A 57,671-nucleotide genomic window follows, 5' to 3' on the forward strand; every position below is an offset into this window, starting at 1 on the left:
ATTAATTATTATTTGAGCCGCGCTATGGCGGCCACTCACGCAGTTGAACGGCAGGATGATCGCTGGCAAAAAAGCTAGGCTGGCAGGTGCGATGAGTTGCTGGATGTCGTGCTCAAGTTGGCTACTCCAAGCAGATTTTTCAGGTGTTGCGACGGGGCTGATTGGTAGCACCAGATAATCATATTCTTCAAAGAATTGGGTGAGCGAGAACCGTATAGCTTCTTGGATCTGAGTGCATTCGTCCACTTTGGCAGGTGGGCAAATAATGCCTTCTTTGATGTATTGCATCAGGGTGTCATCGTATTGGTCACTATATTCTTCGATCCAGTATTGGTGGATTGAATACAGCTCTCGTGCCACCAAAGTGTGATGCGCAGTGCCGCCTTGTGAGAGCAATTTTCGTAGGCGTGTGCCCGTTGCTGGGTCGTCGTCGATGTCTAACTCGCGGGTGAGGCCTAGGAGTCCTGACTTAATCTCAGTCGAAATGTAGTTCGTCAGGTCTGTAATCACGTAGCCACGTGGCGCTTCGGTCGAGTGGGATTTTGAGACGTGGTGGAAGACTTTGAAAGTCGTGTCTAAGTCTGCGATGCAGTTGTTTATCCAGCCGACCGACTCCAGGGATGGAGCGATCGGGAAGACACCTTCGCGTGCGTATGCATTGTTGCCCATGCGGAATCCGAACAAACCGTGGAAGGCTGCCGGGATGCGAATGCCACCTGCGGTGTCCAGTCCGAAGCCGAGAGGCACTAGACCTGAACTGATTGATCGAGCGACAGAGCCAGCGCCGCCACCACAGGCATATTGCTCGCCATCTTGGTGCTTGCAGTCGCCGTAGGTTGGGTTGCGTCCTTGTGAATCGACACCAAATTCGGCAGGTTGAGTTTTGCTGAAAAAACAGGCGCCTAATGAATTCAGTTTTTGATATAGTAGACTGGAGTCTTCAAGGAGGGTTTCAAAGGGGGCCGAGAATGGGGCGCCGCATCGAGTCGGCATGCCTTCGATATCGAACATGTCTTGCAACACATAAGGCACGCAGGCGAGTGGACTTGTTTCGCCAGAGGCGACCACTTGGAGCGATGTCAGTAGTTGTTGCTTTGTTGCAGTGGCGGTGAGCCATGTTCGCAGCTCATTTTTTGAGAGCATCTGCAGGCGCGATAGAAATTGATTCACTATGCGTTCTGGTGATTCTTCTGCGAGTGCGCGCCATTGTTCAAAATTGAGTCGTATCTCTGACATAAGTGGTATTAATCGCTGCCGAATCGGCGCTCCCATTCGCCCCAACTGACTTCGCTGAACGTGGGTTTACCAAAAGGTGAGGTGTGTGGGGTTTCGCAGGCGAGTAGGTCTTTGGCGAGTTGTTCGACGGCCTGTTCGGTTAATGAGTCACTGCGTCGGTAACTGCCTTCGACGGCGAGTCGAGCGACGGCTTCCCAGCCGAGCGCAGTTTGTTTGCGCATGCCACCGCGTTGACGGACTAGGTCCACGAGGTCGCGGATAAACGACTCCGCCTGTTCGGGCGAGAGCCACGTAGGCACTGCCTCGATACGGTAAAAATTACGACCGAATTCTTCGACTTGAAAGCCTTGTGCATTCAATTGCTTGAGTTGGGATTTCAGTGCTTCGGAGGCGAGTGGTTCGAATTCGAGCGGGTGCGGGATGAGTAGTCGCTGACTCGGGGGAGTTTCGTCTTTAAACTCTTTGCTGATACGCTCAAAGCGCACACGCTGATCCGCGTGTCGTAAGTGCAGCATAACGAGGCCACGTGTGGTGTCGAATAATGCATAGCGCTTCTTTAGCAAGGTGATCAAGCGCCAGCCAGAAGTTGTCTTTTTCGGGGCAGGTGTTGGTGCTGGTGTGACTACGGGTGCAGGAGTCGCGCTTGGCTCTGGTGTGCAGGCGACTGGCTGCGGTGCGGTGCGTAGTGCTACTTTGGGAGCCGCTGGTGTGGCTGCAGGGCGAATTGCTTGACTCGGAGTCGGGAGCACTGCGACTTTGACCGCAGGTGTTGTTTTGGGTAAACTAGGCTTTGCTTTCGGCTCTGGTTTTGATGTGGATTCTTCCGGAATCGTGGCAGGGCTCGGTGCTATGGTTTGAGCGATGTCGTCGGCACGGCTGGCGGCTAAGGTCTCTGTGACTGCATTCAACACGAAGCGACGGATTGCACCATCGTCGCGGAAGCGCACTTCGCGTTTCGCTGGGTGCACATTGACATCCACTTCTTGCGGCTTGATTTCGAGAAATAGAAATGCGGGCGGAAAACGGCCTTTTTGAATGCGGCCATGATAGGCGTCGAGCACGGCTAAGCTCAGCGTGCGGCTGTCGACGGGGCGGCGGTTCACCAATGTGACCAGCTCGCGGCGAGTCGAGCGTCCCACGCCCGGCTTTGCGGTCAGTCCAGTCAGGCGAAATCCGGTCTTCGGATCGCTCACATCGACGGGAATCAGATCATCAGCGAGGCTGCGTCCCCAGATCTCGGCGATGCGGTCTCGCAAGTTTTCACAGGCGGGCGATTGAAAGACGGTGCGGCCATTTTCCAGCACGCGGAATGCGACGTTTGGGTGTGCCACCGCGAATAGGCGGCAGTTGTAAGTAATGTGCGCCGTTTCGGTGGGGTCGGTTTTGAGGAACTTGCGGCGCGCTGGAACGGAGTTAAACAGGTGCGCGACTTCGATCACAGTGCCGACTGGCATGCCGCAGTCTTTTTTATCAATCATTTTGCCACCATTGATCAGGATCTCGGTGCCGTGGTCCCACTCTTTCGCACGGGTGCGCAGGGTGAATTTCGAGACCGATGCAATCGAAGGGAGGGCTTCGCCACGAAAGCCGAAGCTGCACACTTCGTTGAGGTCGGCAGCTTCACGGATTTTACTGGTCGCGTGGCGCTCTAGACAGAGTAGCGCCTCGTCCGGCGACATGCCTTTGCCGTTGTCCTCGATACGGATGTAGGACTTGCCGCCGTTGCGGAATTCGACCTCGATCCGTGTTGCGCCCGCATCAATGCAATTCTCGACAAGTTCTTTGACGACTGCGACAGGGCGTTCAATGACCTCGCCAGCGGCGATTTGGTTGGCGACTCGGTCGGATAGTATGCGGATTGAAGACATGTTGCGTGGAAAAGCCTGCATTGTGTGAAGCAGGATCGCACCGCTGCAAAACAATTTATGCAGAAAGACGTGCTGAAGGCTTAAAATTAAAACTTAGAACACGGCTTGCATTATTTTGGGGCGAATTCATGTGTAGGCAGTTCCGCTCTATGCCATCTCATCAACTCGACCAAGCCAGTGCACAATCGTCTCTCTAAAGAGAATAGTCTCTATCTAAAACAACACGCCGAAAATCCTGTGGATTGGTATCCTTGGGGCGACGAGGCGTTTGCCGCCGCCGAAGCCTCGGGCAAGCCGCTGCTGATTTCGATCGGCTACTCTGCGTGTCACTGGTGCCATGTGATGGCGCATGAAAGCTTCGAGAGCGACTACATCGCTAAGCTGATGAACCAGCACTTCATCTGTGTGAAGGTCGATCGCGAAGAGCGACCTGATGTCGATCAAATTTATATGGAAGCGGTGCAGATGATCCAGCAATCTGGAGGTTGGCCGTTGAATGTGTTCTGTTTGCCTGATGGTCGCCCGTTCTTTGGTGGCACGTATTTTCCGCCTGAAGATCGAGGGCAGGGCTTGATTCCTTGGCCGCAGGTCTTGATGCGCATCTCCGAACACTACCAGCGCTCGCGTGCGGAGTTGGAGGACAATGCCGATGCGATTCAGAAGAATATCATGGCTGCGACCATGGCGGCCAGCGCGGGGGGGGCGCAGAATACATGGGATGATTCGGTGCTAGTCGCTGCCGCGAATGGAATCTGCGGCACGCACGACGATCAATATGGAGGCTTCGGTGGAGCGCCGAAATTTCCACCTTCGATGACCTTGAATTTCCTTCGCGCACTCCGAGGTAGCGCGGTTGTCGATGCTGACGCCGAACTCGGTGAGCGCATTGATCACGTCTGCCACACCACGTTGCGCGCAATGGCGCACGGCGGGCTATTTGATCAGTTCGGTGGCGGATTTGCTCGTTACAGTGTCGATCCGCATTGGTTGATTCCGCATTTCGAGAAGATGCTCTATGATAATGCGCTGCTGATCGATGCCTACACACGCGGTTGGTTGGACAATCAAGATCCGCTCTACGCGGCAGTCGTTGAAGAAACGATTGGCTGGTTAGAGCGTGAAATGAGCGCTGAGGCGGGTGGATTCTATGCTGCATTGGATGCCGATAGTGAAGGCGAAGAGGGGCGCTACACTGTGTGGACACCTGAGGAGATTGATTCCGTGCTCGGGCCGACGGAAGATGCGCGCGCGATTCGTCTCGCTTATAATATTACCACCGAGGGCAACTTTGAGCATGGCAGTTCCAATCCCGCACTGGTGGATGCTGATTTTGCTGTGCGTGAGCAACTTACTGCGGCCCGTCAGAAATTGCTGACCTATCGCGAAACCAATCGAGTGCGTCCGGGGAAAGATACCAAGGTCAGCACCGCGTGGAATTGTATGTTGATCCGCTCGATGGCGGACGCTGGATTTTATTTCAACCGGCCCGAGTGGTTGCAGCGCGCACGCAAGGCCGCTGATTTTATCTGGGATGCATTGACCGAGGAGCAAGACGGTGCGCTGCGTTTGAAGGCTGTCTTCTATGAGGGTTCGGGTGCGCAGGTGGATGGCTTCTTGCACGACTATGCGCTGGCCGCTGAGGCATTCTTGGCGATTGCGTCCAAGATTGATGTGCTCGATCCTGGCGCATCTGCGATCTATCAGGCGCGTGCTCAAAGTTGTGTGGAGAGTGCGCTACGCTATTTCGAAGATCCGCATGCGGCAGGCTTTTTCTTTACTGCCGAAGATTCTGAGACACCCGTTGCGCGTCGTAAGGAATGGTTCGATAATGCCACGCCTTCGGGCAACGCCGCCTTGTTGCACGCACTGTCAGGACTCTACGCTTTAACAGGTGACGGGCGCTATGACGCTGCGTTGCGCTCCACGTTGCCGGCCTTTTCCGATTATGCGCAAAAGGTCGCTGCTGGCGTGGCACATGCACTCGAAGCTGCCACCACGCACGCCGCTGGTGTGGTGGTGATTAAGGTGCGTGCAGGCGTGTCGTTGGAGCCACTTCAAATCGCACTGGCGACCGCACCATGGCGTCGTGTGTTCATCCTGTTGGACGAAGGCGAGCGATCGGCCGACTATCAAATGTGCATTGGCACGCACTGTTTGCCGCCGATGCAATCGCTCTCAGCACTCATGGAAGCGTTGAAAAGAAGCTAATCTTACTCCTTTGTGGGGTGTATGTGCTATTTTCTGGGGTGTTCTGCTTATTTTGTGCCTGATTGGCCTTGCATTTGCTTGTATAACGTTTCTCCTGCGCTCTATTTTTATTATGAAACCAGTGTATCGAATCTTTTTATTGCTTTGCACGTTTTTCGGGGCGTCTGCTCCCGCGTATGCAATATTGACTGCATTGGAGTTGAATGACTCCACCGATAATTGGACGGCTTTGGATTTCGTAGGTCAGTCGGATTATTATAGTGACGAGAAGGCGAACAAGGCCGGTGGAGATTTCGTAGGCAATCCTGATAATACGCAGTCGGGCTTTTATAAGCGCTATGACTTTGGAGACATTGAGAATGATCCTGACGATATCGCATCGATAGCATTCCGTGTGCGTCTCGATACAGCACCGACTACTAAAATATATATCGGTTTTGATGTTGCAGGTGATAGTGGTGAGGTCGGACCAAATGGGCGAATCGATTTCTATATACAATTAGATTCAGGCAAAGGAACAGTGGAGGATATTAATTTCTTTACGGCTGGAACGGATGGCAATCTATCACCTTCGACTTCTAGTTTTGCATACCATTCAACATACATCAGTGACACGGATCCGAATGTGGATAACTATGCCAATATTTCGCCAGTTGTATTGGGAGGGAATGAAGGATACGATGGCCTAGACGCTTCTAATGATTTAGATGGTGTTAAAAATAACGTCGATTATTTCGTGAGCTTTCAGGTTGATATGGTTTCGCTGAATGCTGCTTATCAATCGATGTATGGCTATAACCAGACCTTAGACGAGGATTCTGCAATGATGTTGGTTTTGGGCTCTGCTACGAATGATAATTCGTTTAATGGCGATGTCGCTGGTATTAACGGAACTGCTGGAGCAGATCTTATTTGGACGGATCCAAATGGTGTCGGTGCGCCAATTGATACCGCGTCTGGCACTTTGCCCGCTAGCCCCGTTCCAGAGCCATCTAGCTATGCGTTGATCTTTGGCGTATTTGTTGGGAGCCTAGTATTTTTCCGCCGTCGCCGCTAAGGTGCCGTTATAAGATCGCGGGTGCTTTAGATTTGCCAAACACGGAGCAGGCGGGAAAAGTCTGCCCCCACTATGGCAAACGGACAAAAACAAGCGACTTGGGGTGGGCGGTTCTCTGAAGGACCTGCGGAATTGATGCTACGCATCGGCGAATCGGTTTCCTTCGATCAACGCCTCGCAGTCTTTGATGTGCAGGGCAGCAAAGCGCAGGCCGCGATGCTCGCACATGTTGGAATTATTACCGCCGAGGAGCGCGATGCGATCCACGGCGGGCTCGACGCCATTCTTGCTCAAGTTGAAGCCGGAGCATTTGAATGGGACATGGCGCTGGAAGATGTGCACATGAACATTGAGCAAGCGCTCACGCAAAACGTGCCTGCTGCTGCGAAGCTCCACACCGCGCGTAGTCGTAACGACCAAGTGGCAACCGATATGCGCCTCTGGTTTAAAGATGCCTGCGTCAAACTCGATGCATCACTGACTGCCGTGATCGCTTCGATCGTGGATCTTGCAGATCGCACACAGACTGTGATCATTCCTGGTTACACACACCTGCAGCGCGCACAGCCTGTCTCGATGGCGCACCATTTGCTCGCGTATGTGGAAATGTTTGGCCGCGACCGTAAGCGGATGACGGAAGTCTATGAAGAGGCGAATGTATGTCCGCTCGGTTCTGGCGCGATTGCTGGCACGACACTGCCGATTGACCGCGAATTTGTGGCAAAGGAGTTGGGCTTCGTCGATGCCGACGGTAACCCGAAGCTAACACAGAACAGCATGGATGCGGTGAGTGACCGTGATGCGTTTATTAGTTTCGCATCGGTCTGTGCGACCATTGGAGTGCACCTGTCTCGTCTGTCGGAAGACTTTATTTTATGGAGCAGCGCGGAGTTTGGCTTCGTGCGTTTGCCGGATGCCTTTACGACTGGTTCGAGCTTGATGCCGCAGAAGAAGAATCCAGATGCCTTTGAGCTCATTCGTGGCAAGTCTGCGCGTTTGACCGGTAACTTGCAGATGCTACTGACCATGGTCAAAGGCTTGCCGCTGACCTACAACCGTGACTTGCAGGAAGATAAGCCGCCGGTCTTTGATTCGTTTGATCAGACTCAATTGATCCTCGATTGTGTGGCCGCATGTATGGTCGGTGTCGAAGCTGATGTAGCTCGCTGTGCTGCTGCCGTGGCCGATCCAGCGCTACTAGCAACGGATGTGGTGGACTATTTGGTCGAACGCGAAGTGCCGTTTCGTGAAGCACACCACGTGGTCGGTGCTTTGGTGGGGCTTTCTGAAAAGCTCGATACGCCGCTCAACGAATTGCCTTACGATCAAGTCGCACCGATCCATCCGAAGTTGGGTGACGATTGGAATAGCGTTTTCGATTTGAAGCGCGCACTCGATGCGCGTGAAAAGCCCGGCATGCCTGGGCCGAAGCAAGTCGCTGCACGAATCGCGCATTGGCGCGCGTAGGGGTGGATCAGTGATACAGGCATTGCTACGCCATCTCCGGCAGACCTCCGTCTTGCCTGTTGCGTAGGATTGGCTGACTCTAGAGGGACAGACAAGAATGTCTGTGTCACTTCTTCCCCAAGCCAATCCACGCAATCGCTAGCGTGGCGACCGAGCTCAGCGGCATCAGGATGGCGGCTAAGAGCGGGTGCATCATGCCTGCTAGGCAGAGGCTGACTGCTGCGACGTTGTAGCAGACGGCGGCGGCGAATACGGTGGTCACTGTGCGTCGGCGTGCGGTGGCGGTGCTGAACAGTGCGGGTAGGCAGCGTAGGCTACGGCCAAAAAAGAAGAAGTCGGCCGATGCTTCGAGTATACTGCGATCGACGACGGGGGTGCCGCGGCAGATCGCTTTGTCGAAGGCGAGACTATCATTGGCACCGTCGCCGATCATGAGCGCAGAGTCTCGGGCGTTTGAGTCGATCCAATTCGCTTTGTCGCTTGGGCTGCACTGTCCGATTGCCGAGTCGGCGGGTAAGTCGAGCTGACTCGCGATAATCGCTACGCGTTCTGCGGCGTCTCCGCTAAGAATGGCTGTATCCAGGTTTCGGCTGCGAAGTGCGGCGATGCTGTCGCGGGCATCATCGCGCACATCTTCGATGAAGCTAAAGGCCGCAACGAGTAGCCCGTTTTGGCGGAGCACACTGCGAGCATCATCGGGTGCATGTGTGTCTTTGGCTAACCATGCGGAACTACCTAGACTCCATTGGTTGGAACCCGAATCTTTCCAGATCAACCCTTTGCCGATCACTTCTTCGACGCTGTTTGCCAGCGGCGGGACGGATTCGGAGATACTCGGGTGGTAGGCGAGTAAGGCCTCGCGTAGGGAGCGCGCGACGGGGTGGACGTTGTGTGCGACGAGTTGATAGAGCGCCTGCGCTGAAAGAGGGTCGAGTTGTTGAATACTTTGGGTATTCGTGAGCCGCGGAATGTCCATCGTCAGGGTGCCGGTCTTGTCGAAGACGACAGTTCTGACCTGACGTAGGCGCTCCCAAATATCTGCTGATTTGATGAAGAGGCCAGCGCGGCGCAGACGGGCGGTGGCAAATTCGTCGCACATCGGCAACGCAACGCCGAGCGCGCAGGGGCAGGAGACGATGAGGATCGAGATGAGGACTTGTGTGGATTTGAGGACGTTGCCTGTCGTCGCCATCCATGCCGCACCGCCGATGACGGCGATGATCAGCACACAGACGATGTAGGAGCGTAGGATGCTTTGTAGGCGTAGGTCGCGGAAGGTGTCTTCGCCGCGTTCGAGGAGTTGAGCGAGCAGGCTTTCCGGCCACGATTCATTGGCGCGGAAGCGTAGGCTGTGTAGGCCGACGTTGATCGCGCCGGCGGGTGCGGTTTTTTCTTTTGGCCAAATGACGGGGTCGGCTTCGCCATTGATCCATTCGAGGCTGAGTGTGCCCTGTGCGTCGAGTGGTTGAGCGGCGACGGGATTGATTTCTCCAGGAGCAATACTGTAGTCCAAGCCTGCGGTGACTTTCTGCACTGGGAGGCGCTCGCCATCGTGTGCGCCGTTGAGTTGAGTGACCTCACGTGGGCCGACTTTTTGGCGTTGAAGTTGAGAACGGTTTTTCTCCAAGGCGAACTCTTGTAGCCAGCGGCCAGCCAGCATCAGAAAGACGAACGTGGCGACGAAGTCGAAGTAGATCAGTGAGGTGTATTCTGTAATGCAACCAATGAGCGAACCAAGGTATGCGGCAATCAGCCCCATGGCGATCGGTAGGTCGATATGCAGCACACGAGCCTTCGCGGCTTGCCATGCGCGACTGATAAAATAGCCGCCGCCGACGATCAGGCTGAGCGTGGCAAAGAGGCCGCCCAGCATTTGAAATAGCGGAGCCAGGAAGAACTCGCCGCCCATGCCGAGGTAGCCTGGTAGAGTGAAGAGCATGGTATTGAGCAGGAAGAACCCACAGAGCCCTATTCGGTGTGCGATTTGCTTGCTGCCATTGCGACTCGCTGAGGGATCTTCACTGTAAGGGCAGAGTCGATAGCCGATCTTTTGCAGCTCTTGGGCAAAGGCCTGTATCGAAAATGCGCCGCGTCGCCATGTGAGTTCGACCGCATTGGAGCGCGGATCGATCACGATGTTGCTCGCGCCTGCTTGTTGTTTAAAGATGGCTTCGATCAGCCACACACAGCCGATACAACTGATGCCTTCAATGGATAAACGTGTGGAGACTGTTGGTTCTTCGCTGGCTAATTCGGCAGTTTCGAGCTCTGCTTGGAGCGGCTCGGTGTCGCTTGGCTGGAAGACCTTGGAGCCCACGGGCGGCACCGCTTTATCGCCTTTGAGTTCATAGAAACGCTCAAGCCCACCGTCATGAATGAGTTGAGCGACGTAGTAACAACCGTGGCAACAATACGTCTCCTCTGCTTTGGGGACAAAGGGCGTCCCGCAATGCGTGCAGTGGATTGTTTTGGATTGTGGGACTGTTGTCATCGAAACGATGTCTTGGCTCAGGAGGAAACGATGGTGGGCAGTGTTGTCGCGGTCTTCGCAAGCAAAGCCCCTACGGATTTAGCCAAGTTCCTTTGTGTCGTGATCGTCGAGACGGTGTGACGCGCTCTCTGTTTTATCAATCCTGTTGAACTGGTTTATTGGTCACTGAGGTGTCGAGCTCGACGGTTTCAGTCGGGTTGTCGCGTGCGATCTTGATGAGGGTCGACCATGCGGCGATGACAAGTAAAAACGCCATGATCACCGGTATCCACAACGACCATGCGAATTTTTTCTTTTGTGACGTAGACATTGTTCGTGATTACTTGGCTGAAGCCGCGGCTTCACTTTGCTTTTTAAGCATCGTAGGGTTCGGGCCGATGAATTCGGCTTCGCGCGTCAGGATGTCGTGTCCGTCAGGTGCGACGAGGGTGAACTCAATCGGGAAACGACCTTGGTAGTTTTCTTTTAGGACGGTAATGATGACGGGGCGCACAACTTCACCCATAGGCTCGACGGTGATACCATCTTCGTTGCCTTCCATCTCGTAGGTTTGTCCCTCAGCTAGGCTAGCGACTGTGTAAGTCTTTGTTTCGCTAGTTTTATTGATGGCGCGCAGCATGTATTGATTACGGACGGCTGTGTCAGTGATGTAGTAAGGTGAGCCGGTCATGCGCACGACGTTCATATTGGCGCTACGTAGTTGTAGCACTGAGAGTGTCATTGCGGTCGCACCAATTAGCATTAGAACGAAATAAATGGCAATACGCGGGCGTAAGATACGTTTTTTCTTTCCGGCTAGTCCATTTTGCGAGTCATAGCGAATTAAGCCAGTCGGACGGTTGAGCTTCGTCATGATGGTATCGCAGGCATCGATACAGTTCGCGCAACCCACGCACTCGATTTGCAGGCCTTGACGGATGTCAATGCCAGTGGGGCAGACTTGGACACAACGCGTGCAATCGACGCAGTCCCCAATCCCACTTTGCTTGGCTTTGCCGCGAGGTTCGCCGCGTATTTCATCATAGCCAATGATGACTGAGTCATCATCAATCATTGCTGATTGGAGACGGCCATAAGGGCAGATAACTAAGCATAGTTGCTCGCGAAACCATGCGAAATTAAAATAGATGAGTGCACTGGCAATGAAGACGAAGAGAAAGGCGCCCCAGTGCTCTTTCGGGCTATCCTGCATCCATTGATAGAGCTGCGGGATGGAGATGAAGTAAGCGAGGAAGAGGTGTGCAATCATCAAGGAGATGACCGCGAAGATGAGTTGTTTGAGTCCGCGTTTCTTTATCTTCTCGGCTGTCCATGGTTGGTCATCGAGCTTTTTGCGCTTGTTGCTGTCGCCTTCAATCCAGCGTTCGATACGGCGATACACATGCTCCAAAAAGACGGTTTGAGGACAGGCCCAGCCGCACCAGAGACGGCCAAAGAGTGCAGTAATGAAGAACAGGGAGAAACCGACGCCGGTAATGAAGAAGAAGGCGAGCCACAGGTCTTGTGCAGCGAAGGTTAGGCCGAATAAGTGGAAGCGTCGGTTGAAGACATCTAGGAAGACCGCCGGGTTACCGTTGATTGGAATCCACGGCAGTGTCACATAAATACCGATTAGCAGGAGAGCAAAGATACGACGCCAGTGAGTGAATACCCCAGAGACATCGGCCGGGTGTAAGAATTTGCGTGAGCCATCACGGTTAATGGTGGTGACGGATTCGCGATTGGGTTGGACTAGCTTGCTCATTATTAAAAGCGAATAGGATGTGTCGGTTTTGCTGCTTCGTCCAATGAGGAGGAAGAAATAGACCGCTTAATCAGTGTGGCTAATTGTGACCATAAGATGGTCGGCTCGTAGTCGTCAAAGTTGGTGTAAATGCGCTCGCAATAATGAGGTATCACTATCACGAACGCAGAAATCACTATTCGGCCGGGTAAGCGCTCTGCATTTGAGCTTGGTCGTTTTTACTCAAGACATAGGCGACAACCTCTGTGATGCGTTTTTGACCGAGCATTGAGCCCCATGCTTGCATGCCTTTGTCTGGCACTCCCTTGTCAATCGTTACGTAGACCTGGGAAGGTCGGCCACCGTGCACCCACTCGGCATCAACGAGGTTGAAGCCGATGCCGCCCTGGAGTTCTTTGCCATGGCAAGCAATGCAGTTGGCCTCAAAGGTGGCTTTACCCGCAGCGATGAAGTCGGGGTTGCTGCTCATTTCCCAGAATAGATCATCATTGCTGACATCGATCGAGTTTGCGAGGCGCTTGGTCTTCAATTCCGCTAGTTTCTCTTCTAGTTGGTGGTCATCGTTGCCTGCAAAGCTGCGGTCATCGAGCACCAGCCAGTAGATGATGGAAAACACGATCATAGTGAAGAGGATGCAAAGCCACCAAGAAGGGAGACGTTGGTCGTATTCCTGAATGCCGTCGACTACGTGATCGCGGAGCGTGACGCCCTCAGGGAGATCCTCTTGTTTGACGAGGTGTTCGTCTTTATTTTCGCCTGTGTTCATTTGTTTGCTGCTTGGGTTGAATTGTCGTCGTCTTCGAGGGGGAGGTTCTCCATGTGGCTCACCGTCGTTTTCTTTAGAAAAAGAGCACGGGCGGTGATGGCGAGAAAGACGCCAAAAGTGAGCCAGAAGGAGATGTGCGGAACGATGCTCGTCCAGTCGTCGTAGATGATGCGTTTAAACATAATATTGAGTGACTAAGTGTGGATGCCTAATAATTGCTTATTCGGCGGCGGCTTCACGGGCAGCTTTTTCAGAGGCAAGTTCGTAAGTGCCTAGCTTCTGTAGATAAGCGATGAGTGCGACGATCTCTCTGTCGGGATCGGTAAAAGCGCCTTTCTCGGCCAAGCGCTCGACAATGCCAGCAGCTTGTTCGTTGATTTGGCTCTCGATGTCCTCAGGCGATAGGTCGATCGGATAGGGCACGCCAAGCATGCGCATGACATCAATCTTCCTTGGTAGCTGACTGACTTTGATTGGCTTCTCAAAGAGCCATGGGTAATTCGGCATGTTCGAACCTGGCGAGACACTGCGTGGATCCAGCATGTGGAAGAAGTGCCAGTCATCAGAGCGCACGCCGCCTTCGCGAGCGAGGTCTGGACCTGTGCGCTTCGAGCCCCATTGATAAGGGTAGTCGTAGATCGATTCACCGAGGTGCGAGTAACCTCCGCCTTGACCTTGGTCGCCATAACGCATGACGTCTGGCACGAGGGTGCGGATCATCTGCGAGTGGCAGTTGTAGCAACCTTCGCTGACGTAGATATCGCGACCAGCCAGTTCGAGTGGTGTGTAGGGCACTTGAATGCGGCCTTCGATATTATCGGCGCGTTGCATCGTGACGGTCGGAATGATCTGAATTGCACCACCGATGCCTGCAGCGATGATGGTCAATACCGTGAAGGCAAAGCCATGGTCTAGGAGTTGGTCATACCATTGACTCCATGTTGCTTTGCATACTTCGAAGTGTGCGATTGCGACGATAATGAAGGTGATGGTCAAGAAGGTGCCGAAGATGAATAGGGCGCCATTGCTGAAGATCGTCAGGCAGACTGCAAATACGATGAGCAGTGAGTAGATGACTGGAGCTGATAGGAAGCTTTTGGCAGCGCTTGGTGTTTCAATGTCAGTGACTTCGACTTCAACTGTGCCGTTGACTGCAGTGCCGCTCTTCGCAGTGCGCCAAATATTGTAGGCACAGAGAACAAAGCCGGTGACATAGAGGAAACCTCCAATTGCACGGAACAGCATGACTGGGCGGATTGCCTGCAGCGTATCGAGGAAGTTCGGATACTGTAGAAGTGTGCCGCCTTCAATTGTGGCGTTGAGCATCAGGCCTTGAGTGATGCCGGCGACCCACATGGATGCGACATAGAGGAGAATACCCACCATACCCATCCAGAAGTGGGCATTTGCGAGTGCAGTGGAGTAGAGTTTGGTCTTCCAGAGGCGAGGCGCGAGCCAGTAGAACATACCAGCAGCGAGGAAACCATTCCATCCGAGGGTGCCGCTGTGCACGTGCCCGACTGTCCAGTCGGTGTAGTGGGAGAGGGCGTTCACTGCCTTAATTGAAAGCAATGGGCCTTCAAAGGTGCACATGCCGTAGAAGGTAACCGCTGCGGCGAAGAACTTAATGATTGGGTCGGTTAGGAGCTTATCCCATGCGCCACGGAGGGTGAGGAGGCCATTGAGCATACCTGCCCAAGATGGCGCCCAGAGCATGAGGCTGAAAACCATACCGAGTGACTGCAGCCATTCGGGTAGGGCTGTGTTCAGCAAGTGGTGAGGGCCGGCCCAGATGTAGATGAATACGAGCGACCAGAAGTGAATGATCGACAGACGGTAGGAGTAAACTGGACGATTCGCCGCTTTGGGGACGAAGTAATACATGATGCCGAGCATCGGCGTGGTGAGGAAGAAGGCCACCGCGTTGTGTCCATACCACCATTGAACTAGGGCGTCCTGCACGCCACCAAAGATCGGGTAGCTGTGCGTGAAGCTGGTTGGGATGGACAGGTGATTGACCACATAGAGCATGGTGATCGTGACAATCGTCGCGATGTAGAACCAGAGGCCGACGTAGAGCGACTTTTCGTTACGCTTTGCGAGTGTCCAGAAGAAGTTGGCCGCAAATATCAGCCAGATGACAGCCACCATGATGTTGATGGGCCAGATGAGCTCTGCATATTCCTTACCGCGTGTGAACCCCGCAGGGAGCGAGATCGCTGCGCAGACGATGATGAACTGCCAGCCCCAGAAGTTGATCTTACTGAGCAAGTCAGATGCCATTCGAGTTCGGCAAAGGCGCTGAGTCGAGTAGTAGATGCCTGCAAACATCATATTGCCGACGAAGGCAAAAATTGCCGCGTTGGTATGCAGTGGGCGCAGTCGCCCGAATGTTAGAAATTCGATTCCCTCGCTTTTTAAGGCTCCGAGTGTGAGCCATTCGATGAACTTGCCGTTCATTTGCCAGAAATTCAGCTGGAAGGCAATGAGCACTCCGGCTCCCATGCCGACGATGCCCCAGAAGATGGATGCGATCATGAACTTCCTTACGGAGTCATCATCGTATACGATAGTTGTAGTAGCGGGTTTTGTATTCATTTGCGCGGAGCGGCTATAGGTGTTTCGTTGTCAAAAGGTCGTAGTGCGTCCTGTTCAGGGCTGCTGAGGGCTTTGCCTCGGCGTTCAAGAAGGAAGAATAGTAAAAAGAGCGCAGCTAATAATAGGCTCAAGAAGACGGTTAGTAGGAGAACTTTCATGTGCGTTAAGCTCAGCTTTTAGTGTGACCTTCCACAAAAGGGCAGTCGGAGCGAAAATGTTTATAGTGGCAGTGGTCGATTTCATTGGAGACCACGCCAGATAGGGCATGGTTTATTAAATCCGCAAAGTGCTCGCGGTCAAATTCACTGAATTCATGAGTCGTATCCCAGTTTGTGTCAAAGACGCTGAGGAACGCGAATAGGCCCGAATCATGCAACTCCATGCAGACGCGACCGCCCATGGTGCGTTGTTTACAGGTGCAGGTGTGTCCCAGTATGTCATCCAAGTGCATGCCGTCGGTCTTGTGTTCGGGAGCCTTTCCGGATTCGATCACCTTGAGGGTGCGGTCGAATGCGTGGGAGAGGAATTGGATTGGCACGCCCGTTGAGTCTACTTCTGGGGATGCTTGGTCGGTGTGCATTGTTGGTATTTCAGCTTCCAGCAACCAATTCTCGATGATTTGATCCCGGTTGTCCTGTAAGTAGCTGATTAGGTGAGCGTGCATGTTCTTGATTATTTCATAGGTGCCACTAGCTTGTCTTCGCATATTAGGCACATCACTGTGCATATTTTCTCAAAACATCGATAAACTCAAGTAATGCCATCCGAAATCTGCCTATCTCGTGTTGATTCCGCTACGTCGGAGCAGCGCCGTGGGCAACGATTGGTGGTGAAATTGTCGGAGTCTGCTTTGTTTAAAGAGTATCAGGCGGCCTTTCGTGGTGCGACGGGCTTGTCGCTCGCATTACGCCCTGTGCAATCATTTAAGCAGGGGGATGGCTCTCTGGGGCAGAATTCTTTGTGTCGAATCGTGTCAGAGGCTACGCAAGGGTGTGTGAGTTGTTTGGCGGTGCGGGAGTCATTGGAAAGGCAGGCGGTGTTGAAACCTAAGTCGGTGCGTTGTTTTGTTGGGCTTTGTGATAGTGCAGTGCCCGTGCGCGTAGGTGACGGGTTGATTGGGTATTTGCATACTGGGCAGATTTTGCTGCATGAGCCGAATCGGGAGGAGTTTGATCAAGCGGTCCAGCAACTTCACGATTGGGGCGCATCGGTTGATTTTGAGGCGCTTGAGACTGCGTATTTCAATACGCAGGTCATTCGGCCAGAGCAATACGACTCGATGTTGCGACTCCTTGCGATGTTTGCGGAGCACCTTGCTGTTATCAGTAATAGCATTGAAATTAAGGATCAAGAGGATGAGCCGAAGTTGGTAAGTCAAGCGAAGTGCTACATTCAAGAGCATTATAGTGAGCGTATCTCGCTTGATGAGGCTGCGCAGGCGGTCAATGCGAGCACGCGCCATTTTTGTAAGGTCTTTAAGGCGTCCACTGGTATGACATTTACCGATTACCTGGCGCGCGTCCGCGTTGAGCAGGCGAAGTTGCTGCTCGGGAACCCGCATTTACGCGTGAGTGAGATCGCATTTGAGACTGGTTTCGAGTCGATTTCGCAGTTTAATCGCTCCTTTAAGCGGATTGCAGGGCATTCGCCGACTCAGTTTCGCGAGGCGTAGTAAGGTTCGAATCACCTCCGATCCTAGGATTACCGGAGAATTTAGATTTCTCTGGTAGCGGCGTGCGTCCCGCGCGCCATCCATCGTCTTGGCTTCGTATCGATGGCGCGCAGGGACCACGCCGTTACCGATTGCAATTCACTCGAAATGGTTCAGTGCATCGATACACCTTTTTCGCAGTAATCGACGATGAACCAAAAAAGCCCCTCATTGCTGAGGGGCTTAAGTCTTTTGGCAGGCTCACAGGGATTTGAACCCCGACTGAAAGAACCAGAAACTTTAGTGCTACCATTACACCATGAGCCTAGATTTCCAAAAGAAAAAGCGCAGCATGGAAGCTGCGCTTTGTCCGTCAAGCCGTTAAGAAAAGATATTTCTTAATTTTTAAAGCTTACGCTTCGCGTGCCTTCTTTTGCTTGCTGAGCCTCTTATAGAAGTTCGGGCCGTGGATTTCGCGCATCATCTTACGGCGATGCTCGACTGCCATTTTGAAGGATTTCTTTTCACCATATTTTTTGATGGAGAAAGAAGTGCACTTTTGCACACCAGGTTCTGGGCGCCAACTGACGGAGTAGCATTCGTGCTTCGTGCCGTTCGGGCCAATTTTGGTAGTGCGTGATACGCCGAGTTCGCCAGTTGTGTTGCGTGAATCAGATACAACGATTCGGCGTTGACGTGGCTTTTTGGGAATGGCTTCGAGTTCCTCGTTGAGCTCATCGCGATATGCTTTCGCTAGCTTCTGAGCTTTGCCTTTACCGCCGCATTTGCGGTCGCTGAAGAGCTTTGAGTATGTCTTGCCGTTGCGATAACCGCGAACGAACCATCCGTGTGTTGAACCGGAGTCGATGCGGCTGATGCCTTTATTTGCTTTTGATCGTGCCATGATATTGAGGAGGGCTAGTGGTTGAGGGTTATTAGTATTTATGGGATTACTAATAACGTATGTTGAGAGTCTGAATTATCAAACGTGAGTCTTAAAAAAAAATCTCGGGTTATTATTTAGCCATGTGCACCTTTGCACAGGCGTCGTGTTCTGCAAGCTAAACGTTATGTTGTTCTTAGTATTAATAAGTGTGAATTCTGAACTAGGTTAATTGGAGGTGGATGCCTGCCGTTTTCGGGGGCGTGCCATTAAATTATTTACATTTAAGTTGTTTATACATTTGAGCCGTAGCTTTGATTTTTGTTCCTAACTTTTCTTATCTTTGCATGGATTTAACGATTAGGTTCTAATCTGTTAGGATCTTGGGGGATTAATGAGTCTAAAGTATTTACCTATGTTTTAGAGGCGCATAGGTTTTGGTTTATGAATCAGGATGTGAAAATTAAAATCTGTGGTATGACGCGAGAGGAAGATGTGGAGCTTGCGCTGTCTCTTGGCGCGGACTTCTTGGGTTTTATCGTATATCCGAAGTCGCCTCGGGGGATTTCGCTCGCGCGCGCCGAGGAATTGGCCGCGGTTGTGCCAGAGGGTAAGCGAGTGATTGTGGATGTGGAGACGAGTCCTGATGATTTGCGGCGCTACTGCGGTGCGGGCTTTGATCGCTTTCAGATTCATGCTTCCTTGCCGCTAGATGAGCAACGATTGGGGCAGTGGTCTGAGATCGCCTTGCGTGATCGCTTATGGTTGGCACCGCGCGTATCGCCGACGGATGTGTTTCCGGAATCTGTGCTGAGTGATGCCGATACGATTCTCTTGGATACATATTCGAAGGATCAGGTTGGCGGCACCGGCCATACTGGGGACTTTGAGCGGTTTGCTGGCTTGAAGCAGCAGTTTGAGGATACCCAGTGGATCTTGGCGGGTGGGCTGAACCCGTCGAATGTTTTGGATGCGGTTAGGCGCTCGACCACTACGCGAGTCGACGTGAATAGTGGTGTCGAGAGTGCTCCGGGCATAAAAAACCCGGAGAAGCTGCGTGAGCTTTTCCGGGTTTTGCGTGAAGCTTGAGTGAACTAGCTGACTACTTGATCGGGTGGCGACCGAGGGTGCCTACGAGTTGCTTCGTGTAGTCAGCGTTGCTGACTCGTGCAAGTTCCTCTTTGGCTGCCGCGAGACGGCTTCCGATGTCGAGACGCGCTGCAACGCCAGTGTGTGACTCCTTGGACATGAAGTGTGTCAAGTAGTCCACATTGGATGTCCATGACTTGATGTCTTGCTCCTGCTGGCTTTCGAGGCGTGCTTTATACCAGTCGCTGTTGAGCATGGCTTCGCGGGTGAAGAGGCTACGGACTTCTTCGGAGTCGAGGCCCTTACCTTCGTATTCACCATACGCCATGATGTTAAGCAATGCTTTGAGTGGAGGGCACGCTTCATCGATTGAGCCATCTGCAAAGTAATTCAGTGCGGCTTGCTTGTGGGCGGCCTGTGTGGTCTCCATGCCCTCAACAAATGCATCAACGTCTTGCAGCTCAGGTTTGAGCATCTCTTCGTTGAGGACTGTCTCAGGGTTGTTGAACACGCGAGCGAAGAAGATGCGCACGAACTTGGCTGTGATGCGGTAGCCGAGGAGGCTGGCCTTCACTGTCTTGCCCTTGTGCTCGAAGTCTTCGACCTTTTCAAGGTAGCCGTGCTCGATCATCCACTTCGGATCTGTTTCTTCTGGGCGCATGCGGCACCAGATTTCAGGGACGAGGAGGCTGACGTCGTGATCAACGCGGTAGTTCGGGCCGACATAACCAGCTGCGGTGATGAATGCTGGCTGCTCAGTTGCGAGGTAGGACACGAGCGCATTGTTCATGTCGTAGATCGGCAATAGGGCGTTGAACGGGCCCTTGGTGAGGGCACCTTCGGAACCAGCACCTGTGGTGGATGGTGATTTGCCGGTGATTGACGCGATGTATTCCATGAAGAGCTCAGGGAGCTCCATGTGGTGAATCGGACTGAACATGCAGAGCGCTGAAACGCCTGCTTCTGGCTCTGCTGGGTTGTTGCGGCGACCTGGAAGGATCGATGTAACAGGGCGGAGTAGTGGCGATTGCGAATCTTGCTTGCGGAATAAGCGGGAGCTGATGTCTGCCAAGTAGAGACCACGCTGATCCTTGATGTCTGGTCGGACTTGGAGGTAGCGAGGATTCTTAGTCGGTGCGCCGTCAACCATGCGTGGATACGCAGGTGTCGAATAGTAGTCGACGTTTCCTTCCTCTACGAAGTCTTTCACCATGTCCTTCATTGGCTGTGTGTATTGGCCAAATCGGATGGTGTCCTCGACTTCATTCTTGCCGTGTTCGGCATTGAGTGGCTCGTAGTTACTTAGGAAGCTGCCGTCAGAGCTGAGGTCTGCTTCGGCTTGCTTGTCATAGCCGCGGATGATCGCATCATCTGGGCGTTGGAAGAAGCGGTATTCGCAATTGTGCACAAACTTAGAAGACGGTGCTGTCCACTCGGGTGGCAGGCTCTTGATTTGCTCCGAAGGTGCGACCACTGATGCGGTAATGTCGTCTTCCAGTGATATCTTGGTCGCAGGCATGAAGTCCTTGCGGAGTCCAAATGTGCGCCATGAGCCGTCATCAGTGTAACCCACGCGTAGGTATTGCGTCAGCATTGGGTTGCCGCGATAGCGCAGGACATTGCCAAACTCACCGTTGATCAGGTCGACGCTGAAGCGGTTGCGCCAGTCATTGCCCCAGTCCTCTTTGTAGAAGCGCTTGATGATGAGGACGAGTTCCTTGACTTGCTGTGGGATCTCGTTGACCCAATTATTGTATGCGTCGTTGAAGTCACTGGATGGAGTGAGCAGCTTAATGACGGAGCCGAGTGAACGTTCCTTGCTTAAGATCGGACGTGAGTCCTCGTGATGTTCAGCTTCGTCTGCAAAGCGTTGGCCGAAGTTCTTGCTGATAATTTTTTCGGCGAGGTCGAAATCTTTTACGAAGTCTTTGACAAAGACGGGGCCAGTGATGATGGCGTCAGTGATTGGCTTCGATATTTCGGATTTACCACCCCCAGAGACGGTGGAAGGTTTGTGGCAGACGCGGCTTTCAGGCGTATGGCCGACCAAGCGCCAGCGACGGCCTTCTGCGGGTTGAACCATCTGCACCTTGTAGCCTGTTGGCAGCACATAGCTGATGTTTGGTAGCAGTTTGATTGTTTGCTCTGCGCCGTCCTTAGTCCACGTGATCTTTTGAGTGTTTAGCTCGAAGCGTGCGTCCTTGGGGAGGTAGAGGATATTGCCGTAGTTTTTATCTACAGCGTAACCTTCTGGCATGAGGTTGATGCGATCTGCGTAGTTCGCGATGACGTCTTCGAAGCTGTGCTTGAGGTCCTTATAGACGTGCGCCAGCTCGAAATCTTCACCGAGGTCGTAACCAGTGAATGCGAGCGTGCCACCTGCGTGCTCTTCTTCGGCGAGGCCGATGAGGTTGGCAGAGAAACCGATTTGAGTTTTAACTTCCTTCTTGCAGTAGCCGAAGTAGTTATCAGCGATCGCTGTGACCACGCGCCCTGATGCATCGCGGCAAGTAATTTTGAATGCGCCGCCATCGTTATAGAGTTCGTCTTCCTTCTCCCAGCACATCCCGTCGCGCTTTTGGCGTTCAGTTGCATCTTTAATGTTAGGCAAGCCAAGCTCTTTCTTGGTGGTGCCCATTAGGTGTGGTGCGAGGATTACGCAACCAGTTGTGCCTGTCCAGTGTGCGGGGTCTAGGCCTGCATCATTTTCGGATACGAATGGATCGCCTCCGTTGCCAAAGATAGACTCAACGAAGTCGAGGTTGCTGACCATGCTGCCTGGAGCGAAGAAGCGGACTTCCATGGTCTTTTCTTTGGTGAAGCCGTCGACTTCAGGGACAACCACTGGGCGGAGCAAGAGAGAGACCCATGACTTTGCTGGGGTCGCTTCATTTGCTAAGAAAGGAAGTGTGGTCAGTGAGTCGGGCGCCGTTGCGAGCGCTTTTTGAAATAGACGTGCGGCTGCGAGCTGAGGCACTGCCTTTTTGTCATTTGGAATTGGCAAGCCACCTTCTGTGACGTGGAAGACTCCCTTAGTGGTGCGACGGTCGCTCTTCGGATTGTGTAGCACGCCCTGTTGGATGCGGTAAGAGTCGATGATGTCGGACGAGAAGTGGTCGCCTTTCGCGGGGAGTGAAAGTGTGCGTGCCACCCCATGGCGATCTAGGATCAAGGTGTTGTTCGGTAGGTGAGGCATCTCGGACAAGTCGAGGTCGGAGAAATACTCTGCCAAAAAGCTTTGGATGCGTTGGTCACAAGGAGGCAAGTAGTCCGCGAGGAGGCGTGACTTCTCTTGGTAGCTCTCAAGCAAGGATTTGCTGAGTCCGAAAAACTCGGAGTCGGCAAGGTCGCCAAAAACTGGCTGACCGATGGAGGTGAGCTTTAAGTTTACATACTCCAGTAGTGACTTGCTGTCATAAACTGAGTCTGCGGTGTCTGGATCTAGGCCTAGTTGTGTCTTGAATTCCATTTGTGGATTTTTTTTATTTCTAATTTATTGTGAGCTTCAGTTAAATTGAGATGCCTTCAGCTCGTTTCTTTGACTTATAACAGTGAACGCAGAATGAACTGTAGTAGAGTTCAAGAGAGTTCAAGGTTATGCGGATTTTGATAAGCTGGGCTTATTTTTAGTCAATGCTATATTAGCTAGTTTGTCTTTGATGTGCCGCTTTTAAGCGCTTTCTCGGCGTTTGTTGCCTTGGAACTACGAAAACTGTTTTTTGTGCCTCTGAGATTTGTCGTTTTTGGGGTAATATTAATCTACAACGTCACCATTCGGAGACTATTAGCTGTCACCGGTGTCATTCGAGTTATAAAAACACGATTCGGCGAAAATGATAGTTGTCATGTGTATTATATGTGCTGTGACTCGTATCCTCATTGTCTCTGTTTACCATCAATGTTTAATTTAAACTATACCCTCAGTGCTTCGAGCTTTCACTTGAAGCCTCTTTTGACCCGGATCGGGTTCTTTACTTGTGCGTTCTGTTGGGCAGCATCTGTTGTGCTGCTTGCTGAGACAGGAGTGAGTGGATCCTTAGATGATGTTTTGAAGGATGCGCATGGCGTGCGTTTGGAAGAGTTCAAACAGGTGGTTTCCCAAGATAGGGTGATCTTCGATAAAGAGATGTTTGTATATGACTGTAAGTATGTTCAGGCATCGACATTGCGTCGTGTGTTGGAGGAATTTATCAGTTCGGATGGTATGGTATCTGAGAGTCTGGAATCGGATCAACTGGTTCTGTCAGAGCGTTCGGATCAGATCGGAATGCTGAAGACTATCATTGAACGTTTGGATCAGCCGGTGCCGCAGATTCTTGTTGAGGCACGTATCATGGAGTTAAACATCGACTCGGACTTAGAGAAAGAGATCGATTTGTATTATCAGGACATTGGGCTAGACCCTTTGACTAACAACATTGAGGTGCTTAAGAAGGTCGGTTCTCAACTTGGGGTGCCTGGTGCGGCTCCGAGTGACTCTGGTGGAATCGTAAACACGTCGATTTGGGATAATGGTTCAGAATCGCTCAACCTCTTTATTCGCTATTTGGAGACGAATGGTAAGGCGAAGATACTTTCAGCTCCCAATCTAATTATTCAGCGAGGCAAAGAGGGTAGTATTGTGACTGGTGAGGAGGTTCCCATTTTATCCCAAACGACTTCCAGTGGAGGTGTGACGACTTCGACCGAGTTTAAGAGTGTCGGTATTAAGCTAAGTGTCACACCGACGATGATTTCAGGTGATCGCGTCCGGGTCGAAGTCAACCCGGAGGTCTCAACGGTGATTAGTTATAGTGTGGCAGGGGAAGTTGCGAATCCGATCATTGCGGTGCGCCAAGCGCGCACGGAATTGGAAGTGCGTGATGGGCAAATGATATCGATGGCTGGTTTGCTACAAAGCACGGATCGTGATATCGAGCGTCGCACGCCAATGTTATCCAACATTCCGATCTTAGGTTCTTTGTTTACTTCGCGTCGTGACCAAAGTCAGCAGACTCAGTTGATCATCTTTCTGAGCATTAATATCTTGGAGTTTGGTGAGGGTGCGGTCATTCGGCCTGATGATGTTGATCCACGGATCAATACAGAGATGGAACGCATAGAGAAGGAGCAGTCTGAGCAGTTTCCTGCCCCGAGCTTAGAGCGTGATCTCGAGGGATTCATGAAAGAGGGGATTAATAATTAAAGTGATTCGTCGAATTATGACTTTATCGCTGTGGCAGCGGGGCCTTGTGGGCGCCGTCGTGCTACTGTTGTGCTTCTTTCTGTTTAAGAGCTGTTCCAGTGGTTCGTCAGGGGAACCGAGTTCGGCACAGCAATTGGATCGATTCTACGAGGTGGTGCGAGGCGACTTTAATATTACCGTTCTGGGGCGTGGCGAATTGGCTGCGATCGAAAATCATCAATTACGCTTTGAAGGGAAAGGCTCTCAGGGCCTGAGTATTATTCAGATTGTCGAGAATCAAGCGAAGGTGGAGGTCGGTGATCCGGTCGTAAGCTTTGCGGATGAGGTCTATTTGGAGCTCATTAAAGACCTCGAAGAAGAACTCTATGATCTAAAGGTCGATCATGAATATGATTTAGAATATCAAGAGGAACTGTTTATTGATGATACGCGTAATCTCGAAGAGAATTTAGATGATATCGAATTAAATATCGTTCTGTTTCTCGAGACGCAGAGCGTGGCGCGGGATAAAACCGTGAGTGTATTGACTGAAATGGCGAATGCACATGAGACGGCCGTTGATGCGCTAGATAAATATCAAAATCTGGAATATCGCACCGAGAGTAAGCAGATGCAGGCTGCTGCGGATGACCAAGAGCAGCAATACTATGAGGCCCTGAGTGCCTTTGAGAAAAGTAAGCAAGATCTGTCTGAGGCACGGTTGAAGGATGATGTGACACGTGATGCGGCAGAGCGTGCAGTCGCTCTGGCAGAGAAGAAAGTCGCGACTTCGATCTCTGGGTGGGAGACGGCGCGTAAGGCGGAGCGGCGATTTCGCCGTTATGATCACCCGCAGAAGTTGCGTCGTCTGGTGATTACATCAGATAAGACTTTGTTGGATCTGAAGCGTCAGCTAGTGAAGGCAGATAGTGACCAAGTTCAGGATGAGCGACGTTATCGTAAGTTGCTGCGTCAAAAAGAGCAGGCGAAAGAGTTGATCGTCGAACGTCGTCTTAAAAAGGAAGAGAAGCTCGTGACACTCGAAGAGGATTTCTTTAAGCAACAGGAGCGCCTCGACGAGCGACTGGCAGAGCTGAAAGATGATTATTCGAAGTTGGTGTTACGTGCGCCTGTTGCTGGCATTGTTGAGATCGGCAAAGGTGATGAGCGCGGTCGCGAGCCTAAGGTGCTTGCGATTGGGGTAAAGGTGTCACCTCGGGAAGTCGTTGCTCGGATTCCAGACCTCTCGCAGTTCTTGGTGAATTGTTCGATACCAGAGATCTATCGCTCGCGTATTCAGGTTGGGTTGGACGTTATTATTAAGAACTCTGCGTTGCCCGATTTGGTGATGGAGGGGAAGGTTGCTCAGATTGCAAGTATGTCTGAGCGTTTGAATCGGTGGGACTCTCGCAGTCCCCGAATTTATAAGACGAGGATTAGCACTAATACGACTGATCCTCGTCTGATGCCGGGAATGACGGTCGAAGTTGAGATCTTTGTGGATTCGGTGCGCGATGTGTTATTTGTGCCAGTCGAGGCGCTGTATAATCAAGAAGGAGAGACTTATTGTCAGGTGCAGGGGACATTCGATGTTGAGGAGCGCTTGGTTGAGACCGGGCGTGTCTCGACTAGCTTTGTTGAAGTGCTCAATGGTGTCGATGAGGGCGATGTCGTTTTACTGCACCGCAAAGATAAGTAGGAAGCGTTGAGCGAACGAATAGAATGTCGAAGAATCTACAGAACCGCGGTGAGGCCTCGAAAGGAGATGTGCTGATCGACCTTAAAGCGATCTCAAAGCATTACCAGATGGGCGATCAAATCGTGCATGCGCTTCGTCCCTTGGAATTACAATTCTACCGTGGACAATTCGTTGCGATTGTTGGGCCCTCTGGTTCGGGTAAATCGACTTTGCTTAATTTGTTGGGATTATTGGACCAAGCGAGTGGGGGTGAGTATTGGCTGGATGGGCAAGATGTGGCGCAACTCCCTGATAATGATATTTCGCAGATTCGTTGTCAGAAAATCGGTTTCATTTTTCAGTCGTTTAATCTGTTTCCCAATATGACCGTATTGGAGAATGTATGTGTGCCGATGCGTTATGCTGAGAAGAGCAAGGCACATATGGAGGAACGCGCGCATGCTGTGCTTGAGCGACTTGGTTTGAAGGACCGCACTGGGCATAAGCCGACCGAGCTATCTGGTGGGCAACGTCAGCGCGTGGCAATTGCACGGTCGTTGGCAAATGACCCTCCGGTATTGCTGGCTGATGAACCGACGGGTAATTTAGATGAGAAGACGGGCGAGGAAGTGATGGAGATTTTTCGCGAGCTACGTTCCGAGGGCCGTTCGATTATTATGGTGACGCATAACCCTGAGTATGAGGACGAGGTCGACCGTGTGGTCGAAATTCACGACGGGCGGATCACACGATCATAACTTAAGGTGAAGCTATCAAATACATTAAAGCTTTCCATCGCGAGTCTGACGATGCATCCATTTCGGGCATTTCTGGCCGGCTTGGGAGTGGTGTTCGGTGTCGGTGCAGTGGTTGGGATGTTGGCGATTGGCGAGGGTGCTCGACTCGAGTCGATTCGCCAAATTCAGGAAATGGGCGTCAATAAGATCATTGTGCGTTCCTTGGTGAGCCCGAGTGACTCTCAGAGTAATGATGCGTCTGGTGAATCTGGGATTCGTGCGAAGGATATCTTACATATTCAGAATAACTTTGATAATATTGAGTCGATTCTTCCGATTACTAATTGGCGTGGCCGTATTGCGAGTCAATGGTTTGAGGAGCTCTCTGGGTATGTGTTGGGTGTTCCTATTGAGTTTCCCGAAATTACGAGCTCGAATCTAGTTCGAGGGAGTGGTCGTTTTATTAATCAGCAAGATAATGATACTTTCGCACCAGTCTGTGTGATCGGTAGCGGTATCGCTGAGTCGCTCTTTCAATTTCGTGATCCAATTGGTGAGACGGTTAATGTTATGGGGGAGTTCTTGACCGTTGTGGGTGTGTTGAATCATCCGGCAGATCGTGAAATTATCGGTCTCAGCAGTATAAATCAGATGATATTTCTTCCGACTGATACGGGCTTGAGCTACTGGTCGGCACCCATCGAAAAAAGAGCGGTGGTGGAATTTAAGTTATTGTATATAGTGATCGAAGATGTGGCGCAGATTGAGAATACGAGTCGCCGCCTAGAGGCTTATTTTCGCAGTAGTCATAAAGACAAAGATTATGAAATTATTTTGCCTTTTGAGCTCATGAAGCAACAAGAGGCGACTCAGCGTATTTTTACGATTGTGATGGCTTCCATCGCATCGATTTCACTGTTGGTTGGTGGCATTGGCATTATGAATATCATGTTGGCAAACATCTATGAACGTATGCGTGAGATCGGCACGCGTCGTGCGTTGGGTGCCACTCGTAATGATATTCTCATACAGTTCTTAGTCGAGTCGATGATGCTCACTGCGATTGGTGGAGCTATTGGAGCGGCACTCGGAATGTTGCTCGCGTTCTTGGTGGCTCAGTATGCGAATATGCCAACTTCAGTGACGCTGTTTTCGGTTCTTATTTCGCTCGGAGTCTCTGTCCTCACTGGGATTGTCTTTGGCTCTTTCCCTGCATGGAAGGCTGCAAATCTCTCTCCAATCGAAGCCTTGCGGCACGAGTAATTCTACGGAATGCGCAACGCGATTAAGCAGACATCGTCATCAAGTTCTTTAGTTTGGGTAAACTCTTGAACTGACAGTAGCAGGGCATCCATCATCTTAGGCAGGTCTTCATTGCGGTGCTGCGTTAGGAAATCAACCAGCCGTGATTCACTATACTCCTCCTCGTCGCCAGCCGCGGCCTCAACGATTCCATCGGTGTAAAGTATGATCTCGTCTTTGGACTTCAGTGGAATGCTCGCTTCTGCATATTTCGTCTGTGGCAACAGGCCGAGTGCTGAGCCGATGGGTGCCCCACTAAATTTTGCAGCTGTTTGTAAGTGTTCGGCTGGCACATGAATGCCGTGGCGTGCGCCGGCTTGCACGTAGGTGAGGCGCTTGTTTTCGAGGTCGATGTAGCTATACGCGGCGGTGGCAAACATGGGTTGGCCGGTCGGTTGTATGGTGCGATGCATCATGTCGTTCAATCGCGTCATGAATTCCGCTGGCTGGCTGGCGTAGTCATTGAGCTGATGCACTGCAATTTGGATCATGGCAGTCACCATCGCTGCGCGCACGCCGTGTCCCATTACGTCGGCCACAAGTATTGCCGCGCCCTTTTCTGCGGTCTTAACAATCGAGAAAAAATCGCCACTTAAGTGAAACGAGGGGATATACTTGGTAGCGATTTCTAAGGTATGACCACCTTCAGCATTTAAGAACTTTGGAGCGCATTTACGTATGAGTGTGTCTTGCAGGTTACGCGCAAGAAGTAGCTCGGCCTGCATGCGTTCGTGGTTTTGCTCCAGCTTTTCGTGTAAGTCTCTGGCCTCGGTGATGTCGCGTGAGAGGCCGAATGAACCAGCTAAGTGTTTTGAGCGTGTGTGTAATGGCAGCTTGCGCGATGCGACCCAGGTCAGTGCACCATCTTTGAAGATCTCCTCTTCCTTATAAAGCTCTTGGAGCTCACCAGTGGCTATCTTTCGTTCGTCGGTATAGGCTTCTTGTGCGTGCTTCTGATCAAAGAGATCATAGTCTCGCAATCCGAGGACTTCGTGGGGAGATGTTTTACCACATTTGTTCGTCAGATATTGACTGACCGCGAGGAAGCGCGAATCGCTATCTTTAAAATAGATGTATTCGTCTAAGTGCTCCATCATTGTCTGAAAGAGCCAGCGTGGCGAAATATTATTTTTGCTGAAATTCCCCGATTCTGAGTTGTCGATGTTTAGGGATGCCCGCTTTTGGTGGAATGCATAGGCTTGCTCCATGCCAAGCTGAATTGCTTCAGGCGTGTTTTCGCATAAGAAAATCGTTCGCCCAACTCTTGGGTGATGGTTGATGTATTCACTCCGTTTTTCGTAGCCATCAACAGGCAGCACAAACAGAGCCACTGGTGGGAAATTCCAGTCAGAAACCGTGGCAGCGAGGCGTATGAGGTGCTGAACTTGTGTTCCCGCTATTAGGAGGTCGATCTTGGTGTCAGAACCACTGACGGGGAATTGAACTTCTATGAGTTCCGACTTCTGAAAGATCGGGAAGGTTTTAATTTGATGAGTGAGGAAGTCATCGCAGCCTATGTAGCAGATAGCCATTTTTTAATGATTAAGGGAAATTGTGGTAGGATAGCTTAGTGTCGTTGCTTGGCTAACACAAAAGGTAATAAAAAATCCCTCGCCGCTAGCGACGAGGGATTGATTGAATCGTTTGTCGTAATCGATAGACGCTTAACCTGAGAAGGTGGCAACTGGTTGCGGGTGCACCTTGGCTGCAGCCGTTTCTTGCAGTTGCTTGATCTCTGCTTCAGCAGAATCGACTTCGCCCTTGGTATCCATGGTCTCGATCGTGAGTGTGGTGGTGCGTGATTCGCCTCCAGCCAAGCTGATGACGCGACCTTGTTGACGCTCAAAGCGGCGTGAGTTCGGATAGTTCGTCGCTGGTTCGAGCCCAGTAACATAGCCATCGGCTGTGCCTGAAGTGTTCTTCCAGAGAGTGAAGCATGGGAAGTCTTCGAGCTTATAACGAAGCATGGAGGCTTTGTCGCCTGCCGCATTACGTAGCATGGCCATCGTCTCGTTGTCGTCGCCTTTGCCAACCAGTTCATACAGGTAGGCTTGTTCGACGAATCCGATTTGCGATGCGCCGTATTGATCGAATGTGTCGATGCCTTCGGCGGAACGCGGGTCGCGAGGAGCGACTTGTTTGAACGGTGCCACGATACGAGAGCCTTCTTCTAGGAGTGGGGCGCCGTAGTTAATGTGGTAGAGCATTTCGTGCTCTTGCGGATTATTTCCGAGGTTGGTCACAGTATCGATGATAGTCATCGCGCCTGAGCCAAACTCGGTGCGGATCTCAACATTGAGGCGCAGCGAAGGGCCAAACATCATGGTCTCGTCGACTTCACCACGCACGATGATCGCTGTATCGGTGATTTCCACTTCGACTGCGCGTGCTGGCAAGTTGGCGATTTTTCCGTGTAGCGTCAGCGGCACTTCGAATTCGTTGCCGCTGTAGTCGCACACGGTGTCGATACCAGGGGCACCCATGCTGTTGACGCCGCAACGCACGAACCATTCGTTGAAGCCCTTTAGCCAGCCGAGGCCGCCACGTTCTTCTAGATTGATAAACGCGGGGTTGACTGGATCCTTGACTGGAGAGTCCCAGGCTAATCTGACATCGCCGCATTGACCTTTCCAGATACCCATGCCGCGTGTGGGCAGGATGGCGAAGGAGAGCTTGCCGTTGTTGATCTCAACGACTTGGACGCCTTCTTGTAGACCCCCGCGTAGTGTGTAGGACTTGACTGACCAGTCCGCGGAGCCTTCGCCCTTGAGGTCGATGGCTTGAAATCCCTCAGTGGAGCCTGGGCTAAGTAACGATAATGTCTTCATAGTAGAGCTTCCAGTTGAGGTTATTTGTCTGCAGTTTTTTCGAGCTGAGCAATGAGCTGCTCCTTATTGGGTCCTGTGCCTTGTGTGACGAAGAATGCAGTCGTTGCATTCGCCAATGCAAGGCGTTCCTTGATCGGCAAGTCTCCAAGGGATGAGCAGATGTAGCCACCGTTGAAGCTGTCACCTGCGCCTGCGAGGCGGATGACATTCGTTTGGCGTTCCTGCATCGCGATCGCTTCGCCCTCTGCGACGCTGGAAGCGACGGCAAAGTCAGGAGTGTGAACGACGAGTTCATCGAACCCGATCTTATCGCGAGCGATTGGCAATGCAGCTGCGATTGCTTCAGGTGTTGGTTCTGCACACTCAACGCCGATGCGTGAGCAGAGCTCCATGATCTCGTGGTGATTGAGGCTAAAGCACATTGGGATCTTGCTGTTGTAAGATGCGATCAGTTCCAGTGACTTCATGAAGGCTTCGCTAGACTTCTTTTGAATGTCGGCGAAGTCAAAGAACATGCGCTTTGGCGGTGTGATCGAGCCGTCTTCATACTGTTTCATGAAGCCCATGAACAGATCGTCAAAGTTGGATGTAAGCGACCAGTAGCCAAGTCCAAGAATGTCCACGCCAGTGAACATGTCTTTGATTTGCTCAGCAGAGAAGTGTTTTTCGAAGTCTGCCCACTTGAGGTTGGAGACGCGGCCGAGATCGCTCATCAGGAGCTTTCCATTTTGGAACTCAAATGCGAGGGTCAACGCTGGGTCACCCAGAGATGTCAATACGCAGGTGTCTTCGAATTCTTCGTAAGCAGGGTCAATCGTAGTTTCGCCATAGAGACCTGGCAGCACTGGCTTTAGGCCGAGGCATGCTGCGATACGTCCTGTGTTGATGCCGAATCCACCTTCGCAGCGACGCTTAGGAACGATTTCAACACCGACTCCACCGCCAGCACGTTTGACGATCAATTCGCCAAAGTCCTTCAGGTTTTCAATCGCGGTGAATTCAGTAGGATTTGCTCGTTCTTGGACAATTTCGTATGTCTCATCCACGAAACCGTCGCATCCGAGTAGGATGTTGCCGCTCATGTTGTTAATGTAGTCGACGTATTTTTTCATATCAGTGCTCATAATCTTTTTAGATGTGTGTTTTTTGTAATCTGGTTGTGGGTTCTATCTTTGGTCAGATACGAGGGGGTCGTTCGATATTAAAAGTGGATCGCCTATTCGGGTAGAACAAAGGCGATCTGTATGCCAGGGCCGTGGACTCCTTCGATCAAGATGCCTTCGACGTCGGCGGTCTTGGATGGGCCAGTGGCGAATACGATCGAAGGATCATCGCCGAAGCGTTGAATCGCTTCGGGGATGCTTTCGATAATGTCAGCCTCTTCAAGCACTGCGACATGTATCCATGGCGCAAGTGCCGCTAAACGTGCAGATGTGTCACAATCTTTTAGCATGATTGTGCCGCTCTCAGCGATGCCTGCTGTGGCTTTGGTGATGCCGAAAGTATAGTCGTTAATCTTCGATTCGTCGTATTCGGTATCGAAGGTGATGCCATCGAGCTTTTCGAAATGCTTGGCCAAGGCTGGATCGCAATAACCGAAAGTGCTGTTTTCTGTTTTTAGGAACTCAGCCAATGCTTCGAATGATTCGTAAAAGCGAGAACTGGCAAATGCGATTTTGTCAGCAAATTGCGCCTTTAGGCTGTCGAAGGGTTGAGGCGGTTTGCAGACGACAAGTTCGTCGTCCCAATCCGGCTTGTCGGCGCGGTTGGGTAGTGGTGCAAGTGCTGCGCGGATGGCAGAAAAAATGGTTTCTCTATCAGTCATTTTAAAATGAGAACGTTGAACATCGAACTTCCAACATCGAATGTTGAAGGGATGTTTTCTGAGTCTCTATTATTGGATGTTCAAAGTTGGACGTTGAATGTTCGATGTTTAAGTGTGGCTTGGCTCACTTGCGGTTTTTAAACCACTTGCGGAATTCGCCACCTTGGAACTTCGGCAGCTTTCGAGTGGTTTGCCATGACTTGGCTGACGGGTGTGGCACCATTTCTGTGGGGATGTAGTTCATCGTGTGTCCCATCGAAAGTGCGGTTTTCCACATCGCAGGTTGCGAGCAAAGTGTTGCCCACATGCCGAGCTTCGGCGTGCCTTTCATTGCGCCCTTGATGCCTTCGCGCTTCGCTTTGTCGCGTAGGCGTAAGAGTAAGTCTGGAATCGGGATATTGACTGGGCAGACTTCGTTACATGCGCCGCAAAGGCTGGATGCTTTTGGTAGGTCGGCTAGTTCTGGATAGCGATTGCCAGCGAGCAGTGGGCTGAGCACTGCGCCGACTGGGCCAGGATACACGCTACGGTAAGCGTGGCCACCGGCTTGGCGATAGATTGGGCAGACATTGAGGCAGGCGCCACAACGGATGCAGCGTAAGATTTCGCGGCATTCGCTGGCGAGCACTTCGGTGCGACGGTTGTCGACGAAGATGACGTGCATTTGTTCAGGGCCGTGCGGTTGACCGCCTTCTTTTTTCGGGCCGCCGATAAATTGATTATAAACGGTGAGCTGTTGGCCTGTGCCGGAGCGTCCAATCAGATTGATGAATAGACCCAAATCGCGGTCGGTAGGCACGAGTTTTTCGATACCGATCACTGCGATGTGGATTTTGTTGGCCGCCATGCAGAAGCGAGAGTTTCCCTCATTGGTGACGAGCACCATGCGGCCAGATTCAGCGGAAACAAAGTTCGCACCAGTCAAACCGACTTCAGCGTCGATATATTTTTGACGCAGGAATTTGCGGGCGCGACGTGTGATGACTTCAGGGTCGTCGTTGTAGTCGCCTAGACCTTCGCGCTCGAAGCTTTTGGCGATGCCGCGGCGGTTTTTGTGAACGATTGGCGTGACGATGTGTGACGGGTGGTCGCCATCGATTTGAAGGATGAATTCACCAAGGTCGGTTTCGACTACGGTTTTGCCGTTCTTCTCGAGGTAGTCGAGCATGTGGACTTCTTCGGTCAACATACTCTTCGACTTCACCATCGTCTGTGACTTCGTCTCGTTCATGATGCGTAGCACCGTGGCATTCAGGGCTTCGTCATCGACTGCGAAGTGCACCTGTGCGCCATTGCGCTTGAAGGAGGCTTCGGCCTGTTCCAAGTATTGGTCAAGGTGCTCGAGTGTGTGCTGCTTAATGTTGCCTGCGGTCTCACGGAGCTTGTCGGCATCGGGATAGTCGCGTGCGAGTGTGGCGTAGCGTCGTTCAGACTTCATTTTTGCACCCACGAAATTCGCTTCGTGCACTTCGTCTGAAAGGTTGAAGGCCGCGTTGTCTACTTTTTGAAAACTTTTCATGGCTTATAATTTTCCAGCGTTTTTAAGTGAGTCGCGTAGCACTTGTGCGACGTGCATGCGCTTTGTTTTGTTCCCTTGTTTGTCCATCATGCCGCCGAAGTGCATCATGCAGCCCATGTCGGCTGCCGCGACGACGTCGGGCTTGCAGGCGGTGAGATTTTCGATTTTGAGTTCACCCATAGCCTTCGAGATGTTGGGGAAGCTGACTGAGAAGGTGCCGCCGAATCCGCAGCATTGTTCTGTTTCGTCAATCGGTTCGAGGTCAAGGCCTTCGATTGATTCGAGTAGTGTCGTGATCGCCGCGCCGCTATTAGAACCACGTAGGTGGCAACTGCGGTGCACGGTCATTTTTGAGGGGAAAGTGCCGGGCCATTCAGTAACACCGAGGCCGCTGACGATGAAGTCGAGCAGTTCCCATGTGCGGTTCGCGAGGGCTTGAATGACCGGTAGGTCTGCTTCCTTCTCAAATTCCAAAGGTGCGCCGTGGAAGAGCATGGCCGCGCAGGAGCCTGATGGCACGATGATCGGCTTCTCGCCTGCAAATACTTTTGCAGTATGACGCACCACTTTGCGCGAGTTCGCCCAGTCGCCGCCGTTGAATGCGGGCTGACCGCAGCAGGTTTGGCCATCTGGAAGTTCGATATCGCAGCCGAGAAATTCAAGGACTTCAACCGTCGCTTGCGCGACGTCGGCATAGAATGCATCGCACAAACAAGTAGTCATCAGTTGGACTGATTTGCCGTTCGGGCGATTAGGTGGTGTGTGTAACAGGCTCATAAATAAAATATTATTTGCAGATGGCTTCGAATTTAATCTTTGCTTCGGCCCATGGAACTTGGTCCTCGGGCTCGAATCTTTCGACTAGTGAAGAATTAAGAATGATTTTGCGTCCTTCGGAAAGGTTTTTGATTTCACCGTTGGCGAGCATTTGCACGAGGATGTTGCCAAGTCCGGTGGCTTCCACTGGGCAGGCTGCAACATTTACGCCAATTGAATTAGCGGCAAACTGGTTGAGGAGTTTGTCTTGGCAGCCGCCGCCTACGATGTGGAGTGTCTGCGGTTTGTGGTCAGTGTATTGGATTAACTTTTTCCAGACGGTCGCGTAGCGAAGGGCGAGGCTTTCGTAGATGCAGCGGATAATCTCGCCTTTGGTCTCTGGAATTGGTTGTCCAGTTTCGTTGCAGAATTGCTGAATCTTTTCTGGCATACGACCCGCTTCGATGAAGCGCTTGTCGTCTGGGTTGATCAGGCTGCGGAAGGGGAGTGCTGAGGCTGCGAAGCCCGCCATCTTGCTGTAGGGGACATCTTCGCCGCCGGCGCGCCAATAGCGCTTGGTCTCTTGAATGAGCCAGAGTCCGCAGATGTTTTTGAGGAAACGCACGGTGTTGTTGACGCCGATTTCATTGGTGAAGCCGTCCGCGAGCGATTGCTCGGTGATGACTGGTTCTGGTAGTTCCAGTCCGAGGAGTGACCACGTTCCGCTACTGAGGTAGGCGGGGGTTTCGGCTTGGCTTGGCACTGCGGCGACTGCGCTTGCGGTGTCATGCCCAGCAACCGTGATTACTTTCACATTTTTGAGACCGGTCCTTTCGGCGACTTGGTCACGTAGTGGACCGAGCGCGTTGCCCGAGTCGCTGATTTTTTTAAAGAGGCGTTTGGGGAGTCCCAGCTTTTCGATTAGGTTGAAGTCCCAATCCTTCTTCTTTGGGTTATAAAGCTGTGTGGTGCTGGCAAAGCTGCGTTCCTGTGTCTTCTCGCCTGTCAGCCAATAGCCGAGCATGTCAGGAATGAAGAGCATGTCCTCTGCGATCTCGAGTGCAGGGCTTCTGTTCTCAACTTCAGAGAGTAGTTGATAGAGTGAGTTGAAGAATAAAAATTCGACGCCAGTCGCTTCGTAGATCTCTTCTCTAGAGGCCTTCTCCAGTGCCTTCTCCATCATGCCGTCGGTGCGGCTGTCGCGGTAGTTGTAGGGGAGGCCTAGTAGACGGCCATCTTTGTCGAAGAGTCCATAATCGACACCCCATGTGTCGATGCCGATACTGATGACGGAATCGCCATAGGTGTCAGCTGCGATTCTTAGACCTTCTAGGATATTTTGGTAAAGCAGTGTAATGTTGCAGTGCACTCCGCTAGGTAGCTGAAGTCCAATATTGTCGAAGCGATTGAGTTCGTGGAGTTCGATGCGATTGCCGTCAAATTCTCCAGCGAGCACGCGGCCACTGCCTGCGCCTAGATCGACGGCGAGATATACTTTATTCTGACTCATGTATGGGTAGTTTAGAGTTTGTGTTATTCAGCGATCGTCACTTTGCATCCTTGCGCTCTGAGTGCTTCGACGTATTCAGGTGAGGCTTCGCTGTCTGTTATGATGTGAGTTAAGTCTGTTAGTTCTGCGAAAAAGTATTCGGAGCAGGTGTTGAATTTGCTCGAATCTACCATGAGCACGACCTCTTGGGCTAGCTGCACGAGGATTTCTTTGAATCCGGCTTGTTCTTCAAAGCCTTCGCTTGCACCGCGGTCGTTGTCCAGTCCGATGCAGGAGATGAAGGCGATGTTGATATTGTGGCGCTGCAGTGTCACGTAGCTGTCACTGCGCGTAAAGGTCTGTGTCTTTGGATGGTAGCGGCCTCCGGTGGAGATGAGCTCTACATTACCCATGTGTGCGATGTGCTCCATGACAGCAAAGGCGTTGGTCACCACGCGGTAGGGCAAGTCGGGAAGCGCGGACACTAGCTCAAAGGCAGTGGTGCTACTGTCGAAGGCGTAGGTTCGGCCAGGGGTGATGAGTTGCAGCGCTGCTTTTGCGATCGCTTGCTTGCGGTTGACGTGCTGTGCGCGACGTTCGGCGAACGACTGTAGTAGGGGGCGGCCGTTTAGACTGCTGGCGCCGCCATGCACCCGTGCGAGCTGATTATTGTCAGAAAGGATCTGTAGGTCGCGGCGAATTGTCTCGTCCGTGCATTGAAATTGCTCCGCAAGGTCGACGGTGCGGACGGTTCCTTGTTCTTCAAGGAGTTGCAGGATCTGTTGATGGCGTTCTTGTGCAAGCATGACGTGTGTGGAGTGTGTTTATTTGGGTATTTCTTTGTTTTTGCAAGATATATGTTGACTTATGTTGGTTTATTTGGAATTTTACGTGAATTCCAACATTTCTCCAATAACTTCAATATGAGTAATCAACTTTTAAATCGTTCGCAGATCGAACAGATGGTTCGCACCAGTCTACAGCGTAACCCCGTTGCAAGTGGCGCATTGAAGCCTGCTGGCGGTCCAAATCCTTTGGTTGTTAATATCAGTGCGCGTCACTGTCACCTTTCCCAGGAGTCTGTTGAGGTTCTTTTTGGTAAGGGACATCAATTGACGCCGATGAAGGATCTTTACATGGATGGCCAGTATGCTGCCAAAGAGTCGGTCACGATGATCGGCCCACGTAGCCGTGTGATCTCTAACTTACGCATTCTCGGTCCTTGCCGTGATTTCGATCAGGTCGAGCTTGCATATACAGATGCGATCTCTTTGGGCTTTAAAATTCCGGTCCGCAACTCCGGTGACATCGAAGGCACTCCCGGTTGCATGCTTATGGGGCCTGCTGGTTTCCTTAAGATGGAGAAGGGTGTGATTCGTGCGGCACCGCACGTTCATATGCATCCAGACGATGCCGCATATTATGGCGTCGAAAATAAATCTTACATGAAGCTCCGCGTTGGCGGCGAAGTAGGTGTCACGTTCGACAACCTCTTTGTTCGTGTGGATCCTTCCTTTAAATTGGAGGTCCATATTGACACTGACGAAGGCAACGCATGCGGCTTCGGCGATAACACACCTTGCGAGCTGATTAAATAAACAACTCTCATTTCAACACACATAACCACAAACCAAAATATATCATGAGTGAATCCATCGGATTGGTAGAAACAAAAGGGCTCACTGGCTCAATCGAAGCTAGTGACGCTATGGCAAAGGCTGCAGATGTTAGCCTTGTAAAACAAATCTCCATTGGCGGCGGCTTTTTGACCGTTCTCGTTAAAGGTGATGTCGGCAGCGTAAAAGCAGCCGTCGAAGCTGGTGCTGAAGCAGCAAATCGCGCAGGCGAATTAGTTGCATCGCACGTTATCGCACGTCCACACGACGACCTGCTTAAATACTTTCAAGCATAACCCTAAAGGGAAACAAATATTATGGCTAAACAAGCAATAGGAATGATCGAGTGCAAGGGGTTCGTATGCCTCATGGAAGCATCCGATGCCGCACTAAAATCAGCTGACGTTACATTGACTGGCTGGGAAAAAATCGGAAGTGGTCTTGTGACTGCTTTCTTCACTGGTGATGTCGCTGCTGTTAAGGCTGCGGTTGAAGCAGGTGCTGACGCTGCAGGTTCAATGGGTGAAGTCGTTGCCGTTCAGGTGATTCCTCGTCCACACGACGACCTAGCGAAACTCGGTAGCTGGATCGGATAATAATCTAAACCATCTGAATGTGCCTAGTATTCAAGGCGCTTCTTTCTAATAAATAGCAAAAAATCGTGAAGATCCTAATAGCCAACCTCGGTTCAACCTCCTTTAAGTATCGTCTTTTTGAGATGAGCGATACTCTCGCCACGCTACTGGCAACTGGAGGCTTTGAGCGTGTCACTGAATACACTCCGTGTATCGAGCAAATGCTCGAGACGCTGGTTGGTGAAGGGCATCTTCAGTCCGGGCAAGATCTGGACGCGGTCGGTTTCAAAACCGTCCTCGGTAAAGATCTCAGTGGTTGTGTGACTGCGGACGAGCGCGTCCTTGAAGCTCTTGATGGCTTCAAGGAGGTCGCTCCCGCGCACAACCCAGCCTACTCTGAAGGGATTCGCTGCTTCGCTGAAAAGCTTCCCTCTGTAAAACGTGTCGCTCTGTTTGAGACCGCGTTCTTCCAGTGGGCAGATGAGGCATTCACCACTTACGCTATCCCTCAGGCTTGGCGTGATCTGGGCATCCGTCGTTACGGCTTCCATGGTGCGAGTCACAAATTCATTGCCGAGCGCTCTGCTGAGATGGTTGGTAACGAGGTCGTGGCCGAGCGTGCGCGTCGTCTCTACGTCGATGGCCCTGGTGAATACACAGGTGATCCAGTTCGAGTGATCTCTTGCCACCTCGGTGGAAGCAGTTCCGTTGTGGGCATCAACAATGGTGTCGCGATCGGTTCAAGCATGGGCTTTAGCCCGCAAAGCGGCTTGCCGCAGAACAATCGCGTTGGAGATCTCGACTCCATGGCGATCCCTTATGTGAGCAAGATGCTTGGCCTTTCCGTGGAGGAAGCTGAACGTCAGCTCAACAAGGAGAGTGGCCTGCTAGGTCTCTCAAAAGTGAGTAACGATGCACGCGATATCGACGAAGCTGCAGCTGCAGGGAATGCCGATGCAAAACTCGCGATGGATGTGCTCATTGACAGTATCCGTCACTGGGCCGGCTCCTTCTTCTTCAAGATGGGCGGTGTCGAAGTGATCTCATTTACCGCAGGTATGGGAGAAAATGATCCCGCACTGCGTGCCGCAGTCTGCGCTGGCCTCGAAGGTCTAGGCGTGAAAATCGATGCTGAGCGTAACGCGAAGGTGATTCGCGGTGCAGAAGGCGTCATTAGTTCTGACGACTCCAAGGTTAAGGTAGTCGTCATTCCAGCAAATGAAGAGCTCGTCATCGCTCGCGAAGTCGTTCGCAATATCGAGGCAAGCTAACAAATTTCTAAACAAGTAATAATCAATTCAAATCAACCCACATAATATCATGGCAAAACAAGCAATCGGAATTCTCGAAACTAAGGGCCTTGTCGCTCTTGTCCAAGGCACAGACGCAATGCTCAAATCAGCAAACGTTGAACTTACCGGCCCTATGAAGGGTGTCGGCAGTGCTCTTGTCAGTGTAGTCGTCACAGGTGATGTTGCTGCAGTCAACGCTGCAATCGAAACTGGTGCAGAAACAGCTGGCCGTTATGGCGAAGTTGTAAGCGCTCACACAATCGCACGCCCACACGAAGATGTGGAAGTGATCGTTCCTGCTCTTAAGGCTCCTGCTAAACGCGCAGCTAAATAAATCCGATGTATCTGGGAACAATCATAGGGTCCGTCGTATCGACGAAGAAGGACGAGAGTATGCGGGGGCGTAAGCTCCTCATGGTTCGTCCGATGTTGGTCGATCCGGAAGATCCCAGCAAACTCAAGGCCGGTAATAATACGATTATCGCCATTGATACGCTGGGCGCCGGAGAGGGCGAACTCGTGATGTTTGCCCAAGGTAGTTCTGCCCGTCAGGCCGATGGTCTAAAAGCACTGCCAGTAGATGCCGCCATTGTCGGTCTCGTCGATAATGTAAGTATTCTTGGAAACAAGACTTACGAGGCGAAGAACGGATAAACCTAAAGAAGAAAAGGATTTTTACATGAGTCAATTGAATGAAGCAGCGATTCGTAATGTAGTGAGTGAAGTGCTCGCGCAGATGCAATCCAACGGTGGGCTATCAATGCCGACTATCCAAAATCGCCCCGGCAAGCACGGTGTCTTTGATGACGCTGATCAAGCAGTGGCAGCAGCACGTAGTGGCTTTGAGCAGCTCCAGAAAAAGGGCTGGACAGCTCGTAAGCAGATCGTCGATCTCGTTAAGAAGATGTGTGTCGCTAACGCTGAGCGTTGGGGACAGATTGAGTTTAACGAAACTAAGATCGGTCGTCTTTCGCACAAACCTGCGAAGTTGCAGGGTGTGCAAAATGTTCTCGGACCTGAATACCTTATGCCGCAAGGCATGAGTGGTGATTTCGGTATCACAATGGATGAAGCCGCTCCTTGGGGCGTCATCGTAGGTGTCACACCGCTGACACACTCTGTGCCGACCATCGCTGGTAACATCGTAAACATGGTCGCTGCTGGTAACTCGATCGTATTTAACCCGCATCCAGGTGGTGCCGCGGTTGCTGCGCTCGCAATTGACGAGTTTAACGAAGCGATTAAAGCTGAAACTGGTATCTCCAATCTGCTCTGCACGATTGAGAAGCCTTCTATCGAGTCTTTCAATGCACTTTGCTCACACGATGGAGTCAACTTGCTCTGCATCACTGGCGGCCCTGGCGTCGTGAATGCTGCAATGAAGACAGGCAAGCGCGCTGTTTGCGCAGGTCCTGGTAATCCTCCTGTTCTGGTTGACGATTGTGATGCACTCGACTTCGATCGTGTGGCACGCGACATCATCGCTGGTGGTGGTTTCGACAACAACTTGCTCTGCATCGGTGAGAAACAAATCATCGCAGTTGCTGATTCGTATCAGAAGACGCTTGCAGCAATGCAACGCCAAGGTGCGGTGCTTCTCAATGCGCAGCAGCTCGAAGCTATTAAAAACGAAGTCTTTGACTATAAGAACGGCGTCGGCTGTGGCTCACCAGTTCTTAACCGTAAGTGGGTCGGCGCAAATCCGGATGCACTTGCTAAGATCGCTGGCTTGGATCTCGATTCTAAGGTCGAGATGCTCATCGCTGAAACAGACATCAACGATCCATTCGTTCAAGAAGAACAAATGATGCCGTTGCTGCCAATCGTTCGTGCCAATGACTTCGCTCAAGGCTTGAGCATGGCGAAGCAATCTGAGCACGGTGATAAGCACTCCGCTATGATCCACACCATGAATGTCGCTCGTATGACTGAAATGGGACAGGCCATGGACACCACTATCTTTGTCAAGAACGGCCCTTGCTTGGCTGGTCTCGGTCTTGGTGGTGAGGGCTTTATCAGCTACTCAATCGCAACAACGACAGGTGAGGGCATCACAACGCCACGCACCTTCACACGTTACCGCCGTTGCACATTGGTGAATAACCTGAACATCGTTTCTTAACTATTCTAGGGATTCTTAATTCCTAATTCTTAATTCCTAATTCTGAATAAATGATTCTCGCACGCGTAGACGGCCATGCTGTAACCAGCTTCGGTCATCCCAGTCTCACAGGTCGGACAATAGTGCTTTGCACTCCGATCGATGAGACTGGCGCGGACGCGGGTTCACCGTTTGCGGCGATCGACCCGATGGGCGCAGGTCTTCATGCGCGAGTGTTTATTACAACGGACGGTTCTTGGACACAAGGCACCGTGCATGATAATCATTCGCCGATTCGTAACCAAATTATGGGGATCGTTGATTAAGTATGAAACTTGGAAAAGTAATTGGAACTGTCACGCTCGGCGTTCGCGATCCCGCATTTCGCGGTGGACGTTGGGTGGTTCTCTCTCCGATGGGAGCAGACGAGCTGACCGGGAAGAATACTAATGAGATTTCCAACGCATCATCACTCGTTGCCTATGACGATCTCGGAGCCGGAGTGGGGGACGAAGTTCTCTACGTCGAAGGAGCCGAAGCTATGCAGCCCTTTGATCGTCCCATTCCGTTAGACGGCATCACCGTCGCGTTACTTGATACCTATCAATATACACCACCGACAGAATCGTAACTTCTGAGTTCTGTTTTCCACTTTTTTAAAAAAACTAAAGACAAAATATTATGAGCAAACTATACACAGCGAAAGATCTCGAGGCAATGATCGCGCAAGGCCAATGCCTGTCGACCGTTCCCGCCAATGCAAAGCTCACGCCGATTGCACGCGACATGATTCGTAAGCACAAGAAGTCCGCACCCGCGGCGGCAGCAGCAGCAGCACCTGCGGCAACTGGCAGCAGCCCACGTATCCACAATCCAATCCTTCCTGATGCGGAATACAATTGGACACCAGGAGGCGACCCAAAGACAGCTGCAGAGCTCGAAGCGTTCTTCTACTCTCCAGAAATCCAAACTCTGAAGGAGCGCATTTGCGGTCTTGGTGAGCGTATCTGGAATAAAGGTTATGTGGATGGCAATGGTGGTAACATCACTGTCCGCGTCGGCGACAATCTTGTGCTTTGCACACCGACTCTTATCTCAAAGGGTTTCATGACTCCGGACGACATCTGCATGGTAGATCTCGACGGTAACCAAGTTGCAGGCACACGTCCTCGCACTTCGGAAGTCAACACTCACTTGGCGATCATGAAGAATGAGCCAAAGGCGAAGTCTTGCGTGCACGCACACCCAATTTACGCAACAGCCTTCGCTGTTGCAGGTGTCACTCCTCCTTCTTGCCTCATCCCTGAGCCAGAAGTCTTCCTCGGTGAAATCGGTTTCGCTAGCTACCAAACTCCAGGTTCTCCAGAGAACGCGAGTGAAGTTGCTAAGCTTGCTAAGAAGCACCAATCCATCCTTATGCAAAATCACGGTGTGATCTGCTGGGGTAAGGACGTCGAAGACGCTTACTGGAAGATGGAAAACACGGATGCTTTCTGCCACACTGTAACGATCACTATGCAAATCGGTGGTCCAAAGCAATACGGTCCAGACAAGCTCAAGGAGCTCATCCAAATTCGCCAGTCACTCGGCATGCCGGATCACCGCCTTGACGAACTTAAGGAGTGCGAACTTTGCGACGCAGCTGCTTACACAGTTCACACTAAGCCACAGCCAAGCGGCGACGCTTGTGGTTGCCCCGTCCCAACTGGCGAAGTCGATGAAGCTCTTGTCAAACAGATCACTGATATGATCTTGGACAAATTGAAGTAATCTTATAACCAAAGACATATACTACCTATGAAAAAAGATCCTATACGCGTCGCAGTTACTGGTGCAGCTGGTAACATCGGTTATGCACTTCTTTTCCGCATTGCGTCGGGTGCTATGTTTGGCCCTGACCAGCCGGTTGCTTTGAACCTGATTGAAATTGAGCCTGGAATGGGTGCCCTGAAGGGTGTCGCGATGGAGCTTGATGACTGTGCGTTTCCACTGCTCACTGAAATCGTTCAGACTTCGGACTTGAGCGTTGGTTTTAAGGATGTCGACTGGGCATTGCTCGTCGGTTCCGTGCCTCGTAAAAAAGGTATGGAGCGCGCTGACTTGCTCGGTATCAATGGTAAGGTCTTTGTTGGCCAAGGCAAAGCGATCAATGACAACGCAAAGCCAAGTGTGCGCGTTGTGGTAGTCGGTAATCCTTGCAACACGAATTGCCTGATCGCGATGAAGAGTGCTCCAAGCATTCCTGATGAGCAATTCTTTGCCATGACTCGTCTTGACGAGAACCGTGCGAAGACTCAACTCGCTCAGAAGGCTGGCGTGCCAGTTGCTGAAGTTTCCGAACTGTGCATCTGGGGGAATCACAGCCCGACAATGTTCCCTGACTTCTACAACACGAAGATCGGACGCAACAAAGCGACTGACGTCATCACTGACGAAGCATGGTTGAAAAACACCTTTGTGCCAGAAGTTGGCACACGTGGTGCGGCGATCATTGCTGCACGTGGCGCTTCCTCTGCTGCTTCTGCTGCAAATGCAGTCGTCGATACTGTCCGTGACCTGAGCACACCTACTCGTGGTGACTTCCATAGTGTTTGCGTGATCTCCAGCGGAGAATACGGCACACCTGCGGGCATCATTACATCGCTGCCAATCAAGGTGGATGCTGTTGGTAAATGGCGCGTTGTCGAAGGCATCAGCCTTACAGATTACGCGAAAGAGAAGATCGCTGCTTCGAATCAAGAATTGCTCGACGAGCGTGAGATGGCCTTCGGTCAACTCGGCCTGAGTATCTAATTGAGCGAATGCTTTTATACAATCAGGCGTCTTTAATCGGGCGCCTGATTTTGTTTCTACGACTGACTAACCACTACGCATCATTATTTTGAAAAGTGTCGCCGAAATCTCCAACGTAGGGGCTTTGCTTGCGAAGACCGCGGATGGCGATTGCGCATAGGCATTTCGAAGCAGTTCGTGGTTTCGCGGGTGCCGCAAGCAGCACCCCTACGACTGACCCAATCCTCCTAAACCTTTAGAAAAAACAAATTTATATGAATATCAGTGAAGAAGATATCAGCCGCATCGTCAGCGAGGTTATCGCAGGTGCATCCGCTGCCACTACGCCTCAACCTGCAGCTCAACCAGCTAGCACCGCTCCTGTTGGTAAGACAGCACGTGCCGCCGTATTAGTTGAGCCGCGTAAGCTTGAAATTAAAGAATTTCCGATTCGCGAAATCGGCCCTGACGAAATTCTCCTCAAGGTTGAAGCCTGTGGTGTCTGTGGCACCGATGTGCACTGCTACAAGTCCGATCCTTTTGGCCTGACGCCAAACGTGCTCGGCCACGAAGGCACGGGTGAAGTCGTGCAACTTGGAGCAAATGTGAAAATGGACAGCGTCGGTAAGGCGATTAAGGTCGGTGACAAGCTTGTTACCAGTCTTTTGGAAACCTCTCCAGATTGCTTGGTCGCTAAATACAATCCAGCGAAATCCAACTTGAGCGACGATCTCAAAGTCTATGGCTTGTTGCTGGATGAGCCAGATAATCACCTAAACGGTTATTTCGCCGAGTATATGATCATCCGCCCAGGTTCATCGTTCTTCGTTGTGAATGACATGAGCGTTGAGCTGCGTTGCTTGATCGAACCAGCAGCTGTGGTCTGTCACGCTCTGGAGCGTGCTCGTAGCTGTGGTAACAACCGCTTGAACTTCCGCTCACGTGTCGTTGTGCAAGGCTGTGGCCCGATTGGTTTACTCATGATCGCCGTGTTGCGCACTGCTGGTGTCAATAACATCATCGCACTCGACGGCAACCCAAGCCGCCTCGAAACCGCGCGTCGTATGGGTGCCGATGAGTTGATCAACTACAAGGAGTATTCTGGCATCGATGAGATCGCTGAGAAAATTCAAAGTCTGACTAAGGGACTCGGAGCACACTGGGGCTTCCAGGTCACAGGTGTGCCAGTGGCTCACGCGAATCTTTACAAACTCATCCGTCGTGGTGGAGGTATCTGTGAGGTTGGTCACTTCGTCGATGGTGGCGAATGTGCGATCAACCCACACCGTGATATTTGCGCTAAGGAAATTTCACTCGTTGGTAGCTGGGTTTACAACAGCTTCGAGTATCCAAGCGCGTATCACTTCTTGCAGCGTGCTGAGCGTATCGGCCTGCCAGTCTCTACACTGGTGACTCACAAATTCCCACTCGATCAGATTGACGAAGCCTTCCAAGTAAATCTTCGCCAAGAAGGTATCAAGGTCGTCGTCGAATCGAAAATGTCGGGCGAGTAAGGTGGGGCGCGGTGACTCTCACTGCGCTTCAAGTCTCTCCAGCTTCAAATTTACGAACCACTCCTGCCATATGGCGGGAGTGGTTTTTTTATTCACGCCCCGTGTGTCTTCTCACTTGTCAACTGGTGGGGGAGCACTCACAAATTCTCCTTTTATATATTTATGCAAACTCAAGATCTGACCCTAGACAATATTGACATTTATGGTGGCACGCAGACGCGTGTAGAGACCAATGACGACGCGATTAGTTGCTACGCCGATGAAATGGCTTGCGGCGCGGTTTTCCCCCCGATCACTGTATTCTACGACGGTGCCAAATACTGGTTGGCAGACGGCTTTCATCGCTTCTTAGCCGCACAACGGAATGAGATGCCCTCGATTGTTGCCGAAGTGCACGAAGGTTCTCGCACGGATGCGCTGCGTCATGCGCTTGGAGCAAATGCCACGAATGGTATTTATCGCTCCAATGCGGATAAGCGCAACGCTGTCGAGATCGCTCTAGAAGAGTGGCCCAATATGTCCAACAGTGTGATTGCGGAACTCTGCCGGGTCTCTGGTGATCTTGTGCGTCGCAATCGTATCGCAATGGAGAAGATGGAGCGTATTGCTCCCCGAGAGACCGTCACCGGTAAAGACGGTAAGCAGTATCCCACTGGCATCGAACGCGAACCCCGCGGTAAATCAGAAAAGAGCTCCAGTGATGGACAAGGTGGCGGAGGTGGCGGTAAGCCGAGCAAGGGGAAGGGCGACTTTGGTGCGCCTGGTGGCAGCAATGCCGAGATCGAACAGGATGCTAAGATCATGATCCGCAACGGCGAAATCAAGCACTCCGAACTCGATAAGCTAAACTCTGCGACTGCCATCGACTATGCCGAGACCGCGATCAATGTGCTGGATCGTATGAAGCCTGAGGATCCACGCCTCAATGAAGCGATCGGCCGTATTGAGCGCTGGTTGGCGAAGCAGAAGACGCCAGCTGTTTAATTCGCGGCGTTACGTTGTATTTCAAAAAGGCCTCCGGTGTTCGGAGGCCTTTTTTGTGTTCATCGCTACAGCCGTTCCTAGGTCAGGGCATAGTAGCGAACTCGCGCTAGCGAGGTCGACCACAGCAACAGAGCTTGCCAACACAGACGCGACTGGCGTCGCATCGCTACAGCCGATCTTAGGACAGAGGCATTGTCGCGAACTCGCGCTAGCGGGGTCGACCACAGCAACAGTGCTTGCTAACACAGACGCGACTGGCGTCGCATCGCTACAGTTGATCCAAGGACAGAGACATTGTCGAGAACTCGCGCTAGCGGGGTCGACCACAGTAACAGTGCTTGCTAACACAGACGCGACTGGCGTCGCATCGCTACAGCCGATCCTAGGACAGAGGCATTTTCGCGAACTCGCGCTAGCGAGGTCGACGCACGCTCCTTGTGTGATCTTCTCGACTCTTCCCTTGTAAATGATGGGGGCTTTTTAGTCTACTTTCCGTATTGCGCTAATCGGCTTGCTGGCTACTGTTTATATCAACCCTGCGGTGTTCGACCTTAATCGGAGTATCTGTCCTTTACTCTTTTGAACTCGGGAATTGAAACCTTGGAGGTGGCTGTCCAGCCGTCAACCGGAAGACAAAGACTGACAAGGAGGTTCCCACCTTAGACACAAAAGGCCCAAGAACTCCCCCTTATACGGCACATGTGGGGCACTATTATTTAACCGTATCACGTTTAACTTTTAACGTGATGCGGTTTTTTGTTTAAGGAGAACATGTGCGAGATGGGGATACCTACGCTGTCATATCAAATCGATATATGCTTGATTTGATTGTGCCTGTAATTGTCGCGAAATGAGGCATGCATTTCGACCACCGAGAGGCATCAAAGGTGTTTATCGATCCTCGCTCTTAATCACTTGAGCGGGAGTTGGCTGAAAGAAGCTGAGAGTGATGTAGGTGAAGACGCCGATCACAATGCCGCAGTCGGCGATGTTGAATGCGGGATAGCGTCCATCGGGGAGCACCCAAGGGATGGTGAATCCAAAATGAAAGTCGAGGAAGTCGATGACATGGCCGTGCACGAGGCGATCTACCAAGTTACCTAGCACACCACCGATGAGTAGTCCGAATGCGAATTGCATCGGAATGCGGTAGAGTTCTAGTTCGTTCCGGAATTTGTAGATTGCGGAGAGCGCGACCAAAGCGAAGAGGGCGAGGATTTCACCGTGGCCAGCAAACATTCCCCATGCGGCGCCTTCGTTGCCAATGTGGACGATGTAGAAGAAGTTTTTGATGACTTCAATGACGTCTTTATCATGTGGATAGAAGTAGCTATCCAGTGGCATGGTATTGAATATCCAAATCTTCGTGAGCTGATCGAACACAAACACGATGATAGCGGTAATGAATAGTCGCTTGTAGGAGGTGCTTGGAGTGTCTGAGTTCAACTTAGAGTGGAGTGTGCGTGTGTGGCCTGTATCTTAATAAAAATGGTGCCCTCTGATCGAAGGCACCATTTGAAAAAGGTGAGACGTGCTGTCTGTATAACTATTCGTCTTCGTCTGAAACGATCTTTGGTGCGTCAGAGCTGTCGGCGAAGAGTCCGCCAGCATTGCGGTCCACCTTGCGGCGTTGGTTCTTCTCGAACTCTGCTTGGCCTTGGACTGAGTAGCGTGCAAATGGCACCGCGGTGAGGCGATCTTTGCCGATGTCTTCGCCTGTGACTTCGCAGACGCCGTAAGTGCCGTCTTTGATACGCAGGATTGCTTCTTCAACTTCGTTGAGAGCGTCTTGCTCATTGGAGACGAGACTGAGTGCAAAGTCGCGGTCAAATGCATCTGTGCCGGAGTCGTCTTCGATGCTGTTGTCGTGGGCCTCCTTTTTGAGTGTGTCGGATGTGTGGAGGTCGAGCTCGTCGCTGACGTGCTGGCGCAGGTCGAGCAGGAGCTTGTAGTATTTTTTCCACTTTTGGGGGATCGAGTCTTCTTCGAGCGAAGTGACTTTCTTCTTCTCCGCTGGGTTGAATCCGAGAATGTCTGCGAGAGAGGCTGCACCGAGCACGCGTTTCTCAACGGGCTTGTCATCGACGACGATCGTCTTTTTTGCTGGCACCACCTTTTTGGGCGCAGGAGCTTTTTCCGGTTCGGCTTTCTGTTCCTTCTTACGTGTGGCAACGAGTGCTTCGATGTCGTCCATGGAGAAGACGATCGGAGTTGCCTTTTTGTCTGCGGCTTCACCTTCACGTGCGACAGATGCCTTTTTTACGGTCGGCTTGTTGCTGGCAGCTGTTTTCTTTGTTGCTGTTGTTTTCGCAGTCTTTTGGCTCGCGGAGGCCTTGGTCTTTTTGTCAGTCATTGATAAAAATAGAGTGGGGTGTTATTTGGTAGCTTGTGAAATTTGTTTGAGTGCTTCGGCGCAACGTGGAGATACCGGTCCCCACGCTTCTGTTTCGACGAGCTCGGGCACCCAGCGCCAACTGCGAGGGCAGCGCACGCCATCGGCATGCGCGACTTCGACAGTAAGCTCGGTCGCACTTGCGTCTTCGAGGACAGTGACTTGCGAAAGAATAAAAAGTTCCGGCAAGTCCGACTCGTATTGCTTTAAGCGAGCGAATTCGGGATCGCTCATCGAGCCAGTGATGGTCGCCTGGGCGTCCAAGCTCTGTCCGATTGCTTTGTCTTGGCGGAGTGACTCGAGGCTGTCGTTGACCTGCTCCGAGAGGAAGGTGCGTAGCGCGCGGATGTCTGCGGCGACTTCTGGCTGATCCCATGCGGTATCCACATACGGCCAGTCGCTGAGCGCGATCGGCTCGTCGGTAAAGTCGCTATCGTTTTGCGCATAGCTCCATGCTTCGTCGGCAGTGTGCGGGATGAGTGGTGCCACGAGGCGTGTGAAGACGCTAAAAATGATGCTGATCGCGGTTTGCGAAGAGCGGCGCAGCGGATCATTGGGCGCACAGGTGTAGAGACGATCCTTGAGGATGTCGTGGTAAGTGGCCGAAAGCACGTTCGCACAGAAGGGATCAATGAGATCCTTGAATGCGCGGTGGAATTCGTAGGCTTCGTAGGCTTCAGTGACTTTGCGCACGAGTTGTGCGAGTTCGTCGAGCACCCATTTGTCGATCGCATTGAGATCGGTGAGTGGCACGGCGTCGGTCGCTGCGTCGAAGTCGAAGAGATTACTGATCTGGAAGCGTAGGGTGTTACGCATGTTTCGATAGCTGTTCGAAACATTTTTCACGATCTTATCAGAGACTGGCACGTCGTTGCGGTAGTCCTGCGAGCAGATCCAGAGGCGCACCACGTCAGCTCCGTAGAGCTTGATCCATTCAGGGAGTGGGCGTGCTGCACCGTCGCTCTTGGAGAGCTTGGTGCCGTCTTCCTTCACGATGAAGCCGTGTGTGAGAAGATTCTTATAAGGCGCGGCCTTGTCGGCGATGACGGACGTCCAGAGCGAGCTTTGGAACCAGCCGCGGTGTTGGTCACTCCCTTCGAGGTAGAGGTCTGCGGGCCAGCTAAGGTTGTCGCGTTTTTGCAGCACGGCGCGGTGACTCGTGCCAGAGTCGATCCATACGTCAAGTGTGTCAGTGCCACACTTGAGTTGGTCTGCAGTAGGCCAGCCAGCTGGCAAGGTGATGCCTTCAAGCAGCTCTGCAGCTGTTTGCTCAAACCAGATGTTAGTGCCGCTGGTTGCGACCTTTTGAGCGATGGCACGGATGACGTCGGCGTCGATAAACGCTTCGCCGTCTTCGTTGTAAAATGCAGGGATTGGCACACCCCATGTGCGTTGGCGGCTGATGCACCAGTCCGGGCGGTTCTCGACCGCTGCGCGGATGCGTTTCTCGCCCCAAGCAGGGATGAAGTTGACATCGTTGAGTGAGTCGAGTGCGCGTTGGCGGTCGCCGCCCTTATCGAGCGCGATGAACCATTGATCCATTGCGCGGAAAATGACCGGAGTCTTCGAACGCCAGCAGTGTGGGTAACTGTGGGTGATCGTCTTCTTGGCGATAAGTGAGCCATTTTGACCGATGATCTTGAGCACGCCGCGATTTGCTTCGCTGATCTTACCGTCTTCGAGCACCGAGAGGCCAACGAGTTCGGCGGGCACTTGACCATCATCGATGTAGCAACCGTTGTCATCGAGTGGGCAATACACGTCGATGCCGTTGTTGATGCCAGTGATGTAGTCATCCTGACCATGGCCAGGAGCGGTGTGGACACAACCTGTGCCGCTCTCAGTGGTGACGTAGTCAGCCAGTAGGATCGGACTCGGGCGGTCGATGAATGGGTGACGTGCTTCGAGCTTCTCCATGACGGAGCCGAGGAACGTGTTGATGACTTCGACATCTTCGAGGCCGCAGGCTTCGATGACTGCATCGCGCAGCGCAGTGGCGACGATGATCGTGCCTTGGTTGCTGGTCTTGAGTGCGCTGTATTCGATCTTTGGATTTACAGAGACCGCCATGTTGGCTGGCAATGTCCATGCCGTGGTCGTCCAGATCAGCACAGATGCAGGATCTTCGAGGGCAAGTGCTTTGAGCGCTGCGTCGGAGAGGCCGAGCTTTACATAGATCGAGACGCTCTTGTGATCCTTGTATTCGATTTCAGCTTCTGCAAGGGCAGTTGCGCAAGGGATGGACCAGTAAACTGGTTTCTTGCTGCGGTAGACGAGGCCCTGCTCAACGAAGCTGGCAAAAGTTTCTAGTTCAGTGGCTTCGTAATCAGGGTGGATGGTCCAATATTCGTTGTCCCAATCCGCCAATACGCCGAGGCGTTTGAACTGTTCGCGTTGAATGACGCGGAATTTGTCGGCAAATTTCGCGCAGGCTTCACGCACTTCAAGTGCAGTGTAATCGGTGCGGCCTTCTTCTTGAAGTTCACGCGATACCTTGTGCTCGATTGGCAGACCATGGCTGTCCCAACCTGGGATGTATGGGGCGTTGTAGCCTTGCATCCATTTGAAGCGTAAGATGGTGTCCTTCAACGTCTTGTTGAGGGCATGGCCGAGGTGCAGGTCGCCATTTGTAAACGGCGGACCGTCATGCAAAATGAAGCTCTGCCCAGCCGCGTTTTTGGCTTGAATTTTACCGTAAAGATCCAGTTTTTCCCAGTGTTCGATACGTGTGGGCTCGCGTTCCACGAGATTACCACGCATTGGGAATGCGGTGACTGGGAGATTGAGCGTATTTTTGAGGTCTAGAGCCATGATTTTGAGACCGGGGGCCATGTAAAAACGCGGCAGTGTGTTTTTTTGACTTCTCAAGTCAAGCACGCAGAATGTTCTCGCAGATCTTTAAATTTCACGCTTCTTACGTAGCGTTCGATGGTGCACTGCTGTGTGCCGCTTTATTTGATCTAATGACTCTCGCACTTCTAGGTTTCTCGGTTTCAAGTTTTCCACTGTGGGCACTCTTGCTCATCTTGGTCGTGGGTTTGGTTTCTCTCACTTTTGGTGGGGATTGGTTGACCGATGGAGCGGTTGCGATTTCAGCGAATTTTAAGATCAACCCTGTGGTGATCGGGCTGACGGTGGTGTCGATTGCGACCTCGATGCCGGAAATGGCGACCTCGTTGATGGCGGCAAAGAGTAACCCTGGTATCGCTCTGGGGAATATTCTAGGGAGTAATATTGCCAATATTGGTCTGATTCTGGGAGTTGCGGCGATGATCGCGCCGCTGAAGATCCAGCTGCGTATGATTCGGCGTGAAGTCCCGATTCTGATTTTTGTAACTTTGCTGTTTGGCGCATTCGCGCTCGGCGGCGGGTTTCATCGTATTGAAGGTGCGATCTTATTGCTGCTCACTGTGGCGTATTTGATCTATGTGGTGCGCGGAGCGAAAGAGCCAGATGCGCAGGCGGCAGTCGAGGAGTTCTCGGAAAGCACGGAGGCGGGACAACGTCAGACGACGTCCGTTGCATTGCTGTTGATCATACTTGGCGGCTTGGGCTTGGCATTTGGAGCTGACTGTTTGGTCGGGGCCAGCGTGGAATTGGCGACTCGCATGGGTGTCAGTGACTTGTTTATCGGGTTGTCTATTGTCGCGATCGGCACGAGTCTGCCGGAGTTGGCCGCATCGATTTCGGCGGTTCGTGCCGGGCATGGTGACCTTTGTGCTGGTAATATCGTGGGCTCGAATTTGTTTAATATGCTGCTCATTGGTGGCGGTGTGTCGGCATTTGCGGGCATCGATGTGCGTGATGAATTGCTGCTGGTAGAGTTTCCCGCGCTAGTGCTTCTTTCAGCCCTGCTACTATTGATCTTTAAGAGCGGACATATCGTCAGTCGGCGTGAGGGTGCGCTCTTGCTTTTCCTTTATGTTACGATTCTGTCGCTGTCTGGACTGTCTCAGTTTGGCTATCTTTTTTAATCAACCTAGAATTTTTAATTCCAACACATACACATTATGTCTGATTCCTATAAACCAGTAGTCCTTATCATCCGCGACGGGTGGGGGGAGAATCATAACTCGGAGCAAGACTCCTATAACGCGGTGAAGCTCGCCAAGACGCCTTGTGCGGATCGGCTCACCGCTGAGTGGCCTCGCACAGAGATCATGGCGTGTGGGCTCGATGTCGGCCTGCCGGTCGGTGTGATGGGTAACTCTGAAGTCGGTCACCAAAATATCGGCGCGGGTCGTGTGGTTGACCAAGAGCTCGTTCGTATCAACAAGGGCATCGAAACGGGTTCTGTCAAAGAGAGTGCGACGCTCAAGGCCGCGATTGCGAATGTGAAGGAGAAGGGCACTGCGCTTCACCTCATGGGCCTCGTGTCCGATGCGGGTGTTCACGCGATGTTGGAGCACATCTACGGCTTGATCCGCATTGCAAAGGAAGAGGGCGTTCAAGAGCTTTACCTGCATGCCTTCACTGATGGCCGCGACACTGGACCTTTCAGTGGCAAGCAGTTCATCAAGGAGGCCGAAGCTGAAATGGCAAAGATCGGACTTGGTAAAGTCGCGTCACTCTCCGGTCGCTATTGGGCGATGGATCGCGACAACCGCTGGGATCGTGTGCAACGCGCATACGACTGCCTCACTGGTCGCAATATCGAGACGACTGCGACGTCTGCAGAAGCAGGCATCCAGTATCAATACGACAATCCTGAGACAGCAGGCACCAAGGGCGACGAGTTCTGCCCGCCGACCGCTGTGGTCGATGCCGATGGCAAGCCGGTGGCTACCATCGCGGATGGTGATTCCGTGATTTTCTGCAACTTCCGTGGCGACCGTCCACGTGAGTTGACGCGTGCATTCATCCAAGACGACTTTGATGGATTCGATCGCGGTGCAAAACTCGACATCTACTTTGCGACTTTGAGCGAATACCAGAAGGGCCTCTGCGATAACATCGTGTTCTTCAAGCCGGAGAAAATGAAGGACATCCTCGCGAGCTATATTTCTGATAAGGGCATCCCGCAATTCCGTTGCGCTGAGACTGAAAAATTCCCGCACGTTACATTCTTCTTCAATGATTACCGTGAAGAGCCGTTTCCTGGCGAAGACCGTAAGCTCGTTCCAAGCCGCAAGGATTGCGCGACTTACGATGAGAAACCAGAAATGTCAGCCTACGGCATCCGCGATGCGTCTGTCGAAGCAATCAAGTCTGGCAAGTATGGTCTAGTCGTCGTGAATTTCGCAAATCCTGACATGGTCGGCCACACGGGTGTGGTTGAAGCATGTATCAAGGCGTGTGAGATCGTTGACGGTTGCGTGCAGGACTTGCTCGATGCAGTGGATAGCGTCGGTGGCCATGCAGTTATCACAGCTGACCACGGTAACTCCGATCAGCTCTGGAACCCCGAAAACAATGGGCCACACACCGCGCACACGCTCAACCCAGTTGAGGTCGTCATGTATGGCGAAGGCTGCAAGGGACGTGCAACGCTCGAAGGTGGTGCGCTGGGCGACATAGCACCGACGATCCTTGAGCTGATGGGCTTGGAACAGCCTGCAGCAATGACAGGTCACTGTCTGCTCAAGTAGCATACGACACCTTTCAAAATTCAAAGCCCGGCTCCACATCGTGGAGGCCGGGCTTTTTCATTTGTAGGGGCTTTGCTGTGCGAAGACCGCGGGCGACTGTGACTCACGGCATTTTAAAATGTTCACGAGGGGTGCGTGTGCGGTCCTTGGATCAGTTCTAAAAAATCGATTGAATCGTGTAGCGAACTTGCGCCAGCAAGGTCGATCGTTGTATCCGAACCGTCAATCGAGGGCACTAGCGTGTCATCGCTACAATCAATAGGAGCACTCCTTTATTCCAATCGGCTCTCAGTCCTCAGAGCCCTCGTGTAGTTCGATCATTGGTAGCTCCCAGACGGGGGCGGTCTGCTCTGCGATAGTAAAGGCGGTGGCCCATTCACGTGTGAGGCTGCCGAGTGTCTTGAGTTGTGCGTCGCTCCAACCGCGCTCGGTGATTTCGCGCACCATGAAGCTGGCGCCGCCTTTAGCGGGACGTGTGACAAAATAGTATTTTTTGGTTTTGCCGTCAGGGCTGGAGGGAATGAGCACTGCGGGATTACGTCTAAAGGCGAGTTCGAGGATTTTGCGGCCATCCTCGCGTGCGGTATCGGTTGCAAAGCGTTCATCATCTCGAGCGTCACGGCGACTACACCAGACCAGATCGAACGGGAGGCCTGCGTCTTTGAGGCGGCTGGCAAGGGCGACAAAGTCGCCATCGAAGCGCGGTGCGTGTTGTTGGATTTGAGCGATGAAGGTATCTGATGCGATGGGAGCTGCGCGTGGAGGGTCGAATTGCACGATGCCATAGCCAAAGGCAGCGACCTCGCCGTATGTTTTAGTGAACTTATTACCCCAAGGATTGTGGAAAAATAGTTCTTCACGGCGATCATCATAGCCGATGATCACGCAGCCGTGCCCCATCGCGCCGAAGGCGCCAGGACGGAAGGAAATATAGATCGGACCAGTCTCGACTAAAGAATGGCGTATGGCTGGTAAGACCTTGGCATTAAAATCGGCTTCGTCTTCCCATATTAAAGTTTTCCCGTCGAAGCCGAGTTTCTGCATGGCGAGTGCCATATCGCTGGGGTAGGTGCCCTCGTTGGAGATCGATGCTTCGGAGGAGAGCTGCGCGATTTGATCCTGGTCGGTTTTGATACCGTGGTAGCCTGCAATCATCGCGGCAGAGGCAGGCACGCAGAAGTTTTCTCGTTGTGTGACCATCGGCACTTTGCGCAGTTTGAATGCGGTCGGTAGTGTCTCAACTGCCGAGAGATTCGAACAGAGCATTGCACCGAAGCAAAGTCGTGCGATGTGGAATGCGCGGCGAATCGTGCGAGTCTGTTTCATCTGCGCGAAATAAGGGCGAATAGAATACAGTAGGAAGCTTTGAGTCTCAGCTTCTGACACCTTTTAAGGGTTAATGTGCGATTGAGGCGACGTTTGTTTGCAGATTAATCGCGCGAGCGAGCGTATATTCGAACACCTGCGAGTCACCGTGTTGGCTGACCCATTGGAGATGTTGGTTCGCTTCGTCGACTTCGCCTAATAAGCGTAGGTAGAGGCCGATGTAAGTGTGTGCTTCGGTCTCTTCGGCGCTGTTGGTGATGTAGCTGATGAGATCGGACTCATCGATTTTCTCACTCAAATAGTCGATCACTGGAGCGGGCCATTGGTTGACTGGCTTGTTCTTGTTCGCGTATTGAAGGGTGCGGAGGGCGTTTTGGGCATCGCCAGATTCATGATAAGCGAAGTAGGCGATGAGCAAAGGGTAGGCAGATGATTCACCCTTACGACCATACATAAGAGTCGCCTTTTTTGCGGACTCGGCAGCATCGGTAAATTCGCCACGGCACATCTGCGTCCATGCCAGTGACTCGTAAAAGAACCCATTCACTGGTTGATCGACGGTTGCCATTTTAAAGGAAGTGAGCGCGGCATCGAAGTCTTCTAGGTTAAAAGCCGCCAGCCCACGTCCATTCCAGGCGAACGCATGCTGTGGGTAGCGCTTCACAATTAAGTCGTAGGAACTGAAGGCGGCTTGATGGCGCTCTTGCTCAGCGTAAATCATGGCTTGGCCGAGTCGAGCTGAGAGGTCGTTGCCGTCGGCTTGCAGGGCTTGGTCGAATGCCTGCAGTGCGTTTTCTGTGTGACCAGCTTCTAGTTGTGCAAAGCCTTCTGTGACAAATGGGCTGGCGCTGACCTCAAACTCGCTGTCGGCTTTTAACGAGGTAAGTGTGAGCATGACGCTACCGATGCAGAGCAGGAGTGCGAAGCGAGCCTTTTGGCCGAAACCGGAGGTGAATCTGTTGTCTGACAAGCGCATAAGAAACATATAGTAGCTTACATTATCGCGGGGACAATGCCAATTTATGCGGTATTTTTTGGGACTTTGGAAATTCATACTAAGTTCTAATCGTAATCATACTCCAAATCTTACTCGTTTTTTTGCCTCCATAGGTGCTGCTGATTACGACTAAGGTTCGAGCCAGTGGAGCAGACTTT

General features: G+C 52.0%; 49 protein-coding genes, 1 tRNA gene and 1 other RNA gene (1 of these 51 running past the window's edge). 25 read left to right on the top strand and 26 right to left on the bottom strand.

The genetic code is table 11. The features are described from left to right. Both GZZ87_RS11875 and mutL read right to left on the bottom strand, forming a co-directional pair. Positions 1 to 1,236, bottom strand: partial view of an amidase gene (locus tag GZZ87_RS11875; protein ID WP_162025135.1) — the 5' portion only. The gene continues 63 nt to the left of window position 1, outside the view; 1,236 of the gene's 1,299 nt are visible here — the first part of the coding sequence; its start codon is at positions 1,234 to 1,236; the stop codon falls past the left edge of the window. An 8-nt stretch (positions 1,237 to 1,244) separates the two neighbouring features. Next, the gene (gene mutL, locus GZZ87_RS11880; protein ID WP_162025134.1) at positions 1,245 to 3,104 is read right to left on the bottom strand and encodes a DNA mismatch repair endonuclease MutL; all 1,860 of its coding nucleotides are present in this window, start codon (positions 3,102 to 3,104) and stop codon (positions 1,245 to 1,247) included. Positions 3,105 to 3,281: 177 nt separating this feature from the next. Between mutL and GZZ87_RS11885 the strand changes: the two genes are divergently transcribed. The 3 genes from GZZ87_RS11885 (at position 3,282) to argH (ending at position 7,836) form a co-directional block, all read left to right on the top strand. After that, the gene (locus GZZ87_RS11885) at positions 3,282 to 5,312 is read left to right on the top strand and encodes a thioredoxin domain-containing protein (protein WP_162025133.1); all 2,031 of its coding nucleotides are present in this window, start codon (positions 3,282 to 3,284) and stop codon (positions 5,310 to 5,312) included. Between the two features lie 112 nt (positions 5,313 to 5,424). Further along, positions 5,425 to 6,369, top strand: a complete 945-nt coding sequence (locus GZZ87_RS11890) for a PEP-CTERM sorting domain-containing protein (RefSeq protein ID WP_162025132.1) — start codon at positions 5,425 to 5,427, stop codon at positions 6,367 to 6,369. 72 nt (positions 6,370 to 6,441) lie between these two features. After that, positions 6,442 to 7,836, top strand: a complete 1,395-nt coding sequence (gene argH, locus GZZ87_RS11895) for an argininosuccinate lyase (RefSeq protein ID WP_162025131.1) — start codon at positions 6,442 to 6,444, stop codon at positions 7,834 to 7,836. Positions 7,837 to 7,942: 106 nt separating this feature from the next. Here the strand turns inward: argH and GZZ87_RS11900 are convergent, their stop codons facing one another. The 8 genes from GZZ87_RS11900 to GZZ87_RS11935 all read right to left on the bottom strand — a co-directional run bounded on the left by GZZ87_RS11900 (position 7,943) and on the right by GZZ87_RS11935 (position 16,099). After that, entirely contained in the window at positions 7,943 to 10,327 is a 2,385-nt protein-coding gene (locus GZZ87_RS11900; RefSeq protein WP_162025130.1) for a heavy metal translocating P-type ATPase metal-binding domain-containing protein, read from the bottom strand. Positions 10,328 to 10,463: 136 nt separating this feature from the next. After that, on the bottom strand, positions 10,464 to 10,637 hold the full coding sequence (locus GZZ87_RS11905) for a hypothetical protein (protein ID WP_162025129.1): 174 nt from the start codon (positions 10,635 to 10,637) through the stop codon (positions 10,464 to 10,466). Positions 10,638 to 10,646: 9 nt separating this feature from the next. Further along, positions 10,647 to 12,071 carry a cytochrome c oxidase accessory protein CcoG gene (gene ccoG / locus GZZ87_RS11910; RefSeq protein WP_162025128.1) on the bottom strand — a complete coding sequence of 475 codons (1,425 nt, stop codon included), beginning with the start codon at positions 12,069 to 12,071 and terminating at the stop codon, positions 10,647 to 10,649. A gap of 175 nt (positions 12,072 to 12,246) precedes the next feature. Next, complete coding sequence (locus GZZ87_RS11915) at positions 12,247 to 12,837, bottom strand: c-type cytochrome (protein ID WP_162025127.1); 591 nt, start codon at positions 12,835 to 12,837, stop codon at positions 12,247 to 12,249. Beyond that, entirely contained in the window at positions 12,834 to 13,019 is a 186-nt protein-coding gene (locus GZZ87_RS11920; protein WP_162025126.1) for a hypothetical protein, read from the bottom strand. The genes GZZ87_RS11915 and GZZ87_RS11920 overlap by 4 nt, the downstream gene beginning before the upstream one ends. Positions 13,020 to 13,056: 37 nt before the next feature. Continuing rightward, the gene (gene ccoN, locus GZZ87_RS11925) at positions 13,057 to 15,435 is read right to left on the bottom strand and encodes a cytochrome-c oxidase, cbb3-type subunit I (protein ID WP_162025125.1); all 2,379 of its coding nucleotides are present in this window, start codon (positions 15,433 to 15,435) and stop codon (positions 13,057 to 13,059) included. Beyond that, positions 15,432 to 15,593 carry a hypothetical protein gene (locus GZZ87_RS11930; RefSeq protein ID WP_162025124.1) on the bottom strand — a complete coding sequence of 54 codons (162 nt, stop codon included), beginning with the start codon at positions 15,591 to 15,593 and terminating at the stop codon, positions 15,432 to 15,434. The genes ccoN and GZZ87_RS11930 overlap by 4 nt, the downstream gene beginning before the upstream one ends. An 11-nt stretch (positions 15,594 to 15,604) precedes the next feature. Continuing rightward, positions 15,605 to 16,099, bottom strand: coding sequence for a hypothetical protein (locus GZZ87_RS11935; protein WP_162025123.1), 495 nt, complete (start codon positions 16,097 to 16,099; stop codon positions 15,605 to 15,607). 93 nt (positions 16,100 to 16,192) lie between these two features. Here GZZ87_RS11935 and GZZ87_RS11940 point away from each other — a divergent pair, with 93 nt between their 5' ends. After that, a complete protein-coding gene (locus GZZ87_RS11940) occupies positions 16,193 to 17,107 on the top strand; it encodes a helix-turn-helix domain-containing protein (RefSeq protein WP_162025122.1) in 915 nt (304 codons plus the stop codon). Between the two features lie 232 nt (positions 17,108 to 17,339). Here GZZ87_RS11940 and GZZ87_RS11945 read toward each other — a convergent pair. Both GZZ87_RS11945 and GZZ87_RS11950 read right to left on the bottom strand, forming a co-directional pair. Then, positions 17,340 to 17,413, bottom strand: a tRNA-Gln gene (locus GZZ87_RS11945). Positions 17,414 to 17,498: 85 nt separating this feature from the next. After that, positions 17,499 to 17,990: an AP2 domain-containing protein gene (locus tag GZZ87_RS11950; protein ID WP_162025121.1), complete on the bottom strand. Its 492-nt coding sequence runs from the start codon at positions 17,988 to 17,990 to the stop codon at positions 17,499 to 17,501. A 435-nt stretch (positions 17,991 to 18,425) separates the two neighbouring features. Between GZZ87_RS11950 and GZZ87_RS11955 the strand changes: the two genes are divergently transcribed. After that, positions 18,426 to 19,058, top strand: coding sequence for a phosphoribosylanthranilate isomerase (locus tag GZZ87_RS11955; protein ID WP_162025120.1), 633 nt, complete (start codon positions 18,426 to 18,428; stop codon positions 19,056 to 19,058). A 13-nt stretch (positions 19,059 to 19,071) separates the two neighbouring features. Here GZZ87_RS11955 and GZZ87_RS11960 read toward each other — a convergent pair whose 3' ends face one another. Further along, complete coding sequence (locus GZZ87_RS11960; RefSeq protein WP_162025119.1) at positions 19,072 to 22,527, bottom strand: hypothetical protein; 3,456 nt, start codon at positions 22,525 to 22,527, stop codon at positions 19,072 to 19,074. 429 nt (positions 22,528 to 22,956) lie between these two features. On the opposite strand from GZZ87_RS11960, the gene GZZ87_RS11965 reads away from it, so the two are divergent. From GZZ87_RS11965 to GZZ87_RS11980, 4 genes are read left to right on the top strand one after another with little or no spacing between them, the layout of a single operon-like run. Then, entirely contained in the window at positions 22,957 to 24,243 is a 1,287-nt protein-coding gene (locus tag GZZ87_RS11965; protein ID WP_162025118.1) for a hypothetical protein, read from the top strand. Between the two features lie 16 nt (positions 24,244 to 24,259). Further along, entirely contained in the window at positions 24,260 to 25,921 is a 1,662-nt protein-coding gene (locus GZZ87_RS11970) for an efflux RND transporter periplasmic adaptor subunit (protein ID WP_162025117.1), read from the top strand. Positions 25,922 to 25,944: 23 nt separating this feature from the next. After that, positions 25,945 to 26,658 (top strand): ABC transporter ATP-binding protein, encoded by a 714-nt coding sequence (locus GZZ87_RS11975; protein WP_162025116.1) that lies wholly within the window; start codon positions 25,945 to 25,947, stop codon positions 26,656 to 26,658. A 6-nt stretch (positions 26,659 to 26,664) separates the two neighbouring features. After that, complete coding sequence (locus GZZ87_RS11980) at positions 26,665 to 27,900, top strand: ABC transporter permease (RefSeq protein WP_162025115.1); 1,236 nt, start codon at positions 26,665 to 26,667, stop codon at positions 27,898 to 27,900. A 2-nt stretch (positions 27,901 to 27,902) separates the two neighbouring features. On the opposite strand, the gene GZZ87_RS11985 is transcribed toward GZZ87_RS11980, so the two are convergent. From GZZ87_RS11985 to GZZ87_RS12020, 8 genes are all read right to left on the bottom strand, one after another. Continuing rightward, positions 27,903 to 29,471, bottom strand: coding sequence for a SpoIIE family protein phosphatase (locus GZZ87_RS11985; RefSeq protein WP_162025114.1), 1,569 nt, complete (start codon positions 29,469 to 29,471; stop codon positions 27,903 to 27,905). A 132-nt stretch (positions 29,472 to 29,603) separates the two neighbouring features. Continuing rightward, complete coding sequence (locus tag GZZ87_RS11990; RefSeq protein WP_162025113.1) at positions 29,604 to 30,767, bottom strand: aldose 1-epimerase family protein; 1,164 nt, start codon at positions 30,765 to 30,767, stop codon at positions 29,604 to 29,606. Between the two features lie 20 nt (positions 30,768 to 30,787). Further along, entirely contained in the window at positions 30,788 to 31,879 is a 1,092-nt protein-coding gene (locus tag GZZ87_RS11995; protein WP_162025112.1) for a PfkB family carbohydrate kinase, read from the bottom strand. A gap of 104 nt (positions 31,880 to 31,983) precedes the next feature. After that, positions 31,984 to 32,592: an LUD domain-containing protein gene (locus GZZ87_RS12000; RefSeq protein ID WP_162025111.1), complete on the bottom strand. Its 609-nt coding sequence runs from the start codon at positions 32,590 to 32,592 to the stop codon at positions 31,984 to 31,986. Positions 32,593 to 32,716: 124 nt separating this feature from the next. Further along, positions 32,717 to 34,111: a LutB/LldF family L-lactate oxidation iron-sulfur protein gene (locus tag GZZ87_RS12005; protein WP_162025110.1), complete on the bottom strand. Its 1,395-nt coding sequence runs from the start codon at positions 34,109 to 34,111 to the stop codon at positions 32,717 to 32,719. Positions 34,112 to 34,114: 3 nt separating this feature from the next. Beyond that, positions 34,115 to 34,888 carry a (Fe-S)-binding protein gene (locus GZZ87_RS12010; RefSeq protein WP_162025109.1) on the bottom strand — a complete coding sequence of 258 codons (774 nt, stop codon included), beginning with the start codon at positions 34,886 to 34,888 and terminating at the stop codon, positions 34,115 to 34,117. Between the two features lie 10 nt (positions 34,889 to 34,898). Beyond that, a complete protein-coding gene (locus GZZ87_RS12015; protein ID WP_162025108.1) occupies positions 34,899 to 36,377 on the bottom strand; it encodes a rhamnulokinase family protein in 1,479 nt (492 codons plus the stop codon). 23 nt (positions 36,378 to 36,400) lie between these two features. Continuing rightward, entirely contained in the window at positions 36,401 to 37,162 is a 762-nt protein-coding gene (locus GZZ87_RS12020; RefSeq protein WP_162025107.1) for a DeoR/GlpR family DNA-binding transcription regulator, read from the bottom strand. A gap of 117 nt (positions 37,163 to 37,279) precedes the next feature. Here GZZ87_RS12020 and GZZ87_RS12025 point away from each other — a divergent pair, with 117 nt between their 5' ends. The 14 genes from GZZ87_RS12025 to ssrS all read left to right on the top strand — a co-directional run bounded on the left by GZZ87_RS12025 (position 37,280) and on the right by ssrS (position 47,922). After that, positions 37,280 to 37,954 (top strand): phosphate propanoyltransferase, encoded by a 675-nt coding sequence (locus GZZ87_RS12025; protein WP_162025106.1) that lies wholly within the window; start codon positions 37,280 to 37,282, stop codon positions 37,952 to 37,954. Between the two features lie 44 nt (positions 37,955 to 37,998). Continuing rightward, positions 37,999 to 38,268, top strand: coding sequence for a BMC domain-containing protein (locus GZZ87_RS12030; protein ID WP_162025105.1), 270 nt, complete (start codon positions 37,999 to 38,001; stop codon positions 38,266 to 38,268). Positions 38,269 to 38,289: 21 nt separating this feature from the next. Continuing rightward, a complete protein-coding gene (locus GZZ87_RS12035) occupies positions 38,290 to 38,568 on the top strand; it encodes a BMC domain-containing protein (RefSeq protein ID WP_162025104.1) in 279 nt (92 codons plus the stop codon). A 122-nt stretch (positions 38,569 to 38,690) separates the two neighbouring features. Beyond that, positions 38,691 to 39,818 (top strand): acetate kinase, encoded by a 1,128-nt coding sequence (locus GZZ87_RS12040; RefSeq protein WP_244654002.1) that lies wholly within the window; start codon positions 38,691 to 38,693, stop codon positions 39,816 to 39,818. 49 nt (positions 39,819 to 39,867) lie between these two features. Next, on the top strand, positions 39,868 to 40,173 hold the full coding sequence (locus GZZ87_RS12045) for a BMC domain-containing protein (protein WP_162025102.1): 306 nt from the start codon (positions 39,868 to 39,870) through the stop codon (positions 40,171 to 40,173). Between the two features lie 5 nt (positions 40,174 to 40,178). Continuing rightward, complete coding sequence (locus GZZ87_RS12050) at positions 40,179 to 40,493, top strand: EutN/CcmL family microcompartment protein (RefSeq protein WP_162025101.1); 315 nt, start codon at positions 40,179 to 40,181, stop codon at positions 40,491 to 40,493. Between the two features lie 25 nt (positions 40,494 to 40,518). Next, positions 40,519 to 41,961: an aldehyde dehydrogenase gene (locus GZZ87_RS12055; RefSeq protein ID WP_162025100.1), complete on the top strand. Its 1,443-nt coding sequence runs from the start codon at positions 40,519 to 40,521 to the stop codon at positions 41,959 to 41,961. A 50-nt stretch (positions 41,962 to 42,011) separates the two neighbouring features. Then, complete coding sequence (locus tag GZZ87_RS12060) at positions 42,012 to 42,266, top strand: EutN/CcmL family microcompartment protein (protein WP_162025099.1); 255 nt, start codon at positions 42,012 to 42,014, stop codon at positions 42,264 to 42,266. A gap of 2 nt (positions 42,267 to 42,268) precedes the next feature. Next, positions 42,269 to 42,571 carry a EutN/CcmL family microcompartment protein gene (locus GZZ87_RS12065; RefSeq protein WP_162025098.1) on the top strand — a complete coding sequence of 101 codons (303 nt, stop codon included), beginning with the start codon at positions 42,269 to 42,271 and terminating at the stop codon, positions 42,569 to 42,571. A 50-nt stretch (positions 42,572 to 42,621) separates the two neighbouring features. Continuing rightward, positions 42,622 to 43,710, top strand: coding sequence for a class II aldolase/adducin family protein (locus GZZ87_RS12070; protein WP_162025097.1), 1,089 nt, complete (start codon positions 42,622 to 42,624; stop codon positions 43,708 to 43,710). Between the two features lie 27 nt (positions 43,711 to 43,737). Then, positions 43,738 to 44,733: a malate dehydrogenase gene (locus GZZ87_RS12075; RefSeq protein WP_162025096.1), complete on the top strand. Its 996-nt coding sequence runs from the start codon at positions 43,738 to 43,740 to the stop codon at positions 44,731 to 44,733. Positions 44,734 to 44,987: 254 nt separating this feature from the next. Further along, positions 44,988 to 46,226 carry a zinc-binding dehydrogenase gene (locus GZZ87_RS12080; protein ID WP_162025095.1) on the top strand — a complete coding sequence of 413 codons (1,239 nt, stop codon included), beginning with the start codon at positions 44,988 to 44,990 and terminating at the stop codon, positions 46,224 to 46,226. Positions 46,227 to 46,388: 162 nt separating this feature from the next. Beyond that, positions 46,389 to 47,210, top strand: coding sequence for a chromosome partitioning protein ParB (locus GZZ87_RS12085; protein ID WP_162025094.1), 822 nt, complete (start codon positions 46,389 to 46,391; stop codon positions 47,208 to 47,210). A gap of 530 nt (positions 47,211 to 47,740) precedes the next feature. After that, positions 47,741 to 47,922: non-coding RNA, 6S RNA (ssrS, locus tag GZZ87_RS12090), on the top strand. Positions 47,923 to 48,101: 179 nt separating this feature from the next. Here ssrS and lspA read toward each other — a convergent pair. The 3 genes from lspA to ileS all read right to left on the bottom strand — a co-directional run bounded on the left by lspA (position 48,102) and on the right by ileS (position 52,413). Next, positions 48,102 to 48,656, bottom strand: coding sequence for a signal peptidase II (gene lspA, locus GZZ87_RS12095; RefSeq protein WP_162025093.1), 555 nt, complete (start codon positions 48,654 to 48,656; stop codon positions 48,102 to 48,104). 100 nt (positions 48,657 to 48,756) lie between these two features. Beyond that, positions 48,757 to 49,563, bottom strand: a complete 807-nt coding sequence (locus GZZ87_RS12100; protein ID WP_162025092.1) for a TraR/DksA C4-type zinc finger protein — start codon at positions 49,561 to 49,563, stop codon at positions 48,757 to 48,759. 21 nt (positions 49,564 to 49,584) lie between these two features. Then, on the bottom strand, positions 49,585 to 52,413 hold the full coding sequence (gene ileS, locus GZZ87_RS12105) for an isoleucine--tRNA ligase (protein WP_162025091.1): 2,829 nt from the start codon (positions 52,411 to 52,413) through the stop codon (positions 49,585 to 49,587). A gap of 152 nt (positions 52,414 to 52,565) precedes the next feature. Here ileS and GZZ87_RS12110 point away from each other — a divergent pair, with 152 nt between their 5' ends. Together GZZ87_RS12110 and gpmI are read left to right on the top strand one after the other, a co-directional pair. Next, complete coding sequence (locus tag GZZ87_RS12110) at positions 52,566 to 53,576, top strand: calcium/sodium antiporter (RefSeq protein ID WP_162025090.1); 1,011 nt, start codon at positions 52,566 to 52,568, stop codon at positions 53,574 to 53,576. A gap of 36 nt (positions 53,577 to 53,612) precedes the next feature. After that, the gene (gpmI, locus tag GZZ87_RS12115) at positions 53,613 to 55,190 is read left to right on the top strand and encodes a 2,3-bisphosphoglycerate-independent phosphoglycerate mutase (RefSeq protein ID WP_178092129.1); all 1,578 of its coding nucleotides are present in this window, start codon (positions 53,613 to 53,615) and stop codon (positions 55,188 to 55,190) included. A 288-nt stretch (positions 55,191 to 55,478) separates the two neighbouring features. Here the strand turns inward: gpmI and GZZ87_RS12120 are convergent, their stop codons facing one another. Together GZZ87_RS12120 and GZZ87_RS12125 are read right to left on the bottom strand one after the other, a co-directional pair. Further along, complete coding sequence (locus GZZ87_RS12120; protein ID WP_162025089.1) at positions 55,479 to 56,516, bottom strand: papain-like cysteine protease family protein; 1,038 nt, start codon at positions 56,514 to 56,516, stop codon at positions 55,479 to 55,481. A gap of 70 nt (positions 56,517 to 56,586) precedes the next feature. Further along, entirely contained in the window at positions 56,587 to 57,492 is a 906-nt protein-coding gene (locus tag GZZ87_RS12125; protein WP_162025088.1) for a tetratricopeptide repeat protein, read from the bottom strand. Positions 57,493 to 57,671 lie beyond the last annotated feature (179 nt).

The organism is Lentimonas sp. CC4 (genome assembly GCF_902728235.1).
Classification (GTDB): Bacteria; Verrucomicrobiota; Verrucomicrobiia; order Opitutales; family Coraliomargaritaceae; genus Lentimonas.

Coding starts and splice junctions, on each gene's coding strand:
- mutL (WP_162025134.1), bottom strand. CDS start 3,104: ATGTCTTCAATCCGCATACTATCCGACCGAGTCGCCAACCAAATCGCC.
- GZZ87_RS11890 (WP_162025132.1), top strand. CDS start 5,425: ATGAAACCAGTGTATCGAATCTTTTTATTGCTTTGCACGTTTTTCGGG.
- argH (WP_162025131.1), top strand. CDS start 6,442: ATGGCAAACGGACAAAAACAAGCGACTTGGGGTGGGCGGTTCTCTGAA.
- GZZ87_RS11900 (WP_162025130.1), bottom strand. CDS start 10,327: ATGACAACAGTCCCACAATCCAAAACAATCCACTGCACGCATTGCGGG.
- GZZ87_RS11905 (WP_162025129.1), bottom strand. CDS start 10,637: ATGTCTACGTCACAAAAGAAAAAATTCGCATGGTCGTTGTGGATACCG.
- ccoG (WP_162025128.1), bottom strand. CDS start 12,071: ATGAGCAAGCTAGTCCAACCCAATCGCGAATCCGTCACCACCATTAAC.
- GZZ87_RS11915 (WP_162025127.1), bottom strand. CDS start 12,837: ATGAACACAGGCGAAAATAAAGACGAACACCTCGTCAAACAAGAGGAT.
- GZZ87_RS11920 (WP_162025126.1), bottom strand. CDS start 13,019: ATGTTTAAACGCATCATCTACGACGACTGGACGAGCATCGTTCCGCAC.
- ccoN (WP_162025125.1), bottom strand. CDS start 15,435: ATGAATACAAAACCCGCTACTACAACTATCGTATACGATGATGACTCC.
- GZZ87_RS11930 (WP_162025124.1), bottom strand. CDS start 15,593: ATGAAAGTTCTCCTACTAACCGTCTTCTTGAGCCTATTATTAGCTGCG.
- GZZ87_RS11935 (WP_162025123.1), bottom strand. CDS start 16,099: ATGCACGCTCACCTAATCAGCTACTTACAGGACAACCGGGATCAAATC.
- GZZ87_RS11940 (WP_162025122.1), top strand. CDS start 16,193: ATGCCATCCGAAATCTGCCTATCTCGTGTTGATTCCGCTACGTCGGAG.
- GZZ87_RS11950 (WP_162025121.1), bottom strand. CDS start 17,990: ATGGCACGATCAAAAGCAAATAAAGGCATCAGCCGCATCGACTCCGGT.
- GZZ87_RS11960 (WP_162025119.1), bottom strand. CDS start 22,527: ATGGAATTCAAGACACAACTAGGCCTAGATCCAGACACCGCAGACTCA.
- GZZ87_RS11965 (WP_162025118.1), top strand. CDS start 22,957: ATGTTTAATTTAAACTATACCCTCAGTGCTTCGAGCTTTCACTTGAAG.
- GZZ87_RS11970 (WP_162025117.1), top strand. CDS start 24,260: ATGACTTTATCGCTGTGGCAGCGGGGCCTTGTGGGCGCCGTCGTGCTA.
- GZZ87_RS11975 (WP_162025116.1), top strand. CDS start 25,945: ATGTCGAAGAATCTACAGAACCGCGGTGAGGCCTCGAAAGGAGATGTG.
- GZZ87_RS11985 (WP_162025114.1), bottom strand. CDS start 29,471: ATGGCTATCTGCTACATAGGCTGCGATGACTTCCTCACTCATCAAATT.
- GZZ87_RS11990 (WP_162025113.1), bottom strand. CDS start 30,767: ATGAAGACATTATCGTTACTTAGCCCAGGCTCCACTGAGGGATTTCAA.
- GZZ87_RS11995 (WP_162025112.1), bottom strand. CDS start 31,879: ATGAAAAAATACGTCGACTACATTAACAACATGAGCGGCAACATCCTA.
- GZZ87_RS12000 (WP_162025111.1), bottom strand. CDS start 32,592: ATGACTGATAGAGAAACCATTTTTTCTGCCATCCGCGCAGCACTTGCA.
- GZZ87_RS12005 (WP_162025110.1), bottom strand. CDS start 34,111: ATGAAAAGTTTTCAAAAAGTAGACAACGCGGCCTTCAACCTTTCAGAC.
- GZZ87_RS12010 (WP_162025109.1), bottom strand. CDS start 34,888: ATGAGCCTGTTACACACACCACCTAATCGCCCGAACGGCAAATCAGTC.
- GZZ87_RS12015 (WP_162025108.1), bottom strand. CDS start 36,377: ATGAGTCAGAATAAAGTATATCTCGCCGTCGATCTAGGCGCAGGCAGT.
- GZZ87_RS12020 (WP_162025107.1), bottom strand. CDS start 37,162: ATGCTTGCACAAGAACGCCATCAACAGATCCTGCAACTCCTTGAAGAA.
- GZZ87_RS12025 (WP_162025106.1), top strand. CDS start 37,280: ATGAGTAATCAACTTTTAAATCGTTCGCAGATCGAACAGATGGTTCGC.
- GZZ87_RS12030 (WP_162025105.1), top strand. CDS start 37,999: ATGAGTGAATCCATCGGATTGGTAGAAACAAAAGGGCTCACTGGCTCA.
- GZZ87_RS12035 (WP_162025104.1), top strand. CDS start 38,290: ATGGCTAAACAAGCAATAGGAATGATCGAGTGCAAGGGGTTCGTATGC.
- GZZ87_RS12040 (WP_244654002.1), top strand. CDS start 38,691: ATGAGCGATACTCTCGCCACGCTACTGGCAACTGGAGGCTTTGAGCGT.
- GZZ87_RS12045 (WP_162025102.1), top strand. CDS start 39,868: ATGGCAAAACAAGCAATCGGAATTCTCGAAACTAAGGGCCTTGTCGCT.
- GZZ87_RS12050 (WP_162025101.1), top strand. CDS start 40,179: ATGTATCTGGGAACAATCATAGGGTCCGTCGTATCGACGAAGAAGGAC.
- GZZ87_RS12055 (WP_162025100.1), top strand. CDS start 40,519: ATGAGTCAATTGAATGAAGCAGCGATTCGTAATGTAGTGAGTGAAGTG.
- GZZ87_RS12060 (WP_162025099.1), top strand. CDS start 42,012: ATGATTCTCGCACGCGTAGACGGCCATGCTGTAACCAGCTTCGGTCAT.
- GZZ87_RS12065 (WP_162025098.1), top strand. CDS start 42,269: ATGAAACTTGGAAAAGTAATTGGAACTGTCACGCTCGGCGTTCGCGAT.
- GZZ87_RS12070 (WP_162025097.1), top strand. CDS start 42,622: ATGAGCAAACTATACACAGCGAAAGATCTCGAGGCAATGATCGCGCAA.
- GZZ87_RS12075 (WP_162025096.1), top strand. CDS start 43,738: ATGAAAAAAGATCCTATACGCGTCGCAGTTACTGGTGCAGCTGGTAAC.
- GZZ87_RS12080 (WP_162025095.1), top strand. CDS start 44,988: ATGAATATCAGTGAAGAAGATATCAGCCGCATCGTCAGCGAGGTTATC.
- GZZ87_RS12085 (WP_162025094.1), top strand. CDS start 46,389: ATGCAAACTCAAGATCTGACCCTAGACAATATTGACATTTATGGTGGC.
- GZZ87_RS12100 (WP_162025092.1), bottom strand. CDS start 49,563: ATGACTGACAAAAAGACCAAGGCCTCCGCGAGCCAAAAGACTGCGAAA.
- ileS (WP_162025091.1), bottom strand. CDS start 52,413: ATGGCTCTAGACCTCAAAAATACGCTCAATCTCCCAGTCACCGCATTC.
- GZZ87_RS12110 (WP_162025090.1), top strand. CDS start 52,566: ATGACTCTCGCACTTCTAGGTTTCTCGGTTTCAAGTTTTCCACTGTGG.
- gpmI (WP_178092129.1), top strand. CDS start 53,613: ATGTCTGATTCCTATAAACCAGTAGTCCTTATCATCCGCGACGGGTGG.
- GZZ87_RS12120 (WP_162025089.1), bottom strand. CDS start 56,516: ATGAAACAGACTCGCACGATTCGCCGCGCATTCCACATCGCACGACTT.
- GZZ87_RS12125 (WP_162025088.1), bottom strand. CDS start 57,492: ATGCGCTTGTCAGACAACAGATTCACCTCCGGTTTCGGCCAAAAGGCT.